At 71.1% G+C, this 57,671-nt stretch carries 49 protein-coding genes (2 of these 49 running past the window's edge); 17 read left to right on the forward strand and 32 right to left on the reverse strand.

The features are described from left to right. The 7 genes in view from IH26_RS0142270 to iolC are tightly spaced (at most 20 nt apart) and all read right to left on the reverse strand, a layout consistent with a single transcriptional unit that may run on beyond the window. Positions 1–263, reverse strand: partial view of a sugar ABC transporter substrate-binding protein gene (locus tag IH26_RS0142270; RefSeq protein ID WP_030441928.1) — the beginning only. 730 nt of this gene lie to the left of the window's left edge; only the first 263 of its 993 coding nucleotides appear in the window; it begins with the start codon at positions 261–263; its stop codon lies beyond the left edge, outside the window. Next, positions 250–1,197: a TIM barrel protein gene (locus IH26_RS0142275; RefSeq protein WP_051809493.1), complete on the reverse strand. Its 948-nt coding sequence runs from the start codon at positions 1,195–1,197 to the stop codon at positions 250–252. The genes IH26_RS0142270 and IH26_RS0142275 overlap by 14 nt, the downstream gene beginning before the upstream one ends. 13 nt (positions 1,198–1,210) lie before the next feature. Beyond that, positions 1,211–2,707, reverse strand: coding sequence for a CoA-acylating methylmalonate-semialdehyde dehydrogenase (locus IH26_RS0142280; RefSeq protein ID WP_030441930.1), 1,497 nt, complete (start codon positions 2,705–2,707; stop codon positions 1,211–1,213). An 11-nt stretch (positions 2,708–2,718) separates the two neighbouring features. Next, a complete protein-coding gene (gene iolD, locus IH26_RS0142285) occupies positions 2,719–4,572 on the reverse strand; it encodes a 3D-(3,5/4)-trihydroxycyclohexane-1,2-dione acylhydrolase (decyclizing) (protein WP_030441931.1) in 1,854 nt (617 codons plus the stop codon). Next, positions 4,569–5,435 carry a 5-deoxy-glucuronate isomerase gene (gene iolB, locus IH26_RS0142290; RefSeq protein WP_030441932.1) on the reverse strand — a complete coding sequence of 289 codons (867 nt, stop codon included), beginning with the start codon at positions 5,433–5,435 and terminating at the stop codon, positions 4,569–4,571. Before iolB ends, iolD begins: the two co-directional genes overlap by 4 nt. 20 nt (positions 5,436–5,455) lie before the next feature. Beyond that, positions 5,456–6,313: a Cgl0159 family (beta/alpha)8-fold protein gene (locus IH26_RS0142295; protein WP_030441933.1), complete on the reverse strand. Its 858-nt coding sequence runs from the start codon at positions 6,311–6,313 to the stop codon at positions 5,456–5,458. Next, positions 6,306–7,256, reverse strand: a complete 951-nt coding sequence (gene iolC / locus IH26_RS0142300) for a 5-dehydro-2-deoxygluconokinase (protein WP_030441934.1) — start codon at positions 7,254–7,256, stop codon at positions 6,306–6,308. Before iolC ends, IH26_RS0142295 begins: the two co-directional genes overlap by 8 nt. A gap of 296 nt (positions 7,257–7,552) precedes the next feature. Between iolC and IH26_RS0142305 the strand changes: the two genes are divergently transcribed. Further along, complete coding sequence (locus IH26_RS0142305; protein ID WP_084599577.1) at positions 7,553–8,305, forward strand: GntR family transcriptional regulator; 753 nt, start codon at positions 7,553–7,555, stop codon at positions 8,303–8,305. 869 nt (positions 8,306–9,174) lie between these two features. Here IH26_RS0142305 and IH26_RS0142310 read toward each other — a convergent pair. Beyond that, positions 9,175–10,920: a cellulose binding domain-containing protein gene (locus IH26_RS0142310; RefSeq protein WP_245665929.1), complete on the reverse strand. Its 1,746-nt coding sequence runs from the start codon at positions 10,918–10,920 to the stop codon at positions 9,175–9,177. A gap of 212 nt (positions 10,921–11,132) precedes the next feature. Between IH26_RS0142310 and IH26_RS0142315 the strand changes: the two genes are divergently transcribed. Continuing rightward, positions 11,133–11,510 carry a YciI family protein gene (locus tag IH26_RS0142315; RefSeq protein WP_030441937.1) on the forward strand — a complete coding sequence of 126 codons (378 nt, stop codon included), beginning with the start codon at positions 11,133–11,135 and terminating at the stop codon, positions 11,508–11,510. A gap of 183 nt (positions 11,511–11,693) precedes the next feature. Next, a complete protein-coding gene (locus IH26_RS56635) occupies positions 11,694–13,409 on the forward strand; it encodes a serine/threonine-protein kinase (RefSeq protein WP_051809495.1) in 1,716 nt (571 codons plus the stop codon). A gap of 39 nt (positions 13,410–13,448) precedes the next feature. On the opposite strand, the gene IH26_RS0142325 is transcribed toward IH26_RS56635, so the two are convergent. The 3 genes from IH26_RS0142325 to IH26_RS0142335 are packed head-to-tail and all read right to left on the reverse strand — an operon-like array spanning position 13,449 to position 16,268. After that, positions 13,449–14,051 carry a GNAT family N-acetyltransferase gene (locus IH26_RS0142325; RefSeq protein ID WP_030441939.1) on the reverse strand — a complete coding sequence of 201 codons (603 nt, stop codon included), beginning with the start codon at positions 14,049–14,051 and terminating at the stop codon, positions 13,449–13,451. Continuing rightward, positions 14,048–15,562 carry an APC family permease gene (locus IH26_RS0142330; protein WP_034217136.1) on the reverse strand — a complete coding sequence of 505 codons (1,515 nt, stop codon included), beginning with the start codon at positions 15,560–15,562 and terminating at the stop codon, positions 14,048–14,050. The genes IH26_RS0142325 and IH26_RS0142330 overlap by 4 nt, the downstream gene beginning before the upstream one ends. Before the next feature lie 55 nt (positions 15,563–15,617). After that, entirely contained in the window at positions 15,618–16,268 is a 651-nt protein-coding gene (locus IH26_RS0142335) for a GOLPH3/VPS74 family protein (protein ID WP_030441941.1), read from the reverse strand. A gap of 460 nt (positions 16,269–16,728) precedes the next feature. On the opposite strand from IH26_RS0142335, the gene IH26_RS0142340 reads away from it, so the two are divergent. Beyond that, positions 16,729–17,490, forward strand: coding sequence for a dioxygenase family protein (locus IH26_RS0142340; protein WP_030441942.1), 762 nt, complete (start codon positions 16,729–16,731; stop codon positions 17,488–17,490). Between the two features lie 559 nt (positions 17,491–18,049). Here IH26_RS0142340 and IH26_RS0142345 read toward each other — a convergent pair. Both IH26_RS0142345 and IH26_RS0142350 read right to left on the reverse strand, forming a co-directional pair. Then, the gene (locus IH26_RS0142345) at positions 18,050–19,405 is read right to left on the reverse strand and encodes a hypothetical protein (protein ID WP_030441943.1); all 1,356 of its coding nucleotides are present in this window, start codon (positions 19,403–19,405) and stop codon (positions 18,050–18,052) included. A 152-nt stretch (positions 19,406–19,557) separates the two neighbouring features. After that, the gene (locus IH26_RS0142350; RefSeq protein ID WP_030441944.1) at positions 19,558–19,929 is read right to left on the reverse strand and encodes a hypothetical protein; all 372 of its coding nucleotides are present in this window, start codon (positions 19,927–19,929) and stop codon (positions 19,558–19,560) included. 542 nt (positions 19,930–20,471) lie between these two features. On the opposite strand from IH26_RS0142350, the gene IH26_RS0142355 reads away from it, so the two are divergent. The 4 genes from IH26_RS0142355 to IH26_RS0142370 all read left to right on the forward strand — a co-directional run bounded on the left by IH26_RS0142355 (position 20,472) and on the right by IH26_RS0142370 (position 25,554). Then, the gene (locus tag IH26_RS0142355) at positions 20,472–21,053 is read left to right on the forward strand and encodes a GNAT family N-acetyltransferase (protein ID WP_030441945.1); all 582 of its coding nucleotides are present in this window, start codon (positions 20,472–20,474) and stop codon (positions 21,051–21,053) included. 100 nt (positions 21,054–21,153) lie between these two features. Beyond that, on the forward strand, positions 21,154–21,948 hold the full coding sequence (locus tag IH26_RS0142360; RefSeq protein WP_030441946.1) for an endonuclease/exonuclease/phosphatase family protein: 795 nt from the start codon (positions 21,154–21,156) through the stop codon (positions 21,946–21,948). Between the two features lie 416 nt (positions 21,949–22,364). After that, on the forward strand, positions 22,365–25,142 hold the full coding sequence (locus IH26_RS0142365) for a helix-turn-helix transcriptional regulator (RefSeq protein WP_245665930.1): 2,778 nt from the start codon (positions 22,365–22,367) through the stop codon (positions 25,140–25,142). 136 nt (positions 25,143–25,278) lie between these two features. Continuing rightward, positions 25,279–25,554 (forward strand): hypothetical protein, encoded by a 276-nt coding sequence (locus tag IH26_RS0142370; RefSeq protein WP_245665931.1) that lies wholly within the window; start codon positions 25,279–25,281, stop codon positions 25,552–25,554. On the opposite strand, the gene IH26_RS0142375 is transcribed toward IH26_RS0142370, so the two are convergent. The 10 genes from IH26_RS0142375 to IH26_RS0142420 form a co-directional block, all read right to left on the reverse strand. After that, on the reverse strand, positions 25,542–26,552 hold the full coding sequence (locus IH26_RS0142375; protein ID WP_030441949.1) for a TerC/Alx family metal homeostasis membrane protein: 1,011 nt from the start codon (positions 26,550–26,552) through the stop codon (positions 25,542–25,544). The genes IH26_RS0142370 and IH26_RS0142375 overlap by 13 nt on opposite strands. Positions 26,553–26,811: 259 nt before the next feature. Beyond that, positions 26,812–28,239, reverse strand: a complete 1,428-nt coding sequence (locus IH26_RS0142380; RefSeq protein ID WP_030441950.1) for a hypothetical protein — start codon at positions 28,237–28,239, stop codon at positions 26,812–26,814. A gap of 135 nt (positions 28,240–28,374) precedes the next feature. Then, positions 28,375–30,342 carry a right-handed parallel beta-helix repeat-containing protein gene (locus IH26_RS0142385; RefSeq protein WP_030441951.1) on the reverse strand — a complete coding sequence of 656 codons (1,968 nt, stop codon included), beginning with the start codon at positions 30,340–30,342 and terminating at the stop codon, positions 28,375–28,377. Between the two features lie 125 nt (positions 30,343–30,467). Further along, positions 30,468–31,088, reverse strand: a complete 621-nt coding sequence (locus IH26_RS0142390; RefSeq protein ID WP_030441952.1) for a hypothetical protein — start codon at positions 31,086–31,088, stop codon at positions 30,468–30,470. An 18-nt stretch (positions 31,089–31,106) separates the two neighbouring features. Further along, on the reverse strand, positions 31,107–32,321 hold the full coding sequence (locus IH26_RS0142395; protein WP_030441953.1) for an ABC transporter permease: 1,215 nt from the start codon (positions 32,319–32,321) through the stop codon (positions 31,107–31,109). Then, a complete protein-coding gene (locus IH26_RS0142400; protein ID WP_030441954.1) occupies positions 32,318–33,055 on the reverse strand; it encodes an ABC transporter ATP-binding protein in 738 nt (245 codons plus the stop codon). Before IH26_RS0142400 ends, IH26_RS0142395 begins: the two co-directional genes overlap by 4 nt. After that, positions 33,052–34,317 carry an efflux RND transporter periplasmic adaptor subunit gene (locus IH26_RS0142405; RefSeq protein ID WP_030441955.1) on the reverse strand — a complete coding sequence of 422 codons (1,266 nt, stop codon included), beginning with the start codon at positions 34,315–34,317 and terminating at the stop codon, positions 33,052–33,054. Before IH26_RS0142405 ends, IH26_RS0142400 begins: the two co-directional genes overlap by 4 nt. A gap of 65 nt (positions 34,318–34,382) precedes the next feature. After that, the gene (locus tag IH26_RS0142410; protein ID WP_030441956.1) at positions 34,383–35,906 is read right to left on the reverse strand and encodes a sensor histidine kinase; all 1,524 of its coding nucleotides are present in this window, start codon (positions 35,904–35,906) and stop codon (positions 34,383–34,385) included. Continuing rightward, positions 35,903–36,664, reverse strand: a complete 762-nt coding sequence (locus tag IH26_RS0142415; RefSeq protein WP_051809498.1) for a response regulator transcription factor — start codon at positions 36,662–36,664, stop codon at positions 35,903–35,905. Before IH26_RS0142415 ends, IH26_RS0142410 begins: the two co-directional genes overlap by 4 nt. Positions 36,665–36,731: 67 nt before the next feature. Then, the gene (locus IH26_RS0142420) at positions 36,732–38,003 is read right to left on the reverse strand and encodes an efflux RND transporter periplasmic adaptor subunit (RefSeq protein ID WP_030441958.1); all 1,272 of its coding nucleotides are present in this window, start codon (positions 38,001–38,003) and stop codon (positions 36,732–36,734) included. Between the two features lie 186 nt (positions 38,004–38,189). Here IH26_RS0142420 and IH26_RS0142425 point away from each other — a divergent pair, with 186 nt between their 5' ends. Further along, entirely contained in the window at positions 38,190–38,768 is a 579-nt protein-coding gene (locus IH26_RS0142425) for a hypothetical protein (protein ID WP_051809500.1), read from the forward strand. A gap of 541 nt (positions 38,769–39,309) precedes the next feature. On the opposite strand, the gene IH26_RS0142430 is transcribed toward IH26_RS0142425, so the two are convergent. The 3 genes from IH26_RS0142430 to IH26_RS0142440 form a co-directional block, all read right to left on the reverse strand. Beyond that, positions 39,310–39,780 (reverse strand): hypothetical protein, encoded by a 471-nt coding sequence (locus IH26_RS0142430; RefSeq protein WP_030441960.1) that lies wholly within the window; start codon positions 39,778–39,780, stop codon positions 39,310–39,312. A gap of 94 nt (positions 39,781–39,874) precedes the next feature. Next, entirely contained in the window at positions 39,875–40,678 is an 804-nt protein-coding gene (locus IH26_RS0142435; protein ID WP_030441961.1) for a GNAT family N-acetyltransferase, read from the reverse strand. Between the two features lie 884 nt (positions 40,679–41,562). After that, a complete protein-coding gene (locus IH26_RS0142440; RefSeq protein ID WP_030441962.1) occupies positions 41,563–42,555 on the reverse strand; it encodes a LacI family DNA-binding transcriptional regulator in 993 nt (330 codons plus the stop codon). A 36-nt stretch (positions 42,556–42,591) separates the two neighbouring features. Between IH26_RS0142440 and IH26_RS0142445 the strand changes: the two genes are divergently transcribed. Next, positions 42,592–44,955: a beta-glucosidase family protein gene (locus IH26_RS0142445; RefSeq protein ID WP_030441963.1), complete on the forward strand. Its 2,364-nt coding sequence runs from the start codon at positions 42,592–42,594 to the stop codon at positions 44,953–44,955. Between the two features lie 22 nt (positions 44,956–44,977). Here the strand turns inward: IH26_RS0142445 and IH26_RS0142450 are convergent, their stop codons facing one another. Next, positions 44,978–45,520 carry a class I SAM-dependent methyltransferase gene (locus tag IH26_RS0142450; protein WP_211268859.1) on the reverse strand — a complete coding sequence of 181 codons (543 nt, stop codon included), beginning with the start codon at positions 45,518–45,520 and terminating at the stop codon, positions 44,978–44,980. Between the two features lie 54 nt (positions 45,521–45,574). Further along, positions 45,575–46,000, reverse strand: a complete 426-nt coding sequence (locus IH26_RS0142455) for a hypothetical protein (RefSeq protein ID WP_030441965.1) — start codon at positions 45,998–46,000, stop codon at positions 45,575–45,577. Between the two features lie 147 nt (positions 46,001–46,147). Between IH26_RS0142455 and IH26_RS0142460 the strand changes: the two genes are divergently transcribed. Next, positions 46,148–46,711, forward strand: coding sequence for a histidine phosphatase family protein (locus IH26_RS0142460; protein WP_030441966.1), 564 nt, complete (start codon positions 46,148–46,150; stop codon positions 46,709–46,711). 1 nt (position 46,712) lies between these two features. Further along, the gene (locus IH26_RS0142465) at positions 46,713–48,095 is read left to right on the forward strand and encodes an MFS transporter (protein WP_157437651.1); all 1,383 of its coding nucleotides are present in this window, start codon (positions 46,713–46,715) and stop codon (positions 48,093–48,095) included. A gap of 662 nt (positions 48,096–48,757) precedes the next feature. Here the strand turns inward: IH26_RS0142465 and IH26_RS0142475 are convergent. After that, entirely contained in the window at positions 48,758–49,381 is a 624-nt protein-coding gene (locus IH26_RS0142475) for an FMN reductase (RefSeq protein ID WP_030441969.1), read from the reverse strand. Further along, complete coding sequence (locus tag IH26_RS0142480; protein WP_030441970.1) at positions 49,378–50,457, reverse strand: LLM class flavin-dependent oxidoreductase; 1,080 nt, start codon at positions 50,455–50,457, stop codon at positions 49,378–49,380. The genes IH26_RS0142475 and IH26_RS0142480 overlap by 4 nt, the downstream gene beginning before the upstream one ends. 417 nt (positions 50,458–50,874) lie before the next feature. Between IH26_RS0142480 and IH26_RS0142485 the strand changes: the two genes are divergently transcribed. From IH26_RS0142485 to IH26_RS0142500, 4 genes are read left to right on the forward strand one after another with little or no spacing between them, the layout of a single operon-like run. Next, positions 50,875–51,678 carry an SCO2525 family SAM-dependent methyltransferase gene (locus IH26_RS0142485; RefSeq protein ID WP_051809504.1) on the forward strand — a complete coding sequence of 268 codons (804 nt, stop codon included), beginning with the start codon at positions 50,875–50,877 and terminating at the stop codon, positions 51,676–51,678. 53 nt (positions 51,679–51,731) lie between these two features. Then, complete coding sequence (locus tag IH26_RS0142490) at positions 51,732–53,585, forward strand: SCO2524 family protein (RefSeq protein ID WP_030441972.1); 1,854 nt, start codon at positions 51,732–51,734, stop codon at positions 53,583–53,585. After that, positions 53,582–54,496 carry an SCO2523 family variant P-loop protein gene (locus IH26_RS0142495; protein ID WP_030441973.1) on the forward strand — a complete coding sequence of 305 codons (915 nt, stop codon included), beginning with the start codon at positions 53,582–53,584 and terminating at the stop codon, positions 54,494–54,496. The genes IH26_RS0142490 and IH26_RS0142495 overlap by 4 nt, the downstream gene beginning before the upstream one ends. Continuing rightward, positions 54,493–55,437 carry an SCO2522 family protein gene (locus IH26_RS0142500; RefSeq protein ID WP_157437652.1) on the forward strand — a complete coding sequence of 315 codons (945 nt, stop codon included), beginning with the start codon at positions 54,493–54,495 and terminating at the stop codon, positions 55,435–55,437. Before IH26_RS0142495 ends, IH26_RS0142500 begins: the two co-directional genes overlap by 4 nt. Here IH26_RS0142500 and IH26_RS0142505 read toward each other — a convergent pair. Beyond that, the gene (locus IH26_RS0142505; protein ID WP_245665932.1) at positions 55,422–56,420 is read right to left on the reverse strand and encodes a DUF6879 family protein; all 999 of its coding nucleotides are present in this window, start codon (positions 56,418–56,420) and stop codon (positions 55,422–55,424) included. The genes IH26_RS0142500 and IH26_RS0142505 overlap by 16 nt on opposite strands. Continuing rightward, positions 56,417–57,355: an SCO2521 family protein gene (locus IH26_RS0142510; RefSeq protein WP_030441976.1), complete on the reverse strand. Its 939-nt coding sequence runs from the start codon at positions 57,353–57,355 to the stop codon at positions 56,417–56,419. The genes IH26_RS0142505 and IH26_RS0142510 overlap by 4 nt, the downstream gene beginning before the upstream one ends. A gap of 293 nt (positions 57,356–57,648) precedes the next feature. On the opposite strand from IH26_RS0142510, the gene IH26_RS0142515 reads away from it, so the two are divergent. Continuing rightward, on the forward strand, positions 57,649–57,671 hold the 5' portion of the coding sequence (locus IH26_RS0142515) for an FAD-dependent oxidoreductase (protein ID WP_245665933.1). The gene runs 946 nt beyond the window's last position; the window shows 23 of its 969 coding nt (coding positions 1–23); it begins with the start codon at positions 57,649–57,651; its stop codon lies off the right edge, out of view.

Genomic DNA, 57,671 nt, shown 5'->3' on the forward strand with positions numbered 1-57,671 from the left:
TCCGGGTCGTTCGAGTACTTCAGGGTGACACCGGTGTCCTTGGCGGCCTGCTGCGCGCCGTTCTTGACCTTGTCCCAGAACGTGTCGCCGGGTGTCTCATGGGTGATGAAGGCGATCGTGTAGCCGGAGCTGCCGGCGGCATTGCCGCCGCCGCTGGTGGTGGTGCTCTCCTTCTGGCGGCCACCCCCACTGCAACCGGCGGCCGCGACGGCGATGACGGACAGTGCGGCGGCGACGCGGAAGGTGCGACTACGACTGATCATCGGGTATCTCCTGGGTCAGGGCGGCGGCCGGCCGGGAGTGCAGACCGACCGAGTTGAGGTAGATGCGGGTGCGGGTCGCGATCGGCAGCGGCAGGTCGAAGTCGACCGGGTACATGTCCTGCTCGACCACGACGAAGATCTCGGCGTCCAGCTCGCTGAGCGCCTCCATCACCGACGGGATCTTGGGTTCGCCGGCGGGCGGCTCGACGCTCGCGCCCATCGCCACGGCCTGCCCGAAGGCGAGGTCCTCGTCGACGGCGCGCTGCGCGATGACCGGGTCCATCTGCTTGATATGGACATATCCGACTCGCGATGGATATTTGCGAATCAGTCCGGGTACGTCCGCCCGCCGGTAGGCGAGGTGCCCCGTGTCGAGGCACAGCGAGACGAACTCGGGATCGGTCTCCTCCAGGAAGCGCTCCACCTGGGACTGCGTCTCGACCTGGTAGTCCGCGTGCGGGTGGAACCGCATGTGCACCCCGTACTCCTCGAGAAGGATCTTCCCGAGGGTGTTGGAGTTCCGGGTCAGGGCACGCCAGGCGTCGTCGTCCAACTCGGCCGCTTCGAAGTAGGCCCCGCTCACGTCGTCGCGGTAGCCCGGGACCGGAACGAAGACGACATTTTTCGCGCCCATGGCCGCGGTCAGCTCGGCCACCTTGCGGGTCTCGGCCACAACAGCGTCGAAGTCCTTGTGCGGCCCGCCCACGCCGGCCACGGTCCCGCCGGCCACGGTGAGCCCGCGCTTGGCGACCTCGTCTTTGAGCTGCGCGGGGTCGGTCGGCAGGTAGCCGTACGGGCCCAGCTCGAGCCAGCGGTAGCCCGCGGCGGCCAGTTCGTCGAGGAAACGGTTCCAAGGCGTCTGCCGGGGGTCGTCGGCGTACCACACACCCCACGAGTCGGGGCAGCTACCGAGTTGCAGGTGACGGATTTCCATCGATGTTCCTTTTTCAGCTAGCAGTGGGGAAATGCAGGGAAGCGCCGGACGCGTGGTCCACGTGCGGCCACCGCGAGGTGATGACCTTGCCGCGGGTGTAGAACGAGACCCCCTCGGGACCGTGGATGTGCTTGTCGCCGAACAGCGAGTCCTTCCAGCCGCCGAAGGAGTAGTAGGCCATCGGCACCGGAATCGGCACATTGATCCCGATCATCCCGACCTTCACCCCGCGCTGGAACCGGCGAGCGGCCTCCCCACTGGAGGTGAAAATCGCCGTGCCGTTCCCGTACGGATTGCTGTTGATCAGTTCGATCGCACTGTCGACGTCATCGGCCCGGACCACCGACAGCACCGGCCCGAAGATCTCCTCGGTGTAGACGTCCATCGTGGGCTGCACCTGGTCGATCACGGTCGGGCCGACGAAGAAGCCGTTCTCGTGCCCGGCGACCCGCAGGCCCCGCCCGTCGACCAGCAGCTTCGCGCCCTGCTTCTCGCCGCTGCCGATCAGCGACTCGATCCGCTCCTTCGCCGCGGCGGTGACCACCGGGCCCATCTCGCTGCGCGGGTCGCGGCCGGGCCCGACCACCACCTCGCCGGCCTTGCGGGACACCAGATCCATCAGCGCGTCGCCGGCACCGCCGACCGCGACCGCCGCCGAGATCGCCATGCACCGCTCCCCCGCCGACCCGAACGCGGCGGCGGTCAGGTGCTGGGCGGCGAAGTCGAGGTCGGCATCCGGCAGCACGATCGCGTGGTTCTTCGCCCCGCCCAGCGCCTGCACCCGCTTGCCGGTCGCGCTGGCCCGCTCGTGGATGTAGCGGGCGATCGGCGTCGACCCGACGAACGAGACCGCGGCGACGTCCGGGTGCCCAAGGATCGCGTCCACGGCCTCCTTGTCGCCGTGCACCACGTTGAACACGCCATCCGGCAACCCGGCCTCACGCCACAGCCGGGCCACGTAGTTGGAGGCGGACGGGTCGCGCTCGCTCGGCTTGAGGACGAACGTGTTGCCGCAGGCGATGGCGACCGGGTACATCCACATCGGCACCATGGCCGGGAAGTTGAACGGGGTGATGCCCGCGCACACCCCGAGCGGCTCGCGGAAGCTGAACACGTCCACACCGGTCGATGCCTGATCCGAGTACTCGCCCTTGAGCAGCTGCGGGATCCCGCAGGCGAACTCGATCACCTCGAGGCCGCGCTGCACCTCGCCGGCCGCGTCGGAGAGCACCTTGCCGTGCTCGTCCGAGATGAGCTCGGCCAGTTCGTTGACCCGCCCGTTGACCAGCTCGCGGAAGTTGAAGAGGATCTTCGTCCGCTTGCTGAGCGAGGCCTGGCTCCACTCCTCGAAGGCGGCCTTCGCGGTCGCGACCGCGAGGTCGACGTCGGCGGCCGAGCCCAGCACGACCTCGTGCTGCTGCTCGCCCGTCGCCGGGTTGAAGACCGGGCCGCGCCGGGTGGATGTCCCGGAGGTGAACTCTCCGCCGATCCAATGCTCGATGGTTGACATGTCTTCCTGCCTCAGAGGTAGTGCCGCTGGTCGCGCTTCGCGGCTTCATAGACCACGCGCGCCGACCGCGTTGACGACAATTCGGAAATTTCCGGTACCGGCACGTCCCACCAGGATTCGGAGGAGGGCACCGGGGAGAGCGGATCGGTCTCGATGTGCACCACGGTCAGCCGGTCGCTCTCGCGCGCCCGCTTCAGCCCGTCGCGCAGGTCGGCGATCGTCCGGCAGCGGATCACCGCGGCGCCGAGGCTCTCCGCGTTGGCCGCCAGATCCACCGGCAGGTACGAGCCGTCGTAGTCGTTGTCCGCGCCCCGGAACCGGTAACTCGTGCCGAAGCGTTGCGAGCCGAGGGATTCCGACAGCGCGCCGATCGAGGCGAAGCCTTGGTTCTGCACCAGGACGACGATCAGCTTGATGCCCTCGGAGACCGCCGTGACGATCTCCTGCGCCATCATCAGGTAGGAGCCGTCGCCGACCAGCGCGTACACCTCGCGGGACGGGTCGGCCATCTTGATCCCGAGCGCGCCGGCGATCTCGAAACCCATGCACGAGTAGCCGTACTCGACGTGATACTGCTTCGGATCCCCCGCCCGCCACAGCAGCTGCAGGTCGCCGGGCATGCTGCCGGCCGCCTGCACCACCACGTCGCGCGCTCCGCACGCTTCGTTCACCGCCCCGATCACCTCACTCTGGGCGGGGAGCGGGCCATGACCGAGGTGGTACGCCGAATCCACGGTCGCCTGCCACCGCGTCACGTCGGACCGGTAGTCGGTCGGGAACTGCTTGCCGCCGAGCGCGGCGAGCAGCGCGGAGAGCCCGGCGCGGGCGTCGGCCACGATCGGGAACGCCGACTGCTTGGCCGCGTCGAACCCGGCGACGTTGATGTTCACGAACTTCACGTCCGGGTGCTGGAACGCCGTACGCGATGCGGTGGTGAAATCGCTGTACCGCGTGCCCACACCGATGATCACGTCGGCCTCGCGGGCCAGCCGATTGGCCACCGGAGTGCCGGTCGAGCCCACTCCGCCGACCGAGTTCGGGTGGTCCCACGCGACCGCGCCCTTGCCGGCCTGGGTGTCGGCCACCGGGATGCCGGTCTGCCGGGCGAACCGGTCGAGCTCCTCGGACGCCTCCCCGTAGATCGCGCCGCCGCCCGCGATCAGGAGCGGCTGCGCCGCGTTCCGGACGACCTCCGCGGCCCGCTCCACGGCGGACGGCTCGGGCAGCGGCCTTGGCACGTGCCAGGTCCGCTTCGCGAACAGCTCGTCCGGGAAGTCGTACGCCTCGGCCTGCACGTCCTGTGGCAGGCAGACGACGGCGGCGCCGGTCTCGGCCGGATCGGTCAGCACCCGCATGGCGCCGAGCAGCGCGGCCGGCAACTGCTCCGGGCGCCAGACCCGATCGAAGAACCGGGACAGCGGCCGGAACGCGTCGTTGACGCTCACGTCGTACGACCGCGGATCTTCCAGCTCTTGAAGTACCGGCGGCGCGACGCGGGTGGCGAAGACGTCCGACGGGAACAGCAGCACCGGCAGCCGGTTCACGGTGGCCAGGGCCGCGCCGGTGAGCATGTTGGTCGAGCCCGGCCCGATCGACGCGGTGCAGGCCATCGTGGAGAGCCGGTTGCTCATCCGGGCGTAGCCGGCCGCCGCGTGCACCATCGCCTGCTCGTTGCGGGCCAGGTGGTACGGCAGATCGGCCTCACCGGTGCGCTGCGCCTGAAGGAGAGCCTGCCCGAGCCCGGCCACGTTGCCGTGCCCGAAGATGCCGAAGCAGCCGGCGATCGCGCGCCGCTCCACCCCGTCGCGCTCGGTCCACTGGTTGGCCAGGAACCTTACGACGGCCTGGCCTACGGTGAGTCTCACGAACGGGTCCTCTCTTTCGAGCTCGACATGGGTAGGCGGGGGTCGACATCCATCCCCTGCCACGACGTGCGCACCCAGCCGTGTGCCGGGTCGTCGCGCACCAGCCACTCGCGGGCGCCGGGGCCGGCCATCACGTTGAGGTAGTAGAGGTCGTAGCCGGGGGCCGCCATCGAGGGGCCGTGCCAGCCGTACGGGATCAGCACGACGTCGCCGGTGTGCACCTCGGCGCAGACGTCGATCGGGCGGTCGGGATGCCCGTACACCCGCTGGAAGCCGCAACCGTCGCCGCCGGCCGGCGAATGCGCCACCTCGAAGTAGTAGATCTCCTCGAGGCTGGACTCGCCGTCGCCCGGCTCGTCGTGTTTATGCGGCGGGTAGGACGACCAGTTGCCGCCCGGGGTGAGCACCTCGCAGGCGATCAGCCGGTCGGCCTCGAAGCTCTCCGGGGTGCAGAAGTTGTTGACCTGGCGGCTGGCCTGCCCGGCGCCGCGCAGCTCGACCGGCACCTCCTCGGCCGGCCCGTAGCGGAACGGCAGCCTGCGCTCGGCCCGGGCCGCGGGCAGGGCGAACCGCCCGCCGTTCGGCGCCCGCACGGTGACGGCGGACTCCCGTGGCACATACGCGAAGTCGGTGACCCGCGAGAAGACCGAGCGCCGGCCGGTGAGGGTGACCCGCTCGTCGTCGCAGGTCACGTCGCAGCCGCCGGAGAGCGGCAGGACAAGCATCTCATCGTCGCCGGTGAAAAACCGCGCGCGTGCGCCAATGGGCAATTCGAGCACCCGCAGGCCGCTGAACTGCCAGCCGGCGTTCTCCGGGGTGACCACCAGGTCGAACGGGCGGTCGGCGGTGCTGCCCCGCCGCATCAAGGGATTGACCCGGGCCGTCACAGCAGACTCACCGCCCGGTCCACCGCGTCGGCCACCGTGCCCTGCGCCGGGTAGAGCAGCGACCGGCCGATCACCAAGCCCTGTACGGTCGGCAGCCCGAGCGCTTTGCGCCACTCCGAATACGCGGCCTCGCCTTCCCCGCCAAGAATCAGCGCCGGCAGCGTCGTGGCCGCCATGACGCGCTCCATGTTCTGCACGACGGGAACCTTGAGCCAGGTGTAGGCCGAGGTCGTGCCCAGCCCGGCGGCCACGGTCATGGCGCGGGTCATCGCCTCGGGGGTCAGGTCGTTGCGGACCCGGCCGTCCACCCGGTGCGAGATGAACGGCTCGACCATCGCCATCACCCGCCGCGAGGCGAGCTGGCTGACCGCGTTCCCGCAGGACTCCAGGGTGGCCACGGTGCCCGGGTCGTCGGGGTCGATGCGCAGCAGCATCTTGCCGCCCTCGTAGCCGGCGGCCGCGATGCTGTCCGCGTCGTACGCGGTGAAGCGGTCATCGATCTCGAACGTGGTGCCGGCCAGCCCGCCGCGGTTCATCGAGCCGATCACGACCTTGTCGTCGAGCTCGCCGAGCAGCAGCAGGTCCTCCAGGATGTCCGGGGTGCCGAGCACGCCGTTCACGCCCGGCCGGTTGAGCGCCGTCCGGATCCGGTCGAGCAGCTCGACCCGGTTCGCCATGGCCAGGGGGTCGGCGCCGGCCCGCAGCGCGCCCCGCGCCGGGTGGTCGGCCGCGATGATCATCAGCTTGCCGTGCTCGCCGAAGAGGCTGGTGGGCCGTTTGCGGGCGGCCGCGGCGGCGGCGATGGCGTCCGGGCGCCGGGTGCGCGCCTCAAGCAGGTCACCCAGGTCAGGCACCGGACACCTCCAGCAGCTCGCGTACCTCGTTCTCGGTGGGCATCGCGTCCGAGCAGGCCAGCCTCGAGGCGACGATGGCTCCGGCCGCGTTGGCGAAGCGCATCGTCGCCTCGAGCCCCCACCCTTCGAGAAGCCCGTGGCAGAGCGCGCCGCCGAACGCGTCCCCGGCGCCGAGGCCGTTGACCACCTCGACCGGGACCGGGGGCACCTCGACGCGCTCCTTCTTGAAACGCGAGGCCAGCACGCCCTTCGGCCCCTGCTTGATCACGGCGAGCTCGATGCCGGCCTCGTGCAGGGCGTCGGCGGCCTCGGCCGGGGTGCGGACGCCCACGGCGGTGTCGGCCTCGTCGAGGTTGCCGACCGCCACGGTCGCGTACGGGAGGGCCTCGGCGTACCAGCGGCGCGCCTCCTCCCGCGACTCCCAGAACATCGGCCGGTAGTCCAGGTCGAAGATCGTGATGTCCTTCTTGTCGCGGGCCCGCAGGGCCGCCAGCGTCGCCGACCGGGACGGCTCCTGCGACAGGCCGGTCCCGGTGATCCAGAAGATGCGGGCCGCCCGGATCGCGGCCAGATCCAGTTCCGACTCGTAGATTTCCAGGTCGGGCGCCTTCGGGAAGCGGTAGAAGTAGAGCGGGAAGTCGTCCGGCGGGAAGATCTCGCAGAACGTGATCGGCGTCGGCAGCCCGGCCACCGGCGTCACGAAGCGGTCGTCGACGCCGAAGCCGCGCAGCGCGTCGTGCAGGAACTCGCCGAACGGGTCGGCCCCGGTCCGGGTGATCACCGCTGTTTTTCGCTGGTAACGCGCGGCCGCCACGGCCACGTTGGAAGCACTGCCGCCGAGGAACCTGGCGAAGGTGGTGACTTCCCGCAGCGAGACGCCGATCTGCTGTGGGTACAGGTCGACGCCGATGCGTCCCATCGTCAAGACGTCGTCTGCGGGCATGCGTCTCCCCTGTTCCCGGGCTCACTGTCGTGCAGAAGGTCGGACCGGCGCGGCAATCTGGGCGACCACCACACCGTGGGGCCTCCGGGGGCTCGGCCCCCGGAGCGGAATGACGAGCGCCCCCGGTCCGCGGTTTTTGCGGACAGGAAACTCCGGGCGCTCGCGCACGAAAACGGCTCGTTAAGTTCCGGTGACTCTATGTTTGCTGCCCTCGATGTAATAACGTGAGGGCTTCCACGTCAATACTTTGTCATGACAAACTGACTTGCACCATCTGACACTCACAGGGGGACGCCGTGACATCCGACCTGACCCCGGTGCGCCCGGTCCACCTCGACCGGTCCAGCCCCGTACCGCTGTATTACCAGGTCGCGACCCGCTTGCAGGAGCTGATCGAGAAGGGTGAGATCGGTGTCGGCGCCCGCATCGAGAACGAGGTCGACCTCGCCGAGCGCCTGGGCGTGTCCCGCCCGACCACCCGCCGGGCCATCCAGTATCTGGTCGAGCGCGGCATGCTGGTCCGCAAGCGCGGCGTCGGCACCCAGGTGGTGCACCCCAAGGTCCGCCGCCCGGTCGAGCTCTCCAGCCTGTACGACGACCTGGTCGCGGGCGACCGCGCCCCGCGCACCGAGGTGCTCGACCTGAAGGTGATCCCCGCGTCCGACGCGATCGCCACCTCGCTGTCCCTGACCCCCGGCACCGAGGTGACCTGGATCGAACGGCTCCGCTACGCCGGCGGCGAGCCCCTGGCCCTGATGCACAACGCCATCCCGGTCGACGTGCTGACCGTGACGGAGGCCGACCTGGCCGCCCACGGCCTGTACGAGCTGCTGCGCCGCGCCGGCCACGTCCCCCGGATAGCCACCCAGGTGATCGGCGCCCGCTCCGCCTCGGCGCCCGAGGCCCGCATCCTGGCCGAGAAGCGGGGCGCCTCCCTGCTCACGATGACCCGGACGGCCTGGGACGCGGCCGGGAAGGCCCTGGAGTACGGCAGCCACCTGTACCGCGCCAGCCGCTACAGCTTCGAGTTGAACCTCTCCGCCGGCTGACCCTTCACACCACTCAGCCCACCCGTTCCTGCCTGCCGGCGCGCGCGTCCTCCAGCGGCTCACCTGCTCTGCGTACCAGCGCGCAACGGCCACGGCGGTGCCCATTCCAGCGCTCGCCCAGTCTGCTGATCGGCGAGCGGCGTCCGCTGCAACGGCCACGGCGGCGAAGGGTCGACAGCTTGCGCGCTCGAGGTGAGCGGCGGAGACCTGCGTGCCGTTCCGCACCGGGCGGATGGGTTCGCCGCCGACTTGGTGGGTGGCCGCGCTGCTCGCCATCGCCCAGGGACTGCGTGGCCGCTGTTCGTGCGGCCGGCCGGGCTTGGCGGGTGGCCGCGCTGCTCGCCATGGCCCGGAGCTGCGTGGTTGCCGCGGCTGCGGCCTGTCACGGTGGGCGATTTGCGGCAGATGCCAGGCCCGCCAGGCAGCGCACGGACGATCTTCGCGGCAACGATGAAGGGCTGCCGTTCGCCACGAACTGCAGGTCATCATCGTCTGCTGGCCGTCGGTGAACCTTGATGCGCATCTGTTCGCCACGAACAAGAAGTCATCACCGTTACGGCCGGCCATCGCTCGACGCAGCGTCACCCATGCCCCTGCCCCCCGCCCAGCCACCCACCCAGCCCGACCGGCCGCACGAACAGCGGCCACCCAGCGCCCCGGGCCATGGCGAGCCAGCCCAGCCACCCACCCAGCCCAGCCGGCCGTACGAAAAGCGGCCACCCAGCGCCCCGGGCCATGGCGAGCCAGCCCAGCACCCACCCAGCCCATCCGCCGCACGAACAGCGGCCACCCAGCGCCCCGGGCCATGGCGAGCCAGCCCAGCCACCCATCCAGCCCAGCCGGCCGCACGAGCAGCGACCACGCAGCGATCAGGCGCCGTTGACCGCGGTGACGCCGGCGCGGGTGCCGACGTAGGCCCGGCTGCCGGAGAGCGTGGGCGAGGCGAAGTTCGGCGCCTGCCCGACCCGGATCTGGGCCAGCGCCGCCCCGGTCGCGGGGTCGAGGGCGTACAGCACGCCGCCGTTGTAGTCGACCACCCAGACCGCGCCGCCGCCGATCGACGGGGAGCCGGCGGCCGGGACACTGGTGGGGGCCCGCCACAGTTCGCGGGCGGTGCCGTCGGTGCCGATGGTGACGGCGCGCGGGCCGGTCGTGCAGGGCAGGAACACCGTGCTCCCGGAGACCGCGCTGCCGCCGAACCCCTGGCACCCGTTGGCGAGTTGCGAGACCTGGCCGCCGATGCCGCCCAGGTGGTCGTGGCGCAGCACGTACCCGATGCCGGCCTTGCCGTCCGCGTAGACGTACTGGCCGACCAGGGCCGGGGTCATCGAGCCGAGGTCCGCGTCGCCGGCGTTCTGGGTCGCCCAGTCGGCCGGCGCGAAGAAGTCGGTCCGCTGCAGGCCGGCCGAGAGAGCAAGAACAGAGTCACTGCCGTCGTACGTGGCAGTCGACTCGCCGTTGCCCACCGCGTACAGCAAATGGTCTCCGTCCACGACGCCGCCGGCCGTCCCCCAGATGCCCGCCTCGCGCGTGGTCGGCACCGCGTAGCTCTGCTTGCCGGCGCCCGCGGTGGTCAACGAGACGACCGCGCCGATGTACTGGCCGCAGTCGCCGAACAGGCCGCCGTAGCCGATGTAGACCCGCCCGTTCAGCAGGGTGAGGGCGCCGCGCTGCTGATGGGCCTTCGGGTCGCCGAGCGGCGGTTCGGCGGCGGCCCGCACCTCGACCGCGCCGGTGCCGGCGTTGAGGCCCAGCAGCGTGTGCGCGCCGCCGGTGGTCTCGGCGAGCGCGAACACCCGGTTGGTGGCCGGGTCGTACACCATGGTGCTGGTGATGCCGAGCGGGTCGATGTTGCCGCAGGGCAGGTCGGACAGGGGCTCGGGCGTGCCGACGTGGGCCGACCAGCGGACCGCGCCGGTGTCCGGGTTCAGCGCGTAGACCGTGTCGTTCTCGGTGGCCGCGAAGATCTGGCCGCCGACCAGGAGCGGCTGGCCGTAGACCGCGCCGTCCAGCGCGGCGGTCCAGGCCACCGACAGCGCGGACCGCGGGGCGAGGTTCGGCGCATTCCCGGCGCGGGAGTTGTCCCGGTGATACGTCGGCCAGTCGTCGGCGCCGGCCGGCGGCGTGGTGGGCGGCGTGGTGGGCGGCGTGGTGGGCGGCGTGGTGGGCGGCGTGGTGGGCGGCGTGGTGGGCGGCGTGGTGGGGGTGCCGGTGACACCGCCGGTGCAGGCGCTGCCGTTGAGGGTGAAGCTCGTGGGCGCCGGGTTGCTGCCGGTCCACGAGCCGTTGAAGCCGAACGCCACGCTCGCGCCGGTCCCGACGCTGCCGTTGTAGCTGACGTTGCGGGCGGTCACCTGGCCGCCGCTCTGCGAGACCGTCGCGTTCCAGGCCTGGGTCACCTGCTGCCCGGCCGCGTACGACCAGGTGAGCGTCCAGCCGGTGACCGGGTCGCCGAGGTTGGTGACCGACACGTTGGCGCCGAACCCGCCCGGCCACTGCGAGGTGACCGAGTACGTCACCGAGCAGCCCACCGTCGCGGCCCGCGCGGAGAGCGTCACGCCCAGCCCCGCCACGAGAACACCGGCGGCGGCAGCGGCAACGAGTCGGGATCGCATGGAGGCGCGCATCTTCCCGGAGTCCTTTCGAAGCACAGCGGAACTCGTCGGGCCGCGCGGTCGGCCGAACATCGACAGTGGTCACTATCGTCGGCCACGCCGGGCCGGTCCACAAGACCTACTCACCGGTACGTGTCGGATCCGGGGCGCGTCGTTCGTAGAACTGGTAGGAGGCGGCCGGTACGGGCCGCCGGGACAGAGGGAGTCACGGCATGACGCGGTACCTGATCTCGTTCAACGACGGGGCGATGGACCACATCCCGACCGAGGAGATGCCCGACGTGGGCAAGGCCGCGCACGCCGTGGTCCAGGAGGCGGTGAACGCCGGCGTATGGGTCTACGGCGCCGGGCTCGAGCGCCAGCGGGCGAGCGTCGTGGCCACCGACGGGCTGGTCACCGACGGCCCCTACCCGGAGACCAAGGAGGTCATCGGCGGGTTCGCGGTCGTCGACGTGGCCACCCGCGAGGAGGCGCTGGCGTGGGCCGCGAAGATCGCCGCCTCCTGCCGCTGCGCGCAGGAGGTCCGGGAACTGCTGCCCGACCCCGAGCAGGACACGATGCTCCGCCGGGCCGGGAGGATCGCCCACTGATCGATGCAGTATGCACGCGCGCCATCGACGACCGCAGAAGTGGAACGAGCCAGCGCGGCCCCCGGTGACGGCGGCCGCGCGGGACTCGCCGTGCGTGAGAGAACAGGCGCTGCAAGTTGCCCGTAACGGGATCGATCCGGACGATCGTCCTCGCCGACAGCGGCTTTCCGGAAGGACGGTCACGTGCAGACATCCCTCTCCCCGAGCGGCACCGCGGACGGCGAGGCCGCCACCGCGGATCTCAGCGGTCGCCTGGTGGGCAACTCGTACGTGCTGGTCTGTCCGGTCGGGCACGGCGCCACCGGCACGGTGTGGCGCGGCATCGACCGGACCACCGGCGCGGACGTCGCCGTGAAGCTGCTGCACGAGGGCCTGCTCCGGCAGCCCAAGCTGGTCATCCGGTTCGTGCAGGAGCGCACGATCCTGATGATGATGCGGCACGAGAACATCGTCGGCGTGCACGACCTGTTCAGCGTGGGCGGGTCGCTGGCGCTGGTGATGGACTACGTGGGCGGCGGCTCGCTGCGCAACCGGCTGGTCTCGGCGGGCACCCTGCCGCCGGCCGAGGCGGCGAGCCTGCTCGCCCAGGTGGCCGCGGCGCTGGCCCAGGCGCACGGACTGGGCGTGGTGCACCGGGACGTCAAGCCGGACAACATCCTGCTGCAGGCGACCGACGGCGGGTACGAGGTGCGGCTCACCGACTTCGGGATCGCCCGGGTGCTGGACGCGGCCGGCCTGACCACCCCGCAGGCGATCGTCGGCACCCCGCACTACATGGCGCCGGAGGCGATCCACGGCGAGGCGGAGCCGGCCTCGGACGTCTACTCGGTCGGTATCGTCCTCTACGAGCTGGTCACCGGCGCGCCACCGTACGGCGGGGAGCCGCTCGCGGTCCTGCGCCGGCACGTCGAGGAGTCGGTCGAGCGGCCGCCCGCCATGCCCCAGCCGGTCTGGTCGCTGATCGAGTGGTGCCTCGACAAGGACCCGGCCCGCCGCCCCACCGCCGGCGAGCTCGGCTCCGCGCTGCGTGACCTCGCCCGGCAGGTCACCGGCGTCCCGGCGCTGACTTCGACAACCCTCAACCCCGATTTCGCGTACGGGGTGACAGCCGCCCTCGGCCGCCCGCACCCGTCCTCCCCGCGCCCGCCGGTGCGCCGCCGCCGCCCGCGCAACGGCCCGAGGTCCTGGATGTGGCGGCGACCGGGAATGATGGTCGTCCTGCTCGCCTCGGCCGTGGCGCTCTCCGGCCTGGGCGGCTACAACGCGTGGCGGCTGATCGGCGCGGGCCACCCGCCGGAGGCGCTCGCCCAGCGCCAAGACCCCAGCAGGCCGGACCCGGGCGGGCCGGGCCTCCCGAGCCTGCCCGCGGTCACCGGCACGGCATCCGGCGCCGCCACCCCGGCCGGGAACCCGGGGGCCGCCGTCCAGCAGATCCCGTCCCGGGTGGCCGACGAGCAGCCGGCGACGATCGTCAAGGCACCCGGGACGGGCGTCGAGGCGAGCGCCGCGGCCGGACCGGTCAAGGCCGGCGCGAAGGTCCACTTCGGCCCGTGGCGCTGCGGCGACGCGTACAGCTGGGATCTTGGTCATCCGGTTCTGGCGCGTCCCTGCCAGGCGACCGGCTCGTCGATCCGGGTGATGGGTCAGATGGAGGCCGCGCCGGGCGTGCAGGCCGACATCTCGCTGACCGTACGCGACGCGGCCAGCGACGACGTGGTGGCCGGCCCGTACACCTGCACGGGTTTGATGTTCACCGATTTTGCCTTGAAGCACAGCTGCGGGCCGGCCGACCTGAACCCGCCGCACGGCCATCGGTACATCGTGGTGGAGACCTGGCAGTACACCGAGCGCCCGCTGCTGCCGCCGGGCAGCGCGCAGGGCCCCGCGTTCGACTGGTAGGAGGCGTGGCCGGACGGTGGCCACGCCTCCCAGCAAACGTCAGACCGCGCGCCACATCCGGAAGAAGGGCGTGCCGTCGGGCAGCAGCATCTCGAACGGGTCCATCGGCACGTAGCCGACCCGCTTGTAGAGGCGCACGTTGTTCGCGTTCGTCGCCTCGAGGTACGCCGGGACACCGGCCGCGTCGAGCTCGTCGTGCGTGCGCTTCATCAGCAGGCTGCCCAGGCCGTGATCCTGGTGGTCCGGGTGGACCGCGAGGAACGCGAGGTGCCAGTGCTGATCGTGCGGGTGGTGCTTCTCGAACAGCTCGTCCAGCGCGAGGAACCGGTCGAGGTACTCCCCCGCCAGCGAGCGCAGGCGCTCCTCGTAGTTCTCCGGATCCGGCGACTCGGTGGTGTAGTCGAACCACACCGCGGTGGCGGCCAGGCCGTCACCCTCCGGGTTGTCGATCACGTCGACCCGGCCGTACTTGTACGCGTGCTCGCTGAACAGCGCGAAGAAGTCGGCCATCACCGGGAGCCGGTCGTCCAGCGGCGGCACCAGGTACGCGTTCGCGGCCAGGTCGAAGAAGGACAGGCTGATCAGGTGGCCGACCGCGGGAATCTCGTCCTCGCGGGCCGGGCGGATCTCCGGAAAGCTCACTTCGCCCCCTTGTCGCCGGCGAGCGCCGCGGCGAACCCGCCGCCGCCCGAGCCGGTGGTCACGCTGCGGGCGCCGAGGCCGATGCCCGCGTAGATGTCGGATCGGGTGGCCCGCAGCACCAGCGCCCAGAGGATGCCGGCGAGCGAGACGACGCCGAACGCGAGCGGCACCACCCAGGTCGGGCCGCTGCCCGGCGCGACACCGAAGAGCGTCGCGATGTTGGTCAGCGTCAGGTAGCTCATCACCAGCAGCAGGATGGTGCCGACGATCGGGGCGCCGATCCGGTGCCAGAAGTCCTCACCCTGGGGGTGGCGGGCGAAGTAGCCGATGACCGCGACCGAGGCCACCGTGATCAGCAGCAGCACGCCGATGCCGCCCGCGCTGCCACCCCAGAAGAAGAGCTGGACCAGCGGGTCCCAGCCGGCCACCGCGTAGATCACGATGACGATCAGGCCGAGCACGGACTGGGCGAGCGAGCCGTTCTTGGGCGCGCCGGTGCCGGGGACCGTGCGGCCGAACAGGCGCGGGAGCACGCCCTCGCGGCCCAGCGAGAAGGTGTACCGGGAAATGATGTTGTGGAACGAGATCATCGCGGCGATCAGCGAGGTCAGGAACAGCGTGTGGCCCAGGTTCACCGCGGCGCTGCCGACCCTCTCGGAGGCCACGTTGAAGAACAGGTCCAGCTGCTCCTTGCCGGCCCGGTCGACGACGTTGGGGCCGGCCGCCGAGATCATCGACCAGGCGGCGAAGCCGTACAGGCCCGCGATCAGCGCGATGGCGATGTAGGTGGCCCGGGCCACGGTGCGGCGCGGGTCGCGCGACTCCTCGGCGAACACCACGGACTGCTCGAAGCCGACGAAGCCGGTGATCGCCATCGCGAGCAGCGCGCCCGCCCCGCTGCCCACCAGGCTTTTCACGTCCAGCGGGGCCGCCGAGGCGTGGAAGTGCGGAGACAGCACGTTCGCGACGCTGAACACCAGGACCAGGAGGATCTCGGCGACCAGCAGGGTGGCCAGCACCCGGCCGTTCACGGCGACGTCGCGGACGCCGAGGACCGCGGTCAGCGCCCAGCAGACCAGCGCCACCACCCACCACTTGACGTCAACGTTGAACCAGTCCTTGAGCAGCGGGGTCGCGATCGCGCCGACACCGCCGTACGAGGCGAACTGGAAGCAGTTGTACGCCAGCAGCGCCAGCCAGGCCCCGCCGACGCCGAACGGCCGGCCGATGCCCTGCGAGATGTAGGCGTAGAACGCGCCCGCGTTCGCGATGTGCCGGGACATCGCCACGTAGCCGACCGCGAAGATCGCCAGCACGACGGCCATGGCGATGAACGCGATCGAGATGTTGGTGAGGCCGGTGACCGCGATGCCGGTCGGCACGACGCCCGCGACCACGGTGAGCGGCGCCGCGGCGGACATCACGAAGAAGACCACCGCGGCGACGCCGAGGCGGTCCTTGGCCAGCGCTGTGGACAGCTGGCTCTGTGGTGGTGTGGTTGTGCTGGACACGTAGGTCTCCAGGGTGGGGGTTGAGGGGTGGTGGGGTTGGGGGGTACGGGTGGGGTCAGGCGCGCCGGGCCATGACGGCGTCGCCCACCGCGGCCTCGGCGTGCGCGACGAGTTCCTGCAGCATGGCCGGGAGCCGGCGCCGGAACTGGTCGAACAAGTGCTCGCGGCCGCGGGCGTCAAGGGTGATGAAGACGTGCTGGTCGAGGCCGGTGGCCAGGATGAGCCCGGCGAGCACCAGGTCGGAGACGTCGAGCAACTCGCCGCGCCCGATGAACGTCCGGATCCGGGTGGCCGGCCAGCCGGCGACCATCGAGTCGGCCGGGACGAACGACACCTTGGTGCCGAGCAGGCCGCGCTTCTCCTGCCGGTGCAGCAGGCCGGCCCGGGAGAGGCGGCGCTCGACCAGGTCGGTCGCGATGCCGGTGGCCAGGAAGGAAATCCAGTCGCGGACGGCCCGGTGGTGGCCCTCCCGCAGCAGTTGGTCGAGCACGGCGGTGGTGGCCGGGTCGCCGGTCGGCCGATCATCGATCAGCGCCAGTTTCCCGTCGACCAGATCCAGCCGCCGCCAGAAGACGAGCTCGCCGATCAGCGCCGCCGCGAGCCCGAGACCGAGAGTGGCCGGCGTCAGCAGCGACTTGCCCTTGACCGTGTCGTGCGCGGTCAGGAACAGATCGTCGGCGAGGGGTAGCTGCGGCGACGACGCCACGGCGCGGCCCTCCTTATGGTGCGATGACATCCCCATGGCGACTACCGACCGTGACACCGAATCGTCGTCGCCATCCGTTACAGTGAGCGCCCCCCTGCGCAACATCGCGTAGCATGCCAGCCGCGCCGGGCCGGATGCAACGTCCTCCGCGAAACCAATTTGGATCCCTACCGAGCAAAGTGGAAATAGTTCGTAACAAAGGCTTCTGAACAGGACTTTTATAAATGTCACTCGTTCGATGTAAAACGAAATCGGGGCACGCCCGGGGGATCGCCCCCGATCGCGTCGACGGCGGCCGATGGCTCACCGAGGTCGCAATCGCCCGACAACGGTCAGTATCGACCATGATCGACTTCTACGCAGAGTAATTCTCATAGGCGAATTAGTTGACGGGACAACCAATGCGGCGTAGGCTTGCCTTGTTTTTGTTGAAGTTTCAACGGAGGATCCCGTGCAGCGCATGCCCGCCCTGTTCCTGAGCCACGGCGCCCCGCCGCTGGTCGACGACGAGACCTGGGTCGCCCAGCTCAAGGACCTTGCCGCCACCCTGCCCCGCCCGCGGGCGATCCTGATGGCCTCGGCCCACTGGGAGTCCGCGCCGCTGATGCTCGGCGCCACCGAGACCGTCCCGCTGGTCTACGACTTCGGCGGCTTCGAGCAGCGCTTCTACGAGGTGCGGTACCCCGCGCCCGGCGCGCCCGCCCTGGCCGACCAGGTCGAGAAGCTGATGCCCGACACCGAGCAGGTCGCCCGCACCACCCGGGGCCTCGACCACGGCGCGTACGTCCCGCTGACGGTCATGTATCCCGAGGCCGACATCCCCGTCCTGCAGATGTCGCTGCCCACCCTGGAGCCCGACCGCCTGCTCGAGCTGGGCGCCCGCCTGGCCCCGCTGCGCGACGAGGGCATCCTGATCGTCGGCTCCGGCTTCACCACCCACGGCCTGCCGTTCCTGCGCGACTGGCGCCCCGACGCGGCCGCCCCCGGCTGGTCCCGCGAGTTCGACGCCTGGGCCGCCGAGACCCTCTCCCGCGGCGCCGTCGACGAGCTGGCCGACTTCCGCAGCCGCGCCCCCGGCATGCCCTGGGCCCACCCGACGATCGAGCATTTCGCCCCGATGTTCCTCACCCTGGGCGCCTCGACCGACGCCGAGCAGTCCCCGGACCAGCCGATCGACGGCTTCTGGATGGGCCTGGCGAAGCGCTCCTTCCAGGTCGCCTGAAACCCACCCGCGGGCGAGACCTGGGCGTTTCCCTTTCGCACTTTTACCGTACGAGCGTCCGACGAGTCCCCGGCGGGCCAAGGCCGCCGGCGCCAACACCGGCCCCGACCCCGGCCGCCGGGCGGGCCCGGCCCAAGACCAGCACCCCGCGCCGGGTCGCCACGCCACCAAGGGTGAAGCGCCGGCGTTCGCTCCGCACACGACCTCCCCAAGATCGAGCTCGGGCCACGCGGGAGTGACGAGAAGACGTTCGCCACTAACACCTGCGCTCCAAGATCGGGAGCGACCCGGGAGAGCGGCGGCGCGCGGGGCGGCGCGAGGGCGGGGCGGGGCGGCGCGCGGGCAGGGCGGCGCGCGGGCAGGGCGGCGCGCGGGCAGGACGGCGCGCGGGGCAGGACGACGCGCGGGGCAGGGCGGCGCGCGGGCAGGGCGGCACCCAGGACGGCGCGGCACGCGGGACGGCGCGGCACGCGGGACGGCACGGCACGCGGGACGGCACGGCACGCGGGACGGCACGGCACGCGGGACGGCACGGCACGCGGGACGGCACGGCACGGGCTCACTTCCGGCGGACCGCTTGCCACGCCGCGCCCAGGAGCGTGCACACCCGGTACAACGCGTACAGCACCCACATGGCGGCCAGGGCCGCGCCGAGGAGGACCACCCCGCCGCCCAGGTAGTCGGTGCTCTCCAGCGTCCAGCCGCCGGCCAGCAGGACGGAGCCCACGACGACGGCCCAGGCCAGGACGCGGCCGGCCTTGGTCAGCGAAATCCACAGGCGGGCGTTCCGGGCGTCGCCCGGCTCGGCCGGGTAGCCGGCTTGGGACTGCGACTGCTCGGCGAGGCTGTCGAGCTCCCGCGCGGCGGCCCGGTCGGTCTCCTGGGGCGACTCGCGCAGCACCGCCGACAGGAGGCGCAGGTCGTGGTGGTCGCGAAGCCGTCCGGTCCGCGGATCGCCGAGCAGCATCACGACGTGCGGGAACCCGAGCAGCCACGCCTTGCCGTAACCCCGCTTCGTCCCCGGCGGCAGCACGACGGCCTTGCCTTCGTGCAGGTCGCCGCCCGTGGGCACCAGTTTCGTGCCGTAAATCGCCGACTCCGTGTCGACGAGATCGGTGGCGTGGCTGAAAAACGTGACAAAATGGGCGTACGCGGCGACGACCGCGACCAGGCCCAGCACCGCGACCGCCGCGCCGAGCAGCTCGTGCAGCCGGGCCGCGAAGCCGGTGAGCAGCAGCGCCGGGACGACGGCGACCAGGTACCAGCCGACGAACAGCAGAAATCGCCGCCGGTTCAGCCAGCGATGCGTCCGCGCCCCCGCCGCGCCGGGCGGGCACGCGGGGAGAACCTTTCCGCTGTTCAGCAGCGTCCGGGCGTCCTCGCTCAGCAGCACCAGGCTGAGGCGGTAGACCCGAACCGCCAAGCGGTCACCGGCCAAGCTCGCGAGATCGCGGACGAACTCCTTCTCGTCGATCTTCGGCTCGGTCAGGTCGAACAGCCGCACCGCCGGCCGGCCGTCCACGGTGGCCGACAGGTCGCTCGGGGCCTCCAGGCTGACGCCCGCTTCCGGCACCAGGTAGAGCGCGGGCACCACCCGGCGACCCGCCCCCGGGATCGGCCGGTTCTCGATCACCACCGCCGAGATCTCGGTCCATCGCACGTCACACCGGTACCCGCCGATCCGCACCACCCAGCCGTCCCGGTCGACGTCCACCTGAAACCGCTGCAACCCGTACCAGAGGAAAACGGCTCCCACGAGCACAGCGAGCAGCGACAACACCCCGATCCGCAGCCGCCCGGACACCGAGCCACCGGCGGCGAACTGCAGGCCGATCAGATAGGCGGCCAATCCCACCAGCAACGCCGCGAAAACCACCGCGACCACACGGAACCCGACCGGTCGGCGCAGCTTCACCCATCCATCATGATCCACCGGGACAACTCAGCCGCGCGCGGAAGCACCTGCCCCAAGTCCGGCGTCGGTCAAGCTCGCCGACGAGCGGATGTCGGCATCTCTGCGGAACCTCGCTGACGGCTACCAGCACTTCGATGTCCAGGACGACGTGATCAGCCGACCACCGCCGTATGCGAGACAGGGACAGCACCCCGGAAGGCAAGCACCAGAACGCTGACGACGCGGGCGTCTTTCCCACCAGACCGGAACGCGACGGTCTTTCCCGAGTTGTTCGTGAAGGAGACACGCACGTGCTGGCCGAAGATGTTGTCGGCCGACAGGTAGCGGCGGGAATCGACGAACCGGGACACGTCCCGGGGCGGATCGAAGATGACCTTGGCTCGCCAGTTCACGATGGGTGCCTCGCCGGAGGCGACGAGGTTCTGATTCGCGTCGTAGACATTGAGCACGACCCGGGCGTTCTCGGGCGCGGCGGCGACTTCGACCGATCGCAGATACGGCAACTTGACCGGAAAGTCGGTCATTGCCCCGCCTTTGTGAGTGGGCAGCGGGACGGACACGTTGTTATCGCGGCTTGCCCAGACCTCCTGCTCGGCCCGATCCTGAGTGTCCGCCGGAGACGGCGCGGCGGATGGTGACAGTTCCGGTGGCGCGCCGCCGTGGTCGCGTTCAGCAACGGCCGGGAACACATGTTCCAGAGCTTCGGGCGCTCGGTCTGCACCTGGATAAACCCGCCGACGATGCCGAAGACCGTCGCCGAGACGCCGAGAACGATGCCGATCTCCCGCCAGGACGGCGGTTTGCTCGCCGGCCCATCGTGCTTGTCCGTCACCACTCCACGCTACGGCTCCGTGGCCAGAGGAGAACTCCCGCCGCAGCGTTACCGAACAGGGGTGAATCCACCGGCGGTGGAGGTGACCTTGCGGACGGGCGTCCCCGCGGTTCAGCGTCGCCGAAGAAGCCACCGTGCTGATCACGTAGTAGCTGACCGCTCGCCGGCCGCCCGGAGCTGTCGACAACGCCAAACCGTTTGTGCGCGGGGCCGTCAGTTGTGCAGTATGCCGGCGTGACGTCCAGCCCGTGGCCCCTGCGCGTCGGCTCCCTTCTCCTGCGTGAAGCATCAGTCGGCGACATCGAGCATCTGCTGACCTTCCGCAACGACCCGGCGGTCAACCGATTCATGCTCCGAACCAGCGTTGACCCTGAGACGTTCCGTCGAGAATGGCTCGCGGTGTCGTCGAGTGACACCGACTTCTCCTGCGTCGCCGAGCTGGACGCAAACGTCGTCGCGATGGGCTTCCTGGACATCGCGGACGGCATGGGCCAGCCCGGGATGCCCAGGCGCACGGAAGGGGTCATCGGTTACATCGTCGACCCGGAGTTCGCCGGCAAGGGCGTGGCCACCTCTCTGGCGTGCGGCCTGTTGCGCGCGGCGTTCGGGCACCTCGATCTCCGGCGCGTTACGGCGAGCTGCAACGCCGATAATCTCGCCTCGGTTCGAGTGCTCGAGAAAGCCGGTATGAGACGCGAACAACATGGGGTCGAGGACTCCTGGCATGCCGAACTCGGTTGGGTGGACGGCTATCAGTACGCGATCCTCGCGCGCGAATGGCAAGCGATACACGGCCGATCGACGCAGCGTTCCTGACAGCAAACGCCGGAAGGCTCCTCCCGAAGCGGCCGCTCGGAACACCCGGATCTGCCGTTGGTGGCCGAGGACAGCGGGCGGTGATCGATGGGGTGTGATCATGCGGATCGCGAGCGTGAACGCGTGGGGTGGCGCGTTGGCCGGCGAGTTGCTCGCCTGGCTACCCGCTAGCGCGGCGGACATCCTCTGTCTGCAGGAGGTGACGCGAACTCCCGGCGTGACCGGCTGGACCAGGTTCTCCGACGGTGAGCGAAGTCTGCCGCAGCGGGCCGCCCTCCTGGACGACGTGCGCGGTGTCCTGCCATACCATCAAGCGTTCTTCATGACCAGCGACTCCGGCCCGGTACACGACGACACCGGCCGCAGCCACCGGCAGGACTTCGGCCTGGCGACCCTGGCCGGTGCGGACCTTCCGGTCGTCGGCCTCGACTCCGCGTTCGTCCACGGCCAGTTCACCGAGTACCCCGAGTGGGCGCTCGCCGACCGTCCGCGCATCGCCCTTGCGGTCCGAACCGTCGATCGCGGCACCGGCCGGCCGGTATGTGTCGTCCAAGTGCACGGACTCCGTGACCCGCTCGGCAAAGCCGACACCCCCGCCCGGCGGCGCCAGGCAGACCGGCTCGCCGACCTCGTACGCCGGGTCCGTGGGCCCAGGGACCTCGTCGTAGTGTGCGGCGACTTCAACCTGTTGCCCGACAGCGAGACCTTCACCGTGCTCGCCGACCTCGGTCTCACCGACCTGGTCGGTGCCGCCGACACCCGCACGTCTCACTACCGCAAGCCCGTCCGACACGCCAGCTACCTGCTCGTCTCCGATCTCGCCGCCGTCAAGCGGTTCGAGATCGCGGCCGAGCCCGAGGTCTCCGACCACCGGGCACTGATTCTCGATATCTGACGAGGAGAGCCAGGGGCCACGACATCCGCTCACGCCGCACGGCGTGCGCAGGTTGTCACACCACGGTCCGGATCACCGGGGGTCGCTCGCGGCTCTCGTCCGCCGGCAGGATCGGGCCAGCAGGGGCCCGCGGGCGCGGCAGACCTGCCGGGCAAAGCGGGAACGGGGCTACGCGGCGACGGCGCGGCCGGAGCGACGCACGGCGGGACGGGGCGAGAGGGGGCGGGGGCCACGCGGGACAGCCCGGCGGCCGCGGTCGGAGGGTGACCAGCGACGGCGCTCGGCGCCGCACCGGGGACCGGTGTCACGCGTACGGTCGACGTGTTTTAGATCTCGGTCAATACGTTGTCATATGTGAACCCATTGATGACGTGAGCCCGTGTTCCTAGGCTGGGACCAGCGCGGAACAAGGGGGTGTGAATCGCGTGCAGCCGGACGCGACCGCCCTCCGTGGCCGCGGCCCGCTACTCGCGGCGGTCGACGCACGGCTGGCCGCGGGCGGCGGCGTGGCCCTGCACGGCCCGGCGGGCATCGGCAAGTCGGCGGTCCTCGACGCGGTCGCGGCCTCGGCGGCCGCCCGCGGCGAGCTGGTGCTTCGGCTGCGGCCGGTGCGGACCGAGCGGTCCCTGCCGTACGCAGGCATCGCCGACCTCGTCGCGCAGCTGCCGGAAGACGCCGGCCCGGCCCTGCCACCCGCCCAGCGTGCGGCCCTGGCCGCCCTGCGGCAAGGCCTGCCCCCGCGCGGCGGCACCCCGGCGCTGGCCCGCCGGCTCGTCCTGCCGCTGCTGCTGGCGCACTGCGCGCGGCGCCGGGCCGTGCTGCTCGTGCTGGACGACGCGCAGTGGCTGGACGCCGAGTCGGCCGAGCTGATCGGGTTCGCCATGCGCCGGCGCCCCGGCCCGCGGGTCCGCGTGCTCGCCGCCCAGCGCCGCCCCGACCCGGCCGGCAAGCGCCGCGCCGCCCGGCTCTGCCCGGCCCCGGTGCTGGAGATGGCCGTGCCGCCGCTGGACGCCGACGACCTGACCGCCCTGCTCGAGGCCCGTGGCCTGCCCTGCCGGACGGCCAGCCGGATGCACGAGGCCAGCGCCGGCAACCCGTTCCTCGCCCTCGCGCTCGGCGGCGCGGTCGCCCCCGGGCCGGCCTGGCGCCCGGCCCCGATCCCGGAGGCAGCCCGCGAGCTGCTGCGCGACCGGCTGCGTGCGCTGCCCGCCGCGGTGACCGGCACGCTGCTGGTCGCCGCGCTCGCCACCGAGCCGACCACCACCGTGCTGCTGCGGGCCGGGCGTGACGACGCCGTCCGCGAGCTGCGGCTGGCCGCCGGCGAGGGGGTGGTCGACCTGGACGGTGACGCGATCCGGTTCACCCCGCCGCTGCTCGCCCAGGTGGTCGCCGAGGAGGCCACCGCGACCGAGCGGCACCTCGCGCACGCCGCCCTCGCCGCCGGGGCGGTCGACCCCACCGAGGCGCTGCGGCACCGGGCGTTGCGTACCGGCCGGCCGGACGCCGCGGTGGCCCGGTCGCTCGCCGCCGCGGCCGACCGCCGGGCCGAGCGGGGCGCCGGGCGGGCCGCCGCCGAGCTCTACCTGCTGGCCGCCGACCGGTGCCCGCACACGCTCGCCGACCTGCGGCTCGATTGGCTGGTCGCGGCCGCCCGGGCGGCGCTCACCGGCGGCGCGTCCGCGCTGGCCGGCCGGGCCGCCGAGGCGGTCATCGCGGCCGACGCGCCGGCCGCTCACCGGGTCCGGGCCCGGTTGGTGCTGATCGACCTGGCCGGGCAGGGGCTGGCCGAGATGGGCGAGACCTTCGCCGCCGCGCTCGCCGAGGCCGGCGACGACCCGGCCCTGCTCGCCCCGGTCCGGCTGCGGCTGACCTGGGCGGCGTTCCTCACCGGCGACCCGGACCGGGCCGCCGCCGAGGCCGGCCGCACGGTCGAGGCCGCCCGCCGGGCCGGCGACCCGACCACCGAGGCGATGGGGCTCAGCCTGATCGCCCAGGTGCAGCGGCTGCGCGGCGAGGCCCGCTGGTCGGACACCCTGGCCCAGGCGCTCGACCTGCCGGCCACCCCGGCGCCGGACTGGCTGCACTACGGCCCGCGCTACATGGCGGCCCGGTTCGCGATGATGGACGACCGGCTCGACGAGGCCCGCGGCGAACTGCTCAAGCTGCTGGTGGTCGCCGAGCACGACCGGATCGGCGAGGCCCGGGTCGAGGTGCTGCGCAGCCTCTCCGAGGTGGCCACCCGGGCCGGCCGCTGCCGGGAGGCCCTGCAGTACGCGCACCGCGCGGTCGACGCCGCCCAGCACGCCGGGCTGAGCCCCGGCCCGACCTGGTACACCGCCGCGGTCGCCGAGCTGGCCGGGGGCAGCCTGGCCGCGGCCGCCGGCTTCGCCCGCCGCGGGGTGCGCGCGTCCGAACAGGAGGGCGACAGCCTCTACCTGCGCCGTAACCTGCACGCCCTGGGCCAGGCCGAGCTGCGCGCCGGGGACACCCGGGCCGGGGTGGCCGCGCTGTGCCGGCTGCGCGACCTGGAGGCCGAGTCCGGCGGGGCCGACCCGATGATCGTGCGCTGGCACGGCGACCTGGCCGGCGGGCTGGCCCTGATGGGCGAGCACGCCGAGGCGGCGGCCACCCTCGCCGAGGCCCGGGCCGCCGCGCACCGGCTCGGCAACACCCCGGGCACGGTCGGCTACCTCGACCGGGCCACCGCCGTGGTGCTCTCGGAGAGCGGCCAGGCCGACTCGGCGGTGGTGCTGTCGGCCGCCGCGGCGCACCACTTCGAGCAGCTGCACCAGCCGCTGGAGCAGGCGTACGCGCTGCTCGTCCAGGGCGGCGCCGAGCGGCGCCGGCGCCGGTACGCGGCGGCCCGGCTGGCGATCGGCGCGGCGCTGGCCATCTTCCTGGCCGCCGAGGCGAAGCCGTGGGCCGAGCAGACCGAGCGGGCCCTGGCCCGGACCGAGGGCAACGTCGCGCCGGGCGCGGTGCCGCCGCCCGATCTGGGGCTGACCTCGACCGAGCTGCGGATCGCCGGGCTGGTCCGGGACGGCGCCAGCAACCGGGAGATCGCCACCCAGCTCTACCTGAGCGTGAAGACCGTCGAGGCGACGCTCACCCGGGTCTACCGCAAGCTCGGCGTACGGTCGCGGACGCAGCTCTCCTCTCGCCTGCAGGTGTCCGAAGTCACCTCGCCCGCCTGAGCTGCCCATTGTTGACGGAGAGTGACGCTCTTCACGTGGGCCGGATCACTGTTTCGCCAGAGTTTTACCTGCTCGATTTGGGGATGAAGCATCCGTCGTGGATCGTTGTACGGGAAGAACAACAACTACGATCCGTATGAGGAGAACACCGGTCATGCAGCTCTCGTCCCGGCTTCGCGACGTCCGCACGGCCATGGCGAACCGCCGGACCATCCGCCTCGCCCACCGCCGCCTCGCCGACGAGGTGGCGTCGTTCCGCAGCACCTCCGAGCGTGCCGAGCTCGACGAGCTCCTGAGCCGGCACACCCCGGAGGAGACCGCCCAGATCCGCGCCATCCTGTACAGCCAGGATGTCGAGCGCCAGCAGTCCCAGGTCCGGCAGACCGCCGGGCTCGGCGGCTACCTCGGCTGACGCTCCTCGGCGCTCGTCGAACGGGCCCGGACACTGCCCGCGTGGGCCTTGGTGTCCGGGTCTTTGCGTACCTTCCGCAGGCTCGCCACCGTGGTGATCACCAGCACCACCACGATCACCGTGAGGGACAGCCCGATCCCGATCTCCGGCACCGCCGTGCTGAGGTCCTCGTGCGCCCAGTGCAGGATCAGCTTCACGCCGATGAACGCGAGGATCACCGACAGCCCCGTGGACAGGTAGACCAGCCGGTCGAGCAGCCCCTTCACCAGGAAGAACAGGGCACGCAGGCCGAGCAGCGCGAACGCGTTGGCGACGAAGACGATGTACGCCTCGTCAGTCACCCCGAACACCGCCGGGATCGAGTCGAGCGCGAACAGCAGGTCGGAGCTGCCGATCGCGATCAGCACCAGGAACAGCGGCGTGACCATCCGCTTTTGTTGTACTCGGGTGATCATCTTGCCGCCCACGTAGTCGTCGGTCAGCGGCAGGAACCGGCGCCCGGCCCGCACCAGCGCGTTGTCCTCGATGTCCGGATCCTCGTCGCGGTGCCGGAACAACTGGACCGCCGTGAAGATCAGCAGCGCCCCGAACACCAGGAACATGAACGAGAACAGGCTCAGCAGCGTGGCCCCGAGCGCGATGAACACCACCCGCAACACCAGCGCGATGATGATGCCGAAGGTCAGCACCTCCTGCTGATACTTCTCCGGCACCGCGAACGTGGTCATGATGATGACGAAGACGAACAGGTTGTCGACCGACAAACTCTTCTCGACGATGTACCCGGCGAAATACTGGGCCCCGAAATCCCAGCCCGCCACACCGGCGAAGACCAGCCCGAAAGCCACGGCGACGCCGATGTAGAACGCGGACCACAGAGCAGCCTCACGGAAACCGACGGCGTGCGGGCGCAGCACACCGAGGGTGAGATCGAGGGCGAGCAGGGCGACGATGACACCGATCGTCAAGGTCCAGCCGAGCGCGGTGACCTCCAGCAACAGGGAACCTCCGAGCCTCGTAAGCGGGGCGGTCCCTTTGAATTGTCCCCGCTTCTCCTGGGAACTCCCTGGCAGCGAGATCTACCTGGTCCGCTTCCGCTTCAAAACACCCCGGCCGTACGCGTGACACCAGTCCCCGGTTCAGCGCCCGGCGCCGTCGTTGGTCACCCTCCGACCGCGGCCGCCGGGCTGTCCCGCGTGGCCTCAGCCCCGCCCCGGCAGGACGGGGCCTGGGTCCATTCTGTCGCCCGCCGACGCGTCAGGGTGCGACAGGTGCTTTGGGTTCCTGTATCGGGTAGATGTCGATCGGGTATTTGCCGCCGTACTCGATCGTGGACCGGCTCCCGCTCGACAGGAAGGTCGTGCCCACGCTCGGATCCTTGGTGCTGGACCCGAGGTCGACGCCGTTGAACGTGGCCGTCGCCGTGGCCTCGACCACCGCGTCCGCACCCGTGGCGGTGATCTTGAATTGGTGGTGCCGGTCCGCCGTGGTGCATTGGCTGTCGTTACAGTTTGTGCTCCCGGTAAGCCGGTATGCGCTCGTGACCGGCTTGCTCGTGGCGGCCCAGGTAGCCTCGATCGTCGCGGTCTTGTCCGTGGTGCAACCGTCCGCGCTGGTGCAGCTCGTCAGCTCGACCGTGGTCGGCGCGAGGGTCGCCTTTCCGAGGTTCTTCTTCGCCGTGAAGGTCCCGGATCCGGGCGAGACCAAGCCGCCGATCGCGAACTCGACGGTATTGCCGTCCCGGTCGACGACCCGCCTGTCCAAGGAGACAAAGGTCTTGTCGACAAATGTTACGACTCGGCCGTCAAGGCCGGATCCCTGCAGCACCGTCAGCTGGTAGTAGGTCGTGCCGCCGTCGGGATTCGGGATGACCCAGGCGGTGTTGGCCGCTACGCTGTTGCCGCCACGCGTGGTCTTGTTCCCCAGATCGATCGTGGGAGCGTCGTAGTCCGGGATGGAGATGATTCCCGACAGTTCGCCAGTGATGACAGTGACTCGCGACATGCGGGAAAGGGTCGCCTTTGTCGTCGGTGCTCCCAGGCTTGTCCCGTTCAACGTCCCGGTCGCCGGCGCGGACCGATACGCCGTATCACCGCTCACCCTCACCTTGGTCGGGCCTGACGGGGCGTTGCGGTCGTCGCTGAAAGTCGAGCGGGTCTCCCCCATCGGCCCGGTCCCGGTCCAATCGGTTCGGAGGATGAGGCTCCTGTCGACGACCTTGCAAGGGGACGGGCCCAATACACACTGGTCCACCCTCACCGGCGCCAGCGTCGCCGAGCGCAGTGGCCCCACTTTGTCGGTGTGGAAGACGGATGCGGTCGTGAACAAGGTGCCGAAGAAGGAATCCTTGGTATAGATCTCGTGACCGCCCGGGTCAATGACCGTCCGGGTCAGCTCGATCGTCGTGCCCTGGCCGAATTTCGGGCGGTGCGCCTCGTCGTGGACAATGCCGTCGACGAGATCAAGCTGCGTGACGACCTTGTCTCCTTGCTCATCCAGACCCGACCACAGGGCGGTGGCATGGACAACGGTCCCGCCGTCAACCGTCTTGCCGGCCGCGGCCGCCGGCGCCGCGCCCACCGACGAGACAACGAACACCAGGAAGAAGACGACCGGGATACGGAGGCGTCGCCCACGCCGGCCGGTAGGAGCCGGCGGCCTCGGTCGGTTGATGTCGTCGCTCATCGTTGGCTCCTCGGACGGTCGGCCGTCACCGCCGAGGTTCGCGGGAGACGCTGAAGCGGCACTGACGCGGTGCTGAAACGCACGCGAAAGCCCAGGTCTCGCCCGTCAGGAAGGCCGGAGAAGCCGGACGGCTCCTCACCAGATTCGCGTACGCGTCGCTCCTGCGCCCAGGCCGGCGATCGGGCCCGCGGCGTACTCGGAACTTTCGGTCTTGATCTCGCCCGTCAGGTCGCGGTCCAGGATGGCGGGGGTGCCGTCCGGCTCCTCGAAGTCGGCGTCGGCGAAGCGGACCCGTGGCAGGTCGCGGCCGCCGACCAGGCCGACCCTCGCGGTGGCGAACTCCGGCGGCAGGTCGGCCTTCAGGTAGACCGCGTCGCCGTCGGTCACCACCGTGACGCTGCCGCCCTCGGCCACGACCGGGTCACGTTCGCCGGCATAGGGGCGAGCACCGGCCAGGAAGACGTTGCCGCTCGTGTAGACCGGCTGCTGGACGTCGAGGAACTTCTGGTGGTCGCCGGGGCCCTTCGCCTCGATCCGCTCCAGGTACTCCTCGAACGACGCCGGGAACCCGTCGTAGCCGGCGAGGCCGTGGTGCGGCGGCGACTTCTCGTCGAGGGGGTGCCCGTACGCCTCGGCGACCGCGCCGCCCAGGAAGAGGTTGCCGATCCAGCGGTCGTCGCCGCCCCAGATCACCGCGTAGCCGGCCACCTGGGTGCTGTGCGGGCGGTGGTACGGCGTGGCCCGGTCCGGCACCGCCTGCAGCCAGATCGTGCCGGCGAACAGGTTGTTCACGAACGCGCCGCCCTGGCTGAACGACTCGAACGACGCCGCCGACCCGAACACGTTGTGCTCGGCCAGGTAGGGGCCGTGCGACACCTCGACGAACAGGTCCCGGCGGTTGTGGTGGTACACGTTGCGGGAGATCCGGGTGCCCTGGGTCTGCCAGTCCAGCCAGGTGCCGAGCGTGCAGTCGTGGATGTGGTTGTGCCGGATCGTCACGTCGATCGCCGCGTGCAGCTTGATGCCGCCGATCTCGTACCCGTAGAACTCGTACTTGGTGGCGATGTTGTAGATGTGATTGTCCTCGATGGTGGAGAACACGCCGCCCAGGTGGCCGACGATGCCGTTCTGCCCGCAGTCGTGGATGGTGTTGCGGCGGATGACGTGCGAGCCGATGTGCTCCTTGTCCCAGCCGAGCTGCTGGGCAATAAATACAGACTCCAGCTGGTACTGGTAGCCGGGCTTGTCGCCGCGTTCGGTGGCGTAGTTGTGGCCGGTGGAGGCCTCCTTGCCGATCGAGACCGCCGAGCATTTCGCGTCGTGGATGTCGTTGTCCTCGATGATCCAGCCCTTGGCCCAGTTCGGGCCGATCAGGCCGGGCTGGTCGGCCGTCGGCGGGGTCCAGGGGGAGGCCGCCTGGCAGAGCTCGAATCCGCGTACGGTGATGAAGTCGATGTGGTGATTTTCCGGAAAGAACACCGATCGCCGTACGTTGATCTCGACGAGCTCGTCGTTCGGATCCGCCTCGCCGAAATTCGCCCAAATCGTCGTGTCGGTCGCGTTCACGGTCGCAAACCAGACATGCCGGGTCTGCTCCGGCGCGGCGGCGAGAACCGGCACGCCGGTCCAGTCGTCGACGACCGACTTGCGCTCCTCGGGCGCGTCGACGGCCTCCCGGGACGAGACCTCGTAGAAGCTCAGCCCGTTGAGATACACGTCGCCGAGGTGCTTGCGCGGCGCCGACTCCCGGTAGACGATCCAGTCCCCCGCGATCTCCTCGGCGAACGGGTTGAACTCCCCGAACAGCTCGTTCGGCAGGTCGGCCCGCCACACGCCGGCGCCCTCGGACCGCCACCCGGTGACCCGCTCCGAGCCCTTGATCACCACGTGCTCGCCCTCGGCGGCCCGGTACGTGATCCGCCGGGCGTCGCTGAGCCCGCCCCGCCGAGGCTTCACCCACTCCCGGTACTCGCCGGCGTGCACGACCACGGTGTCGCCGGCCCGGGCGACCGCCGCGGCCTGGTTGATCGCGCGGAACGGCCGCTCGGGGGTGCCGTCGCCGTCGTCGGAGCCGCTGGCCGCCACATGCAGGACGGAAGTCATCTCGGGGAGCCTCTCTGCAAGTTCCGAACGCCATACCGGCACGCCACACACGTTCCGCCAACGTAAACTCGCGAAACTTGTGCGTCAAGTCCGAAACTTTTCGAGGCTCCTTACTTGGGCTGGGCCTATTTTGGCTGGGCCGTCACCGCCGTCGCGGTGACCGTGCCGTCCGAGCCGGTGGCGCCCTGCACGGTGACCGTCTGACCGGCCTTCACGTCGGAGACCTTGCCCTTCTTCGCGGTCGACACGCTGGTCTTGCTGTCGGTCTTGACGGTCACCACGTTGCCGTCCGGGGTCTGGACGTAGATGGTGTCGCCGTCGACCAGCTTGACGGTGCCGGTGGTGCCGGCCGCCGCGGTCGCGCCGGTGCCCTGACCGGTGCCGGTCCCGGTGCCGCCGCCACCGAAATTGCCGCCACCGGGGAAGCCGTTCGCGCCCGTGCCCCCGCCGTACCGGCCGGCGCCGTTGCCCGTGCCCCCGCCATACCGGCCCGCACCGGTGCCGGCGCCCGGGAACCGGTTGCCGGTCGAGCTGGCGGCGGAGGTCGTGCCCCAAGCCTTCTGCGCCTGCAGCCCGCCGACGAAGCCGCCGATCAGCAGCACCAGCGCGGACAGCACGATGGTCGACTGGTTCCACCACTTCTTCGGCGCGGCCTTGGCCAGCTCCTGCGCCAGGCTGTCGTCGCGGCCGGGGTCATCGTCATCGGCGGCCGGGACCACGTTCAGCACGGCCGTGTCATCATTCATGGGAGTCACAGCGGGTCCTCACTCGTAGCGCAGCGCGTCGATGGGACGCAGCCGGGCGGCGCGGCTGGCGGGCAGGCCGCCGAAGAACAGTCCGATGGCGATGGACACGCCGAGGGCGAGCCCGATGGAGCTGGGGACGATCACCGGCTTGACCCCGACGATCTCGAAGCTGCTGCCGATCAGCGCGGCCGCGACGCCCAGGACGCCGCCGATCACGCTCAACAGCGTCGCCTCGATCAGGAACTGGTTCAGGATCACCCGGCGGGGCGCGCCGAGCGCCTTGCGGATGCCGATCTCCCGGGTTCGCTCGGTCACCGTCACCAGCATGATGTTGGTGATGCCGATGCCGCCGACCAGCAGGCTGATCGCGGCCACCGCGCCGAGCAGCGTGGTGAACGTGTCGGCCGTCGCGGTCTGCGTCGCCAGCAGCTGGGAGGCGTTCTGGATCCGGTACGGCGTGTTCGAGCTGCTCCTCGTGGACGATTGCGCCGTCAGGGTCAGCCGCTGGTCGAGGATCGTGGACACCTCGGCCTCCACGGCGTCCACCTTGCCCGGGTCCTTGGCCTCGACCAGGATCGAGTTGAGCGCGCCGTACCCGGTCAGCACCTGCCGGACCGCGCTGAGCGGCGCGATCGCGGTGTCGTTGGCGTCCTGGAAGCCGGTGGAGCTCTTCTCCTTGAGCACGCCGACCACGGTGAACAGCGCGCCGCCGACGGTGACCTGCTTGTTGATCGGGTCGACGCCGGGGAACAGCTCCTCCACCACGGTCTGGCCGAGCACCACGACCCGCCGGCCCTGGGCCTCGTCGTCGGCGGTGAAGCCGCTGCCGGTGCCGATCGGCGTGTTCGACGCGGTGAACCAGCTCGGGGTGGTCCCGACGAACGAATTGACCGAGTGGTCGGTGCCCTCGTACGTGATCGTCGCCGACGAGCTGACCACCGGGGACACCGACTTCACGTCGGGCGCCATGGTCGGGTCGGTGATCGCGGCGGCCATGTCGGTGGTCAGCGCGGTGCTGGCCGAGCCGCCCCGGTTCGTGCTCATCACCGTGATGGTGTTGGTGCCCAGCGCCTCGATCCGGGAGCTGATCGCCTTGGCCGAGCCGTTGCCGACCGCGACCAGCAGGATCACCGCGGCCACGCCGATCAGGATGCCCAGCATGGTCAGGGCCGAGCGCAGCTTGTTCGCGGACAGGCCGCGCAGCGCGAAGCGGATTACTTCCTTGAAGCTCATCCGGCGTGCCGTCCTGCGAAGGCGCCAACCGGCGGGAGATGGAGCGGCGACTGCCGGCTGTCCTCGACGATCTGCCCGTCGACCAGGCGGATCAGCCGTTTCGCGCGGGCGCCGACCTCGGGCTCGTGCGTGATGATCACGATGGTGCGCCCGGCGCCGGACAGCTGGTCGAAGACATTGAGCACCTCGTGGGTGGAGTGGCTGTCCAGGTTGCCGGTGGGCTCGTCGGCGAGCAGCAGGGCCGGCTCGGTGACCAGGGCCCGGGCCACCGCGACGCGCTGCTGCTGACCGCCGGAGAGCTGGTTGGGCTCGTGCCGGGCCCGGTCGGCGAGGCCGACCACCTCGAGGGCGGCCAGCGCGCGGCGCCGTCGTTCCTTCGGCTTCACCCCGGCGTACGCGAGGGGCAGCTCGACGTTGGCCACCGCACTCGTCCGGGGAATGAGGTTGAAGGCCTGGAAGATGAAGCCGATGAGCCGGTTCCGGGCCAGCGCCAGCTGCCGGTCCGCCAACTTGCTCACGTCCACGCCGTCCAGGTGGTACGAGCCGTGCGTGGGCACGTCGAGCGCGCCCAGGATGTTCATCAGCGTCGACTTGCCGGAGCCGGACGAGCCCATGATCGCCACGTAGTCGCCGCGCTCGACGGTGAGCGACACCCCGCGCAGCGCGTGCACGGTCGCCTCGCCCTCGCCGTAGATCTTCTTGAGGTCGCGGACCTCGAGGACCGGCCGGGTCATCGTCCACCCCCGCCGGTGCCGGTGCCGCGGCCGGTGCCGCCGCCGAAGTTGCCCCCGCCGCCGAAGTTCCCGCCACCGCCGAAGTTCCCGCCGCCGGGGAAGCCGTTGGTCCCGGTGGTGCTGGTCGTGGCGGTCTTGAGTACGACCTCCTGGCCGACCTGGACGCCGGAGGTGATCTGGGTGGCCTCGTCGCCCTCGAGCCCGATCTGGACCGGCGTGACCTGCTGCACCCCGTTGGCCAGCACGGTCACCGTGTGCCGGTTGCCGACCGTGGTGACCGCCGCCGAGTTCACGAAGACCGCGTTCGCGACGCTGCCGGTGGTGACCGAGACGGACACCGTCTGGCCGACCTTGGCGCCGGTCGGGATCTTGTCGATGCTGACCGTCACGCCGTAGGTGACCACGCTGTTGGAGGTGGTCGCGGACGGGTCGATCGCGGTGACCTTGCCGGTCGCCTCGGCGCCGGAGAGCGCGTTCCAGGTGATCTGGGCGACCTGCTTCTCCTTGAGCTTGGTCGCGTCCGCCTCGGCGAAGGCCGCGGTGACCTGCAGCTTGGTCAGGTCCTGGATCGCGATGAAGCCGGAGGACGAGGAGGAGGACGAGGACGAGGAGGAGGACGAGCCGCCGCCGGAGTTGCCACCACCGCCCGAGTTGCCGCCCCCCGAGCTGCCGCCCCCCGAGCTGCCGCCGCCGCTCGACGAGGACGACGTGCCGGTGCCGGAGGAGGAGCTGCCGATCGTGCCGTTGACCGCGGTGACCGTCCCGGCGGCCGGCGCCTTGAGCACCGTGCCGTCGACCCCGGCCTGCGCGTCCGAGACGGTGACCTTGGCCTGCGCGACCGCGTCCTCGGCGCTCGACGTGTCCGACCCGGCGTTCTGCGCGCGGGTGAGCGAGTCCTCCGCGGCGGTCAGGTCGGCCTCGGCGGCGCTGAGGGTCCGCTCGGCGTCGGCCGGATCGACCTTCGCGAGCACCTGACCCTTCTTCACCAGGTCGCCGACCTTGACGTCGATCGCGGTGACCGTTCCCCCGGTCACGAAACTGGCGCTCGCCGTGTTCGCGCTCTCGACGGTCCCGTCCGCGGTCACGGTCTTGGTGACCGTGCCCTGCTGGACGGCGATCGACCGGACCGAGGCGCTGGCGGCCTTGGGGGTGGCCGATCCGGACAGGGTCTCGTACGCCCAGAAGGCGCCCGCGACGAGGGCGACGACGAGGGCGGCGTTGACCGCCACCGTGGGGCGTCGCAGATTGAAGCGCGCTGGCATGCCGGACACTGTGTCGGGACGGGCTGGGAGGATCTTCGCCGGAACCTCGGAGCCAGCTCGGAATCTCACGGCGAGTCACCGGAGGTCGGCAGCAGGACCCGGAAAGTCGCCCCTCCCCCGCGTGGCGCGTCCAGCTCGACCCACCCTCCGTGACCATGGACGATGGCCGCGACGATGGACAGGCCCAGGCCGGAGCCGCCGCCCTTGCCGCGGGTACGGCTGGAGTCGGCGCGGTACAGCCGCTCGAAGACCCGGGGCGCGTGCGCGGGCGGCACCCCGGGCCCGTCGTCGGTCACCTCGAAGACCGCCAGCGGCAGCCCGGGCCGCACGGTGGCCGGCCCGGACAGCACGGTGGTGGACCGCGGCGGGCGGGCCGGCAGCCGGCCGACCCGCACGGTGACCTGGGCCCGGCTCGGGGTGTGCTGCAGCGCGTTGGCGACCAGGTTGGTGGCCACCTGGCGCAGGCCGTGCTCGTCGCCGAGCACGGTGGCCGGCTCGAACGTCTCGGTGTCGTCCTCCAGCCCGGCCAGCTTCACCGGCCGGCCGGGGACCCGGGCGTGCGCGTCCCGGATGGTGTCGGCGGCGATCTCGAGCAGGTCGACCGGGCGCAGCGCCGGCGGCCGCTGCCGGTCCAGCCGGGCCAGCATCAGCATGTCCTCGACCAGCACGCCCATCCGGCCGGCCTCGCCCTCGATCCGGGTCATCGTCTCGTCCAGCGCCGGGCCGGGCGGGGCGCCGCCGCGCCGGTACAGCTCGGCGAAGCCGCGGATCGAGGTCAGCGGCGTGCGCAGCTCGTGCGACGCGTCCGCGACGAACTGGCGCAGCCGGCGCTCGCTGGCGGTCCGGGCGTCGACCTCGGCCTCGATCCGGGTCAGCATCGAGTTCAGCGCGAGCCCGAGCCGGCCGGGCTCGGTGTGCGAATCGGTGTCGGCGACCCGGCCGGAGAGGTTGCCGGCGGAGATGTCGGCGGCCAGTTTCTCCATGTCGGTGAGCGGGCGCAGGCCGAGCCGCACCACGAACCAGGCGCCGCCGGCCAGCAGGGCCAGCACCAGCGCGGAGACGCCGGCGTCGATGAGCAGCAGCTGGTCGGTGGTCTGCCGGACCTCGGAGAGGGAGAGCCCGACCACCGCGTAGCCGCCGGTCGTCGCGGGCATCGCGATCGCGATCACCCGCCAGTCGGATCCGCCGTCGGCCGCCTCGATCGTGTACGGCTGTTTCGCCGCCGCGCGCGACCTGACCTCGGTGATCGGCTCGACCGGCGGCCGGGTGCTGTCGGCCGTCGAGCTGTGCTCGGGGTCGAGGACGCCGGACGGGAGGTAGACGTACATGACCTGCTCGGGGCCGAGCCGGGCCAGCCGGTTGGTGGTGCGCGGGACGTAGTTGAACCCGTGCTCGTCGGCGAACGGCCGGCTCATCCCGCGCAGCTGGTCGTCGACCCGGCCGAGCAGGTACGTACGGATCAGCACCAGCCCGGCGATGTTGGCGACGACCAGGGCGACCGCAGCGAGCGCGCCGACCACCAGCACGAGGCGGGCGCGCAGTGTCCAATGGCCCCACCGCCGCGGTCGCCAGCGGAGCCGGGAGCTCACTCCTCGCCGCCGCGTGGGAGCCGCAGGGCGTAGCCGACGCCGCGGACGGTGTGGATCAGCGGCGGATCGGTCTTGTCGATCTTGCGACGGAGGTAGTAGACGTACGACTCGACGATCCGGCCGTCGCCGCCGAAGTCGTACTTCCACACCCGGTCCAGGATCTGCGCCTTGCTGACCACCCGGCCCGCGTTGATCAGCAGGTATTTCAGCAGGTTGAACTCGGTCGGCGACAGGTCGATCAGGCGGCCGGCCCGGCGCACCTCGTGCGCGTCCTCGTCGAGCTCCAGGTCGGCGTAGCGCAGCACGCCGGAATCCGCCGAGGCCGCCTCGCCGGCCAGCTCGGGCTGGCTGCGCCGCAGGATCGCCCGGATCCGGAGCACGACCTCCTCCAGGCTGAACGGCTTGGTCACATAGTCGTCCGCCCCGGCGGACAGCCCGGAGATGCGGTCCTCCACGGCGTCGCGCGCGGTCAGGAACAGCACCGGGACGCGGCTGCCGGTGGCCCGCAGCCGCTTGGCGACGTCGAAACCGTCCAGGTCGGGCAGCATCACGTCGAGCACCACCAGGTCGGGCTCGAACTCCTCGACCGCGACCAGGGCCCGGTGCCCCGAGTCGACCACCCGCACCTCGAACTCGACCAGCCGGAGCGTGGCGCTGAGCAGGGCGGAGATATTCGGCTCATCGTCGACGACCAGGACCCGGGCGGCCCGGGCCGGAGCGTCGCCGAGAGCGACCGGGGAACGGGAATCTGTTAGCACGTGAAAGGGATATCAACGCTACCTAGGAATTCCCTATGAATTCCGGGAGAGCGAGCTGTACTCCCCGTCACCAAGATCGGGCAACCTGATCACCCTCGGTGAGACCGGACGTGATTTCCGTGTACTGGTCGCCGCGCAGGCCCACGCCGACCTTGGTCTGCACGCCGCCCTTGAGCACCGTACCGGTGTCGCCCTGGACGTTGTGCACCGCCGTGCTCGGCACCCGCAGCACGTCGGCCTTCGAGCCGGTGGTGATCTTCACGTTGGCACTCTGGCCGACCAGCAGGTCCTTGGGGGCGTCGACGAAGGCGAGCAGCACGCCGTACCGGACCATCGTGCCGTCGCTGGTGCCGGTCGGGTCGACCTGCACGACGGTCGCCTTGAAGCTCGCCCCCGGGTCGTCGGCCAGGGTGATCGCGCCGCTCTGCTTGACCGCCAGCCGGTCGGCGTCGGCCTCCGGAAAGTCGGCGCTGATCTGCATGTCGTACACGTCGGCCAGGGTGATGAAGGTCGAGCCGGCGCTGACCTGGCTGCCCACCTTGCCGCTGACGCTGATGATCCGGCCGGAGATCGGCGCGGTGATGGTGGCGCCGTCCAGCGCCTCCTGGGCCTGCTCCAGGGTGGTGGTCGCCTGGGTGACCCGCTCCTGCGCGCTGAGGATCTGGTCGGTGCCGCCGCCCTGCTGCCCGCCCTGCCCGCTGCCGGAACCGCTCGAACCGCTCGAGCCGGTGCAGGTGCCTCCGCTCTTGGTGCTGCCGGTCGAGCCGCCCCGGGTCGGGGTGGTGGTCGGGGCCGCGGTTCTGGTGGTGGTCCTGGTCGGCGAGGCGGTGGCGGTCGCGGAGGCCGAGGGAGACGCGCTCGCCGACGCGCTCGCCGAGGCCGACGGGGAGGCGGTCGGCGAGGTCCAGGCGGCCGCGACGTTCGTGCCGCAGGTGCTGGTCGTCGTCTTGGCGGCGTTGTTGCGGGCCGTGGTCAGCGCCGTCTCGGCGTCGTCGAGGGCGCTCTGTGCGTCGTTCACGGCGGTGGTCGCGTCGGTGGCGTCCACCTTGGCGAGGGACTGACCGGCGCCGACCGTCGAGCCGGCCCGCACCGAGATGCTCTCCACCGTGCCCTTCACCGCGAACGAGAGGCTACGCGTCTGCGCCGGCTGCAACGTGCCCGTGGTCGCCACCTCGGTGGTCACGGCACCGCGATCGGCGGCCACGGTGGCGGCCGCGGCCGGCTTCACGGTGGCGTCCGCCGTCAGCGCGTGCACCACCCCGTACCCGATCAGCGCGAGCACGACGACGGCCGCGGCGACCCAGATCCAGCGCCGACGACCGGCCAGAGCTTCACCCATGGGGCGGAAGTGTGCCCAACCGATCTCGCCGCCGGCTCGGTCCCACCTCGGAGTTCCCTCGGAGCTCAGATCTTGCGCACAGCTGCGGCACAGGAGCTCCGAGCGAACTCTGAGGAACCGCCCATGTTCTCCGTAGGTAGGCGAGCTTGGGTGGGGCGTCCCCTTCTATCGAGGAAAGAGGCCATCGTGCGCACAACCAGTTCCCGCACGCCCCGCCGTGCGGCGGCGTTGTTCGTCGCGTCCGCAGCCGTGCTGCTGGTGGCGGCGTGCGGCGGCAACTCGACCTCCTCGAGCGGCGGCACCGGAACCACGGGCACCGGCAACGGCAGCGGTCGTAACAGCGAATTCACGGCGTACGTCGAATGCCTGCAGAAGAACGGGGTGACCATCACGCTGCCGTCGCGCGGGCCGCGTCCCTCCGGCGCCCCCCAGGGTGGCGGGTTCCCGTCCGGTCAGCCGCGTCCCTCCGGCAGCTTCTCCGGGGGCGGCCGCGGGTTCCCGGGCGGTGGCGGCATGTTCCAGAAGCCGGCCGATGTCGACCAGGCGACGTGGGACAAGGCGCAGGCGGCGTGCGCCTCGGTGCGGCCCTCGTTCGGCGGCGGCAACCGTGGCGGCGGGATGAACGCGGCCTACCGCAACTGTCTCAAGCAGCACGGGGTCACCTCGACCGACGGGAAGCTCGACACCAGCAACGCGACTGTCAAGAAGGCCATGGAGACCTGCAAGGTGCTCCGGCCGCAGCCGAGCGCCTCGCCCAGCGCCTGATCCCCCACGCCGTCCCTGCCGCTCCCCCGTCGCGGCACGGACGGCGTGGAGCCTCCCTGCCGGTCGCGCCGCTCTTCGTCGCGGTACGGACGGCGCGGCACCTCCCTGCCGGTCGCGCCGCTTTCCGTTGCGGCACGGACGGCGCGGCACCGATCCCCGGGCTGCTCGCGACGTGGACCTCCCCCCGGCGCGCCGCGAGCGGCCCGGCTCTGTCCTCAGCGGCGGTCTCGGCACTCAGCCGACTGTCCCGCTGGCCTCGGCACTTAGCGGGGGTCCCGCTGGCCTCCGCACTCAGCGACGGTCCCGCTGGCCTTGGCGCTCAGCCGCGGTCCCGCTGCCCTCGGCACTCAGCGACGGTCCCGCTGGCTTTGGCGCTCAGCGGCGGTCCCGCTGGCTTTGGCGCTCAGCGGCGGTCCCGCTGGTCTCGGTCCTCAGCGGCGGTCCCGCTGGTCTCGGTCCTCAGCGGCGGTCCCGCTGGTCTCGGTCCTCAGCGATGGTCCCGCTGGTCTCGGGGTCAGCGGCGGTCTTGCTGGTCTCGGGGTCAGCGGCGGTCTTGCTGGTTGAGCTGGGCCCAGCGGCCGGCCAGCTGGCGGCGGCGGCAGGCGACCAGGTGGCTGGCGAGGATGGCCGGCTGGCCGCCGCGGACGCAGGCGTCGGCGCCGGCGGTGAGCACCGCGGCCACCTTTTCGGCGGGGGCGTTGTCGTCCACCAGCGCTACCAGCTGGGTGCGGTGTGGGAGCAGCCGGCGGGCCAGCGCGATGTCGCGGACCGCCGAGCCGACGAACAGCACCAGCTCGTCGGGGTGGACGTCGTCCAGGTCGGCGGCGGCGCGCACCGACCAGCCGGCCGGCAGGTGCTGGGCGAGACCGGTCACCCGGGCGGCCGGGCCGAGCACGGCCACCACCGGGTGGTGGCCCGTGGTCGCCGGCAGGTGTGCCGGGTTCAGCGGGAGGCCGGTCGCGGTGGCGCTGAAGTCGCGGGCACCGACGTTGCGGTTGAGCTGCACAAGCATGGCGCTTTCCCCCTGGGCTGAGCGGGTCGGGTTCGTTAGTCACCTTCACCATTCGCCTTCAGGCTTTGGCACCCATGTGCCGTGCCTGTGGGTTTCATGTACGCCGTTGATCTTGATCGGCTCGCTGCCACTCGTAGGGGGTGGTCGTCGATACCTTGAGCAGGCCGGAACGCTCGAGGATCGGGCGGGAGTACTCGGTGGAGTCGCTGTTGATGAGGGTCTTGCCCATTTGCAGGGCTGAGCGGGCGCGTGCGGCGGTCAAGGCCCGGTAGATGCCCCGGCCGCGCCACTCGGGGCGGGTTGCGCCGCCCCAGAGGCCGGCGAAGGTTGTTCCTGGGACCGGCTCCAGGCGGCCGGCGCTGATGAAATGACCGTTGGCTTCCGCCACCCATAGCTCCATGCCGTCGTTGCGGGACAGGCGGCGGAGGAGGGCGTTTGCCGTGTCGTCGCTGATCGGGTCGCCGAAGATCTCGTCGGCCATTGCGCTCATCGCTCGGACGTCTCGCTCCTCGGTTACCGTACGCAGGGTTACGCCGTCGGGGAGCGGTACATCGACGGCTAGTGAGCTTGCCTCGCCGATCATGATGGATTCCTGGTCGCCTTTGGTGAAGCCGTTTGCCAGCAGGGCGTCGTGCAGGCCGGGGGCGTGGTCGTGGCCTCGGGTTTTCCATTCGACTCTGCTGATTTCGGGGGTGGCCTGGTAGTGGGAGAGGGCTTCGGGGACCAGGCGGTCGGGGTCGGCTCCATCCAGGCTGCGGTAGGTGATGAAACCGCGGCCGCCGGAGAAGGTTACTAAGCGTAGGGGGCCTAGGCGGGTTACGTCTATGGCGCTCGGGGTTTCGGCGTCGGTGCGTAGTTGGTCGTCGTAGGCCGCCAGTAGCTGGGCCGCATCCATCATGGGTGTCACAATGGGGTGGCGGCGGTCTTGGAAGCAAGCTGATTTGGGGGCCTCCGGTTGCGGTCGCGTCGTGGTTACGGCGCTCGCCATGGCCCGGGGCTGCGTGGTTGCTCTGGATGCCGCCCCTTGCGGTCGCGTCGTGGTTGGGCTGCGTTTGCCATGGCCCGGGGCTGCACGGTTGCTCTGCGTGCCGCCCGGTGCGGTCGCGTCGTGGTTGGGCTGCGTTTGCCATGGCCCGGGGCTGCGTGGTTGGTCTGGGTGCCGCCCGTTTCGCGTGGCGGCAATTCTCTCCCATCGGTTTTGGCGGGGCGGAAAATGGCATGATCGAGTGGGTTTTCGCGCTTACCACTGTGGTTGTGGAGGTGGGAAAATAATGTATGGGGCAGCTGGGGTTGTTTTCCAAGGCTGAATTGGCTGGCATGCGCGATCGTACCAAGTCGCGGCGGTATTCGGCGGAGGCTGAGGCTTTTCGCCGGGCGCATGCTCGTCGCCGTGACTTCGGTCTTGCGCAGCGGCATGGGTTGAAGCTGATGCGTGCGCGCCTTGAGCGGGCCGAGCTCAGCCCGGTGTCGGCTGATCACTGGGTGCGTCGGGTGATCGGTTCGCCGGAGACTCGGGATGCGCATTCCACGCCAGCCGCCCGCTGGCCGGAAACGGAAACGGAAACGAAGCCGGAGCCGCAAACGAAGCGGGAGCCGGAAACGGAAACGGAAACGGAGCGGGAGCCGGAAACGGAGCGGGAGCCGGAAACGGAGCGGGAGCCGGAAACGGAGCGGGAGCCGGAAACGGAGACAGAAACGGAAACGGAGACAGAAACGGAAACGGAGACAGAAACGGAGTCTGAGCCGGAAACGGAAGCGGAAACGCGCGACGCGCATTCCGCGTCAGGCGCTCTCCCGGCGGACGAGTTGGATCAGGGTCTCGGTGGGGACGGCGGGGCCGGGTTTGCCGCCGATCGCCGCGACCACCGTGGCCGACAGGTACGCCGCCATCGCTGCCTGGTCGGTGGTCACCGTGGTCAGCGCGGGGGCGGCCAGGCGGGCCGGCGGGATGTCGTCCACCCCGATCACCGCCAGGTCCCCTGGAGCATCGAGACCACAGTTGCGTACGCCGGCCAGCACCGCGAGCGCCACCTCGTCGTTGTAGGCGCACACGGCGGTGACTCCGGCGGCCTGCCAACGGCGTACGCAAGCTGCTGCTTGCGCCGCGTCGAGCGGGACCGTCTCGATCGCCGGACCATCTGTCGCCCGCTCTTGGCACTCGGCCCGGACGCCGGCCAGCCTCGGCTCGGCGAAGATGCGCAAGCGGTCGTCGTCGGGGTAGGCGTAGCCGAGGCGGGTGTGGCCGGTGGTGAGCAGATGAGCGGCCTGGCGGCGGCCGACCAGCTGCTGGGGCACCTCCAGTTCGCGCCGGCCGCGCCGGGGGCCGCGGCCGAACAGCGCCACCACCAGCTCTACGCCGGAGGCGTGCATGGCCGCTACCTCGCCCTCGGAGAAGTCGGCGAAGGCGATCACCGCGGCGGGGGTGATCGCCTTCCAGATCTCGGTGATCGGGCGGTCCTCGCGGTTCCCGGGGTGGGCTACCAGGGTCAGGCCGTGGCGGGCCAGTGCTGTCGACAGGTTGCCGAGCATCGAGCCGACCTCGGGGCCGATCGGCCAGTCGGGCAGCAGGCAGAGCACCACCTCGGAGCGGCCGATGCGCAGGGCGCGTGCGGCGGCGCTCGGTGCGTAGCCCAGGCGGGCGGCCGCGTCGAGTACCCGGGATCTTGTGTCGGTGGAGATGGTCTGGCCGGGGGTCTGGTTGAGGACGTAGCTGACCGTGGCCCGGGAGACGCCCGCGAGGCGCGCTACGTCGGCGCTCGTGACCCGGTTCTTCACGGTGACAAGACTACTTACACGTGTAACCATGGTGCCATGTCCTTCGACGACCTCGTCAAGTCGCTGGATCTGGCCGCCAAGGTGCGGCTGCTCACCGGCGCCTCCGCCTTCACCCTGCATGCCGAGCCGGCGATCGGCCTCGGTGAGCTGCGGTTCTCCGATGGGCCGACCGGTGTGCGCGGGCTCAAGTTCTCCGGGGGGCGGGTGGTGTCGCTGTTCCCCAACGCGACGCTGCTCGCCTCCTCCTGGGACCCGCACGCGCTGTACGAGGTCGGGGGGCTCCTGGCCGAGGAGGCGATGGCCCAGGAGATCCACGTGGTGCTCGGTCCGACGATCAATTTGCATCGCACGGCGCTCGGCGGGCGGCTCTTCGAGGCGTACTCGGAAGATCCGCTCCTGACCGGCAAGCTGGCCGCCGCCTACGTGCGTGGCATGCAGGACAACGGGATCGCCGCCTGCCTCAAGCATCTGGTCGCCAACGAGTCCGAGACCGAGCGCAACACCGTGGAGAGCGTGGTCGACGAGGCTACGCTGCGCGAGCTGTACCTGTTGCCGTTCGAGATCGCCGCGCTCGACGGGGGCGCCTGGTCGATGATGGCCGCCTACAACGACGTCAACGGGTCGCCCGCCACCGAGCAGCACCATGTGATCAACGAGGTGGTGAAGGGCGAGTGGGGCTATCCGGGCCTGGTCATGTCCGACTGGTTCGCCACCAAGTCGGCCGCGCCGGCCGCCAACGGCGGGCTCGACCTGGTCATGCCGGGGCCCGGCGGGCCGTGGGGTGAGGCGCTGGTCGCCGCCGTCCACCAGGGACTGGTCACCGAGGACGTGATCGACGATCACCTGTCCCGCCTGCTCCTGCTGGCCCAGCGGGTGGGCGCGCTGGGTGCCGAGCGGTCCTGGCCGTCGTCGCTTCCCCGACCCGATTCGGCCGTACGGCGGGAGCAGCTCACCCGGCTCGCCGCGTCGGGGATGACCGTCCTGAAGAACGAGAGCGACGTCCTGCCCCTGGATCGTTCCGTGCGGGTCGCGCTGATCGGGCGGCACGCCGTCGAGACGATCGGCATGGGTGGCGGCTCGGCCCAGGTCAACCCGCCGCACCAGGTCAGCGTGGCGACCGGGCTGAGCGAGCTGCTCGACGTGACCGTGGTGGACGGCGTGGAGGTGCGCACCCGGCCCGTCCCCAGCCGGTTCCTCACCGACCCGGTCTCGGGGGTCGCCGGCATCCGGGCGACCCTGTACGACGCCGACGGTGCGGTGCTCGAGGACCGGTTCTGCCCCCGGTCCACGACGATGGTGGGCATGGACGACGACTTTCCCGGCACCGTCGCGTCGATCCGCCTCGCCGGGCGGGTCGGTGCGGACGGGCCGGTGGAGCTGGGTGTCCTCGGGGTCGGTTCGTGGACGGTCGGCGATGCGTCGTTCTCGCTCGAGGCCGACGGTCACGGCTTCGGCGAGGAGGTGCTCACTCCCCCGCTGTGGACCGGCCGCTACGACGTCGCGCCGGGCTTCCTCTTCGAGGCGACGGTCACGCCGGCCTTGCCCATGGGGCTTTTCGGGCTCATCGGTCACAGTACTCCCCGGGCCACGGTCGACGTGATCGACGACGCGGTCCGGGCGGCCGCCGCCGCGGAGGTGGCCGTCGTCGTGGTCGGCCTCACCGAGGAGCAGGAGACCGAGTCGGTCGACAAGTCCACGCTGCGCCTGCCCGGCGCCCAGGACGCCCTGGTCGAGGCGGTGGCCGGCGCGGCGCGCCGCACGGTCGTGGTGGTCAACGCGGCGACGCCGGTGCTGATGCCGTGGCTGTCCCGGGTGGACGCGGTGCTGTGGGCGGGCCTGCCCGGCCAGGAGGGCGGCCATGCGGTCGCGGCGGCGCTGCTCGGCGACATCGAGCCGGCCGGGCGGCTGGTCACCACGTTCCCGGCCGCCGACGGGGCGGCGCCGGCCTGGTCCGTGACGCCGGTCGACGGGAAGTTGCGGTACGACGAGGGCACGTTCATCGGGTACCGGGGGCACTACGCGGAGCGGGCGCCGGAGCCGGCCTTCTGGATGGGGCACGGCCTCGGGTACGGCACGTGGGAGTACTCGGACGTGCGCCTGGCCGCCGGCGACTCGCCCGCCGTCACGGCGACGGTCAAGAACGTGGGGGCGCGACGCAGTCGCGAGGTGGTCCAGGTGTACTGGCAGCCGGACGAGGCGGATGAACCGGTTCGGCTCGTGGGGTGGTCGGCGGTGACCGTCGAGCCGGGCGAGTCGGCCCTGGTCACGGTCCAGCCGGACGAGCGGTTGTGGCGTCGGTGGGATTCGGCGGCGTCGTCATGGCGGCGCCTGGCGGGTGGCGGGGAGTTTCTGGTGGCGCGGGGACTCGGGGACATCCGGGCGACGGTCAGTGGAAAGTGAACAGGCGCGGGCCGGGCGGGAGTCAGGGACGGCCGGTTTCCGGGCGGCGCGACATCCCGACCCGGAAGCGGGCGTCGCCGGGGGCGCAGAAGGCCAGCTCGGTGTAGCCCTCGGCGCGGAACTGGGAGCGGACCTCCCGGCTGGGGTCGGCGTCGTCGCGGCGGCCGCGGGTCCAGATCACGGTCGCGCCCGGCTTGGTGAGGGCGGGCAGCGCGGCCACCGTCCGGCACATGTCCTCGTGGCTCACGTTGCCGAAGACGCCGCAGGCCAGCAGGATGTCGGCCGGCTCCAGGCCGGCGTAGGTGGCCGTCGCGCCCGCGTCGGCGGCGCGGACCTCGACCCTCGGCAGGTCGAGGCCGGCCGCGGTGGAACGCGCGCGGGCCGCCAGGACCGGGGAGAGCTCGACCAGCACCGCGGGCACGTCTCGGCCGCCGTCCTGGGCGGCCAGGACGGGCAGCACGTCCCGCCCCTCGCCGGCGCAGATGCTGAGCAGCCGCACGGGCGCCGCCGCCGACGCGAGTGCCGAGCTCAGATATTGCCGCACGACGACGAGCCGGCGCGCCAACGAGGACTCCGTGACGTCGTAGCCCGCGTGCCATCCGACCCAGTCCCGGCCCATTCAGGGAGTGACCTGCAGGAGGGGCTGTTCGTGGGCGTGGGCCGCCCGCAACAGCGGCGCCACATTGAGCGGCGTCATGTAGGGCTGGAGGCGGCGGACGTACTCCGCCTGGTTGAGGACGGTGGTGCGCAGTTCGGCGAGACTCCCCGCTCCGCTGCGGACGTTTTCCGCGGAGCCCAGCGCCGCCCCGGCCACCAGCGCCGGGAGGTCGGCGGTGAAGCGGGCGGCGCCCAGCACCTTGGTCACCCGGGTGGTCACGGCGTGCGTGACCGGGTCGAGGGAGATCTGGTAGCTGACGTCGTTGCCGATGTACGCGACCGCGGACGGGCCGCCGGTCGACGGGCCGGACATGCCCAACTGGGCGACCAGGAAGTGGAAGGCCTTCGCGACCTCGGTGTCGAAGGATTTTGCCAAGTGCACAGCCATGCCGAACCCCGATCCCGGCGGAAGAACGGATTAGATCGACGAAAGCAGATGCACTGCCGGTGCGCAACGGGTTCCGCCGACGATCTTCCCTGTGGTGGTGCGCACGACGCGGAGCGCGCGGGGCGGGTGGCGGGTAGAAAGGAGGGCATGGCGGAGATCGTGCTGATTCGGCACGGGCAGACGGAGTGGAGCGCGGCCGGGCGCCACACCTCGTACACAGACCTGGAATTGACCGCGGAGGGCGAGCGGCAGGCCCGCGCAGCCGGTGAGCGACTCGCCGGGCGGAAGTTCGCCGCGGTGATCTCCAGTCCGCGCAAGCGTGCGCTGCGGACCGCCGAGCTGGCCGGGCTGCAGGTCACCGAGGTGACCGAGGATCTGGCGGAATGGAACTACGGCGAGTACGAGGGGATCACCACGGCCACGATCCGCGAGTCGGATCCGTCCTGGTCGCTGTGGACGGACGGCGCGCCCGGCGGGGAGTCCCCCGAGCAGGTGGCCGCGCGGATCGACCGGGTCCTCGCCCGCGCCACGGAGTTGCTGGCCGAGGGCGACGTCGCGCTGGTCGCACACGGGCATTCGCTGCGGGTCACCGGCGCGCGCTGGATCGGGCTGCCGGCGAGCGGCGGCGGGAAGCTCGCCCTGGGCACCGCGACCTTGTCCACGCTCGGCTTCGAGCACGGCAACCAGGTGATCGACTCCTGGAACGCCTGACGTGACCGGCGGTGCGCGCTGGCTGGCCCTGCTGGTGGCCGGGGCGTTCTTCATGGAGATCCTGGACGCCACCGTGATCGCGCCGGCGGCGCCGCACATCGCCGAGGACCTGCACGTCACGGCCGTTTCGATCAATGTCGCGATCACCGCGTACGTGCTGACCCTGGCCGTCCTGATCCCGATCAGCGGATGGCTCACCGAGAAGTTCGGCGCGCGCCGCGTCTTCGGGCTCGCGGTGGCCCTGTTCACGCTGGCGTCGGCCGGGTGCGCCGCGGCGACCAGCCTGCCGATGCTGGTGGCGACCCGGGTGCTGCAGGGGGTCGGCGGGGCGATGATGGTGCCGGTCGGCCGGCTCGTGGTGATCCGGACGACGGCGAAGACCGACCTGGTGCGCGCGATCGCCTACCTGACCTGGCCGGCGCTGGTCGCGCCGCTGGTCGCGCCCGCGCTGGGTGGGGTGCTCAGCACGTACGCCTCCTGGCGGTGGATCTTCCTGGTCAACGTGCCGCTCGGCGTGGTCGCGCTCGTGCTGGCCCGGCGGCCGGTGCCGGACGTGCGCTCGGAGGATCCGGGGCGGCTGGACGTACGCGGGTTCCTGCTCGCGGCGTGCGGGATCGCGGCCCTGGTGTTCGGGCTGGAGGGGGTGGCGGCGGAGCGGCCGCGCTGGGCGGTGGCGGCCGGCGCGCTGGTGGTCGCCGTGCTCGCGCTGGCCGGCACGGTGCGGCACCTGCTGCGCGACGACCGGCCGCTGGTCGACCTGCGGATCCTGGCGCTGAAGACGTATCGGGTGACGGCGCTGGGCGGGTCGGCGTTCCGGGCGGTGATCACGGCGATCCCGTTCCTGCTGCCGCTGTTCTTCCAGCTCGGCTTCGGGTGGAGCGCCGCGCGGGCCGGCCTCGTGGTGATCGCGCTGTTCGCCGGCAACGTCGGGATCAAGCCGGCCACCACGCCGCTGATGCGCCGCTTCGGCATCCGCGCGGTGATGCTCGGCTCGGTGCTGCTGTCGGCGGCGTGCCTGGGCGGGATCGCGCTGCTCGAGCCGGGCACTCCCCTGCCGCTGCTGCTCGGGCTGCTGTTGCTGAGCGGGATCTTCCGGTCCACGGGGTTCACGACCTACAACACGGTCGCGTTCGCGGACGTGCCGACGTCCAGGATGACGAGCGCGAACACGCTGATGTCGACGGTCCAGGAACTCGGCGGCGGCCTCGGCGTGGCGGTCGGGGCGCTGCTCGTCCGGCTGGGCGCCGGGGTGGGCGCGGCCGGGATGGCGGCTTATCGGTTCGCGTTCGTGGTGCTGGCGGTGCTGCTGGCGGTGCCGGCGCTGGAGGCGTTCCTGCTCCCCCGGACGGCGGGCAACGTGGTGGCCGGCCGCGCGGAAGCCTGACCCGCGGGTGGTACCACGTTCGGGTGGGGCGGTCGGCGGAAGGTTGCCGCGCACAAGGTTCTCATCTGCGTGAATGGCCCACGGACGGAACGGGTGGACCGTTCCGGCTACCGCCCAGGCGGGACGCGGAAAGAACCGAAATGGCTTACGTTCTTTCCCATGCTCGGCGATGGCGTTGGGGAGGCCAAAACCATGATTACGTACGCAAGCGTTCCCGGCCGGGGGATCGTAGTGGCGGTGTGCGTGCTGCTCGTCGCGATCACCGTGGTGGTCGTGCGGCTCGGCCGGCGCGCCCGCCCACGCCCGGTCGACCCGCCGGCCGGGAGCGCCGCCATCCTCGCGCCACCCGCTATGGGCGGCCCGCCCGCCGTCACTCAGCCGACCGCTGCGGGTGGGCTGGCCGCTGTTAGTGAGGTGGCCGCTGTTAGTGAGGTGGCCGCTGTTAGTGAGGTGGCCGCTGTTAGTGAGGTGGCCGCTGTTAGTGAGGTGGACGTGGGGCCGCGGCGCACGGAGGGGACCCGGCCGGTCGGGGCCGCGCGGTCGCGCCGGGGCGCTGGGCGGGGAGACCGGGACTGACCACCCACTTCGGCCCGGCGGCGGCGCTACGGCCCGGTGTTGCAACCAGGCCGCCGGCTCACCGGGGACTTGTCCCCGCCGTACGATCACATGGTTTTCAGAAGGTCTTCGAAGTTGGTTGTCAGGGCGAACGGGTCGAGGACCGCCACCGGGTCGCGGCGTTCCAGTTCGCGGGCCATCTCCTCGGCGGCGCGGGTGATGCGGGAGCGGAGCGTGCCCCCGGCGGAACCGGCTGTATCCGTGCCGAAGTCGTCGGTGGCGGCGAAGACGGCTGTCGGCAGGACCACGGCGTGCAGGTAGGCGAAGAGCGGGCGCAGCGCGTGCTCGAGGGCGAGCGAGTGCCGCGCGGTGCCGGCGGTGGCGGCGATCAGCACCGGCTTGCCGGCCAGGGTGTCCTTCTCCAGGACATCGATGAACGACTTGAACAGGCCGCTGTAGCTGGCCGTGAAGATCGGGGTGACCGCGATCAGCGCGTCGGCGGCGGCCACGGCGTCGGTGGCCTCCTTGAGCGCGGCCGGCGGGAAGCCGGTGAGCAGGTTGTTGGCGATGTCGTGCGCGAGGTCGCGCAGCTCGATCGTCCGCACCTTCAACTCGATGCCCTTCTCCGCCGCGGCCTTTGTCGCGGCCGCGGAGAGCTGGTCGGCCAACAGGCGCGTCGAGGACGGCTGGCTGAGGCCGGCCGAGATGACGACGACGGTGCGCTGGTTCATGCGGTGACCTTCTTCTCGAGCAGCGACGCGTGCGTGGGCGCGTCGGGAACGTGGGCCGGCTTGCGGGCGGCGAACTCCTTGCGCAGCACCGGGACGACCTCGCCGCCGAGCAGGTCGAGCTGTTCGAGGACGGTCTTCAGCGGCAGACCGGCGTGGTCGAGCAGGAACAGCTGGCGCTGGTAGTCGCCGACGTAGTCGCGGAAGCCGAGCGTACGGTCGATGACCTGCTGCGGGCTGCCGACGGTCAGCGGCGTCTCCCGGGTGAAGTCCTCCAGCGACGGGCCGTGGCCGTAGACCGGGGCGTTGTCGAAGTACGGGCGGAACTCGGTCACCGCGTCCTGGCTGTTCCTGCGCATGAAGACCTGGCCGCCGAGGCCGACGATGGCCTGGTCGGGGTCGCCGTGGCCGTAGTGCGCGAAGCGCTCGCGGTAGAGCGCGACCATGCGCTGGGTGTGCGAGGCGGGCCAGAATATGTGGTTGGCGAAGAAGCCGTCCCCGTAGTAGGCGGCCTGCTCGGCGATCTCGGGCGACCGGATCGAGCCGTGCCAGACGAACGGCGGCACCTCGTCGAGCGGGCGGGGTGTCGAGGTGAAGCTCTGCAGCGGAGTACGGAACTTGCCCTGCCAGTCGACCACTTGCTCGCGCCAAAGCCGGTGCAGCAGCGCGTAGTTCTCGATGGCCAGCGGGATGCCGGCCCGGATGTCCTTGCCGAACCAGGGGTAGACCGGCCCGGTGTTGCCCCGGCCGAGCATCAGGTCGACCCGGCCGTCGGCGAGGTGCTGCAGCATCGCGTAGTCCTCGGCGATCTTCACCGGGTCGTTGGTGGTGATCAGCGTGGTGGCGGTGCTGAGCAGCAGCTTCTCGGTCTGTGCGGCGATGAACGCGAGGGTCGTCGTCGGGGACGAGGAGAAGAACGGCTCGTTGTGGTGCTCGCCGAGCGCGAAGACGTCGAGGCCGACCTCCTCGGCGTGCTTGGCGATGGTGACGATGTTCTTGATCCGCTCGCCCTCGGTCGGCGTCTGCCCGGTGGTCGGGTCGGTGGTGATGTCGCTGACGCTGAAGATGCCAAACTGCATGACCCGCTCCTGAGCTTGTCGGCGTTGCGCTTACAGCCGCCACAACGCAGCCGGTCCCGGAAGTATTTCAAATCTAAAGGACATCGGCTGCGTCCGGGGTCACACCGTGGAAGATTCCCTGGCCAGGGCTCACCCGTACGGCTGGCAGGATCCCCGAGTTGGCACCCGGAGCGGCTGCGGCGAGTTAGGTTACGGGCAAAGAAGAGAAAATTAAGTCGGCCTTCAGATCCGACGCCACCCGGGTGCCGTATCGCCATGTGCAGAGCGATGTCCTAATGTGCATGCGGCAACGCCGAACGATCGGAAAGTGGAGCACGACCGAGCGGGCCTCTACCCTGGAGGGTGCCCGCAGTCTGTGCTTGCTTCTCGCACTCGGCCGCCGCTGATCGTCCATGGCCCGAAAGGCGGAGGATTTCCGTGCCCGAAAGTGATCCATCCACAGCAACCGAGGTCATCGCCGAACGAGCACAGGGCAACCCTGAGCCCTCGCCGCCGCTCGGCAACGCCGACGTCAACTGGGACACTTTCGAGTCGGACGACTACTTCAAGCACAACTACGGGCAGCTGCGCTGGGACGACGCGGAGATCATCCGGATCATCGCGGACTTCTTCGAGCGGAACCAGCCGCGGGAGTTCAGCGAGGCGATCGACGTCGGCACGGGCACGAACCTCTACCCCGCGCTCACCCTTCTGCCCTACGCCGCACGGGTGACGATGTACGAGCGGGCCTTCACCAACCGGCAGTGGCTGACCAAGACGCTGGACGCTCCGCAGTCGTCCTGGAACGACTTCTGGGAGGCGATCAGCAAGGGCCGGCCGCCCTACGACCGGATCAACAAGCCGTTCAACGTGCTCGCCGATCGGGCCGAGGTCGTCAAGGGCAACGTCTTCGAGCTCGAGCGCGACCGGTACGACCTCGGCACGATGTTCTTCGTCGCCGAGTCGATCACCACGCGCGACGCCGAGTTCGCCCGGGCCGCCCGCAAGTTCGTGGTCTCGTTGAAGCCCGGCGCCCCGTTCGCGGCCGCCTTCATGCGCAACTCCTCCGGCTACCTGGTGGGCGGTCAGTTCTTCCCGGCGTGCTCGATCGACAAGGCCGACGTCGAGGAGGCCCTTGCCCCGGTCGCACAGAGAGTGGAGATTAAGACAGTGGAGAGCAACGACCTCCGGGACGGCTACTGCGGCATGATGGTCGCGACCGGCCGGCGGAAACTCTCCTAGCACCGGAAGGCCGGAAGGCCTGAGCTGTCAAGCAGACCCACGGACGGGTAGCCATGCAGATCAAGCCACGTCAACAGCTCCTCGACATCTGGCGGGCCACGGCCCGGATCTCCTTTCAGGACGAAAAGTGGGTCCCGGGCGGCCGGGACGGCAGCAACTCCATCAGCGACGCCGAGCAACTGCTGTGCATCATGGCGCCGGCCACGGAGATCCCGCTGTTCCGCCTCGACCAGCCGGACACGGTCACCGACGACGTGCTGGACGCGCTGCGCCCGCTCGGCGACAACCTCCAGATACCGCAGCGGCTGCTGCGCATCCTGACCGAGTACATCGAGCGCTACACCGCCGAGGACGGCACGCCGCTGTTCTCCGGGGGCAGCTACTTCCAGTCGTACGTGCCGGGTGAGGAGATCTCGCCCGAGCAGCGCGACCTGGACGTGGTCGACTCGTTCTCGATCTCGGTCAACCTGATGCTGGCGATCGTCGGGTTCACCAAGATCTTCCGGCAGGTGGTCACCCGGCCGAAACTGCTCGAGCAGGTGGAGCTGCTGGAGCGGATGGCGAACCGGCGGTTGTCGGCCGCCATGGCCGGCCTGCTGCGCAGTTTCACGGTCAACGTGTTCACGGCGGACAGCAGCGACGGCCAGGAACTGATCCGCACGGTCAACCAGGAGCGCCGCCCGACCCACCAGGTGGTCGACGAGCTGCGCGAGGGGCTGCGGCAGATCAACGCCCGGCTGCGCGACGACGTCACGATCGGTTCCGGCGCCGCCGAGGGCAGCGAGCTCGACAACCCGAACCGGTTGTTCGAGTGTGGATGGTCGTGGGGCGTGGTCCGCGACGCCCCGAAGATCGAGACGACCGCCGACGTCGGCGTGCAGCGCGACGGCGTCGCGCAGAACGCGCCGTACCTGTACTTCACGACCGTGGCGCTGGACGCGATCCAGGCGCTCTCGTCGGAGCGGACCCGTCTGCTCGGCCTGCTCGACACCGAGCAGGCCCGTCTCGCGCAGTCGCTGCAGTTGCGCTTCGAACTGACCCGGTCGTACTGGGCCACGATCGCCACCTTCGGCTCCGGCCGCTGGCCGCTGGAGGACCTGCCGTGGCGGGCCACCGACGGCCGTGAGGCCGACTACTACAGCCAGCTGGTCAGCGGCATGGTCCTGCAGAACATGCTGTCCGCCCGCGCGTCCAACGCGAACATGCGCCGGGTCGCCGACGTGCTGGCCGAGCTCGCCAACCGTGGCCGGCTCACCCGGCGCTCGACCGAACCGGAGACCGCGATCGCGGTGCACTACCCGGGCCTGCACTTCCCGCTGGAGGGCAGCGAGAGCGCCGGCGGCCCGCGTCTGCAGTGGACGGTCACCGACATGTCGCCCACGCTGTTCCGGCGCACGCTGACCCTCGCCGGGATGAGCACCGACGGCCCGACCCGCAGCAGCCTGATCGACCTGTCCGACGCCATCTGGCACCACCTGAGCCTGCGGATCATCCGGCACGGCGACGACCACGGCCTGTGGGACTGGCCGGCCGGCGTGTTCACGTACGTGCGGGAGGGCGTCACCCAGGTCTCCTGGTACTACACCAAGCGGGTGGTCGACTGCCTGGTCACCGCCGCCAACATCATCAACGACCCGCCGCTGCGCAGCGAGGTGCTGCTGCAGATCGCGAGCGACCTGCTCAACGAGGCCGACCACCTGTACGACCGCGAACTGCTCAACGGCACCACGACGCGCGGCGAGACCCTCCGGCTCGAGCTGCAGCGAATCGGCTCGGAGCTGAGCCGGGCCCGCTCGGTCGTGCGCGAGCGGCCCGGTGTCGCGGTGGCCGTCGCCGAGGAGGTGCTGCGCAAGCTCGACCGGCTTTCCGCCGCCCGGCGGGCCGACAGCGGGATGGGCCCGCAATGATCATCTTCGCGACCAGCGACAAGGGTGGCACCGGCCGGTCCGTGACCAGCAGCAATCTGGCGTATCGGCACGCGCTGCAGAGCAATGACGCCGTCTACCTCGACTTCGACTTCGGCTCGCCGACCGCCGGGGCGATCTTCGACCTGTCCGACGCCCAGGCCGGGGCGGACAGCAACGGCCTGCACAGCTATCTGGTGGACGGCGCTCCCCCGCGCCGGATCAACGTGTGGGCCGAGACCCAGCGGGAGGCCCTGCGCAACCGGCCGGCCGGCACCGGCCGGCTCACCCTGCTGCCCGGCGACCGGGGCCGCGGCGAGTTCGTCTCCTCGCCGTCTATCGTGGAGCGCTGCGCCGACCTCCTGGTCCGGGTCGACGAGGAGTACGACCTGGTTCTGGTCGACCTGAGTGCCGGCCGGTCGTACGCCACCGAGATCGTGCTGGCCGCGACCGCCCGGCCCGAGCTGCGCGAGGCCGCGTTCCGCTGGGTGGTGTTCCACCGCTGGACCCGGCAGCACATCGTGGCCGCGGGCAGCCTCGTGCACGGCGCCCAGGGCATCCTGGAGACCGGCGCGCAGCACGGGCACGACCCCACTCAGCTGCGTGAGCGGATCGGCTTCGTCCGCACCGCGGTCCTCGACCCGGCCGCGCCCGGCCAGAACGGCCTGCGCCCCGAGCAGCTGGCCTGGCTCGACGTGTGCAACACCCGGCTGCAGGATCTCGCCGGCCGGCACGGGGTGGGCCGGGTGCGCCTGCTCGGTGAGGTGCCGCTCGACCCGGTGCTGCAGTGGCAGGAGCAGCTGCTCACCAACGACGACGTCTGGCTGCACCGCACCGCGAACGAGCGTACCGTCAACGCCTTCGAGGACCTGGTCAAGAAACTCGTGGACGAGAACGACTGGGTGGGGCTGTGACCACCGCGGACGACCTGTTCGTCGAGGCGAGCGCGGTGCCGGTGGTCCGCTCGGTGGCGCTCTCGCACCTGTCGATCGAGCTGGGCCACCTCTACATGGACGACTTCCGGCTCGGCCCCGAGCGGCTGCGCGAGCAGTTCCGCCGGGTCGCGCCGTGGGCCCACGCCGCCGCCGGCCAGGTCCCCTCGAGCCGCCCCCGGGTCAGCACGTGCTTCCTCATCGACGACTACTTCACCCGGTTCTCCACGCCGCGGGAGGTGGTCGCCGCGCTGGTCGACGCGGCCGGCTCGGCGGGCCTGACGATCGACTACGTGGCACGCGAGTCCGGCTGCGCGCGGGCCGGCGGGGTCGACGTGGCCGCGGTGGTGCGGGAGCATCTCGTACACGAGCCGGCCGAGGGGGTCAACGGCGGCCGTCCACCGGCGACCGAGACCGGCTGGCTGACCAACGGCGAGCGCTCACCGTCCGCGGCCGCCGGCGCCATGGCCGCGCCGAGGCCCTGGCAGCCGCCGCGGCAGAGCGCGGTGCAGAACCATTCGATCTTCGTGGACATCGAGCTGTGGAGCGAGACCGCCGGCGGCCTGCTGTGGTCGTGCCCGTTCCTGGCCGCGGTCTGGCAGCTGCAGCGGCTCGGCCTGCTGCGGCACCTGGGCGAGCCGATCGCCGAGCCGGAGCCGGCCACCCCCGGGACGCTGCCGGAGAGCTGGGACGACATGCCGGCGATCGTGCAGCTCAACCCGGCGGCCACGCCGCTGCGGGCGTACCGGACCTTCACCGCGCTGGACGGCCGGTTCCTGCCGATCGAGCTGGCCGTGCGGACCATCCTGGGCCAGGTCTGGATCGACCCGGCGGTCGACGCGCAGGTGCGCGAGCGGGCCCTCGCCGAACGCCAGCCGCTGCCGGCCGAGCCGGTCGGCCGGATCGGTTACGCGTTCATCTGACCGTCCCGGGCGGGCGCGTTCGCGTCCAGCTCGCGGGCCAGCTCCCAGAGCTCCCGGAACAGCCGCGAGTGCTCCTTGACCCGGTCGTTGTTGAGCACCAGCCGGGTCTCCGCGATCTGGGCCACCTGCGGGTCGGCCGGGGTCGGCGTCGTCTCGTACGCGAGGATGTCGTCGAACAGGATCAGATCGCGCACCTGGACCCGCAACGGCGGCGGCACGTCGAGCCGGTCCAGCAGCCGCACGTCGATCCGCATCCCACGCTGTTCGTGGTAGGCCTGCCGCAGGTACGGGTCGTCGGCCATGCTCGGCTTGTCCAGCAGGAAGATCCGCCGGACCCGCTTGCCGTCGGCCGCCGCCAGGCGCTGGGCGTCCAGGTAGCGCTGGCCGATCTCGCTGCTCCACAGGTCGTGGTCGACCGCGCCCAGGCTGATCGCGTCGATGCTGACGGTGGCGTTGCGGGTCAGGCCGAGCAGCCAGTCGCGGTCCTCGCCGTCGTACGTCGCGGTGCCGCCCTCGGCGATCTGCTTGAGGAAGTCCGACGTCTCCTTGATCTTGGCCTGGACGAACTGGTAGACGATCGGCGGCGAGGTCGGCGAGATCCGGGTCGAGTTGCGGACCAGCTGGGTGATCAGGTCGGTCTGCAGCGCCGACCGCTCGATCAGGCCGAACAGCTCGGTGGCCTCGCTGATCTCGTCGAACGCCTCGCCGATCATCCGCTTGAGGTCGGCCATGCCGTCCTTCTCCAGCTGCTCCACCGCGGCCAGCCGATTTTCGAAGTCCACGAGAAATCGCACCATCAGCGCGAAACCGCCGATGAGGACGGACAGCAGGATGCAGATCGCCGGCGACTGGTTCAGCCCGTTGGTGATCAGGAAGGTGAGGCCACCGCTGACCACGGTCAGCGCCGCGGTCCGGATGACAGTCGAGCTGTCCCATACCCGCTGCGGTCGCCGATCCATGCCCACGGCGGCGTCGCCGCTCACTGCCGGATCGCCGCGGAGAGCGCCGCAACGGCCCCGGCGGACAGCTGGTCGCGTATCCGGTAGACGAGCAGGTTCCACTGCCGGCTGAGGCCGACGCGGTTCTCCAGCACCGACCAGAGCGCGCGGGCGAGGTCGTCGTCGGTCGTCCTCGGCAGCCACAGGTGCAGCAGGTAGTCGATGGCCGGCAGCAGCCGGCGGATCACCTCGTCGCGCGGGAGCACGCCGATCGCGGCCTTGCGCACCTCCTCGAGCAGCACGGTCAGCAGCCAGTCGTGCAGCGCGATGTCCTCGGCGACGACGGCCACCCGGCGAGCGGCCACTTCGGACACGGTGAAGCTGAGCACCCGCAGGTCCTCGCCGTACGTGGCGAAGTGGACCTCGCAAGGGCTGGGGTCGCACGGCTCGACCAGGGCCGTCCAGCGCAGCCTGGTACGGGCGGCGCGCAGGCCCGGGCGGCCGCCGGCCCGGTGGTTGCGCTGCACCCGGTCGGCCGCCTGCCCGGCGATGCCGCCCAGGTCGAGCGCGTCGGCGTCGCGGACCGGCGCCGCGAACGCGTCGGCCAGCTCCTTCCACCGGGTACGCCCGACGCTCTCGATCACCCCGGGCCGGGTCATGTAGTACGACCAGGGCTGCCGCGCGCTCTGCTCGGCGCGGCGGATCGTCGCGTACGCGGACCCCTGGACCACGTGACCGTCCAGAATGGCGGCTCGCTGCCAGGCCGTGCCGATGCCGCGAGGCCGGCGGTTCGGCCCGGACGCGCCGATCGGGCAGTCCACCCCGACCGGCTTGTCGGGGGCCCGCACGTAGGACCGCGGGCGCTCGGAGACCAGCACCGCCTCGCCGGTCACCAGGTCGACCAGGCGGGCGGCGACATCGCCGGTCACCGGGCCACCCCCGCGAAGCACGCCGGTCTGCACCTCACCAGCGATGAGCACGTCAAGGCCCCCTATCCTCGACGGCGGGGACCCGGGAAGGAGCGATGGACGCGGCACGATCAGCGATGACCTTGACTTCCCGACGGCACGTCCCCGGCCGCACGACGTCAGCCGTTCGATTGGAACCCAAAGGTCCGCGGAATGCAACCCTGTGTGACTGCGCGGAAACTTCGGGTCATAGTTCCTACCATCCAAACGGGATAACGGACAAGCATGTGACGCCATTGTCTTCAGTCGCCGTAGTTTTCTTCCCGGCCCTATGATCATCCATCGACCGTCGTTAGCGTCGTAGCGTGGCCCAAATCCGTCCCCACGC

It is taken from the genome of Actinoplanes subtropicus (genome assembly GCF_000721705.1).
Lineage (GTDB): Bacteria > Actinomycetota > Actinomycetes > Mycobacteriales > Micromonosporaceae > Actinoplanes > Actinoplanes subtropicus.

Excerpts from the sequence above, each read along its gene's own strand:
- iolC (WP_030441934.1), bottom strand. The coding sequence starts at position 7,256 with ATGCCCGCAGACGACGTCTTGACGATGGGACGCATCGGCGTCGACCTG.
- iolB (WP_030441932.1), bottom strand. The coding sequence starts at position 5,435 with ATGCGGCGGGGCAGCACCGCCGACCGCCCGTTCGACCTGGTGGTCACC.
- IH26_RS0142475 (WP_030441969.1), bottom strand. The coding sequence starts at position 49,381 with ATGAACCAGCGCACCGTCGTCGTCATCTCGGCCGGCCTCAGCCAGCCG.
- IH26_RS0142445 (WP_030441963.1), top strand. The coding sequence starts at position 42,592 with ATGTCCTTCGACGACCTCGTCAAGTCGCTGGATCTGGCCGCCAAGGTG.
- IH26_RS0142430 (WP_030441960.1), bottom strand. The coding sequence starts at position 39,780 with ATGCTTGTGCAGCTCAACCGCAACGTCGGTGCCCGCGACTTCAGCGCC.
- IH26_RS0142370 (WP_245665931.1), top strand. The coding sequence starts at position 25,279 with ATGAGGAGAACACCGGTCATGCAGCTCTCGTCCCGGCTTCGCGACGTC.
- IH26_RS0142340 (WP_030441942.1), top strand. The coding sequence starts at position 16,729 with ATGCCCGCCCTGTTCCTGAGCCACGGCGCCCCGCCGCTGGTCGACGAC.
- IH26_RS0142490 (WP_030441972.1), top strand. The coding sequence starts at position 51,732 with ATGCAGATCAAGCCACGTCAACAGCTCCTCGACATCTGGCGGGCCACG.
- IH26_RS0142460 (WP_030441966.1), top strand. The coding sequence starts at position 46,148 with ATGGCGGAGATCGTGCTGATTCGGCACGGGCAGACGGAGTGGAGCGCG.
- IH26_RS0142350 (WP_030441944.1), bottom strand. The coding sequence starts at position 19,929 with ATGACCGACTTTCCGGTCAAGTTGCCGTATCTGCGATCGGTCGAAGTC.
- IH26_RS0142395 (WP_030441953.1), bottom strand. The coding sequence starts at position 32,321 with ATGAGCTTCAAGGAAGTAATCCGCTTCGCGCTGCGCGGCCTGTCCGCG.
- IH26_RS0142385 (WP_030441951.1), bottom strand. The coding sequence starts at position 30,342 with ATGACTTCCGTCCTGCATGTGGCGGCCAGCGGCTCCGACGACGGCGAC.
- IH26_RS0142455 (WP_030441965.1), bottom strand. The coding sequence starts at position 46,000 with ATGGCTGTGCACTTGGCAAAATCCTTCGACACCGAGGTCGCGAAGGCC.
- IH26_RS0142360 (WP_030441946.1), top strand. The coding sequence starts at position 21,154 with ATGCGGATCGCGAGCGTGAACGCGTGGGGTGGCGCGTTGGCCGGCGAG.
- IH26_RS0142390 (WP_030441952.1), bottom strand. The coding sequence starts at position 31,088 with ATGAATGATGACACGGCCGTGCTGAACGTGGTCCCGGCCGCCGATGAC.
- IH26_RS0142480 (WP_030441970.1), bottom strand. The coding sequence starts at position 50,457 with ATGCAGTTTGGCATCTTCAGCGTCAGCGACATCACCACCGACCCGACC.
- IH26_RS0142275 (WP_051809493.1), bottom strand. The coding sequence starts at position 1,197 with ATGGAAATCCGTCACCTGCAACTCGGTAGCTGCCCCGACTCGTGGGGT.
- IH26_RS0142315 (WP_030441937.1), top strand. The coding sequence starts at position 11,133 with ATGACGCGGTACCTGATCTCGTTCAACGACGGGGCGATGGACCACATC.
- IH26_RS0142280 (WP_030441930.1), bottom strand. The coding sequence starts at position 2,707 with ATGTCAACCATCGAGCATTGGATCGGCGGAGAGTTCACCTCCGGGACA.
- IH26_RS0142435 (WP_030441961.1), bottom strand. The coding sequence starts at position 40,678 with ATGATGGATGCGGCCCAGCTACTGGCGGCCTACGACGACCAACTACGC.
- IH26_RS0142400 (WP_030441954.1), bottom strand. The coding sequence starts at position 33,055 with ATGACCCGGCCGGTCCTCGAGGTCCGCGACCTCAAGAAGATCTACGGC.
- IH26_RS0142310 (WP_245665929.1), bottom strand. The coding sequence starts at position 10,920 with ATGCGATCCCGACTCGTTGCCGCTGCCGCCGCCGGTGTTCTCGTGGCG.
- IH26_RS0142405 (WP_030441955.1), bottom strand. The coding sequence starts at position 34,317 with ATGCCAGCGCGCTTCAATCTGCGACGCCCCACGGTGGCGGTCAACGCC.
- IH26_RS0142420 (WP_030441958.1), bottom strand. The coding sequence starts at position 38,003 with ATGGGTGAAGCTCTGGCCGGTCGTCGGCGCTGGATCTGGGTCGCCGCG.
- IH26_RS0142495 (WP_030441973.1), top strand. The coding sequence starts at position 53,582 with ATGATCATCTTCGCGACCAGCGACAAGGGTGGCACCGGCCGGTCCGTG.
- IH26_RS0142380 (WP_030441950.1), bottom strand. The coding sequence starts at position 28,239 with ATGAGCGACGACATCAACCGACCGAGGCCGCCGGCTCCTACCGGCCGG.